Source organism: Providencia sp. PROV130 (assembly GCF_028482225.1).
Classification (GTDB): Bacteria; Pseudomonadota; Gammaproteobacteria; order Enterobacterales; family Enterobacteriaceae; genus Providencia; species Providencia rettgeri.
Genome location: NZ_JAMPQC010000007.1, coordinates 1 through 57671 on the forward strand (window position 1 = coordinate 1; position 57671 = coordinate 57671).

A 57671-nucleotide genomic window follows, 5' to 3' on the forward strand; every position below is an offset into this window, starting at 1 on the left:
CTACTCGGGTCACATACTTTTGTATGCTCCCCGAGATATCTTCTCTTGCCGCCTTGCTACAGTTCGAATGATTTAGAAAATTATAGTGAATTAGAATATTTTTCTTGGAAAGAAAATAGAAAAAACAAAACATTTACGGTGAAATTTCAATATCTTCATCGGTTGTCAGTAAATCTAGTGACTGCAATACTTCTAAACGCTTTATCCCATCGGCATTCACTACTAAACGAGCCAGCTCATTATAGGTTTTTTTGTTAATTGTGACGCGACGACAAAGGTAAATGTGATACACCTTTTCACCAATAATTGCAGGCTCATCATCATTCACGGTGAGTTCTTCATAGCTAATATCAATATATTTTAGGAAATCCGAAATATTAAAACGCGTAATATCTGCGATTGATGATTGGTTTTTTTCAAACACGGATTGGCGGTTATGTAGCAATACATCTTTACGGTAATACAGGATATCTTCCATTCGCTGGACGTTAACTAAATTGACCCAATGAGATTTTTGCCGCATTTCACGGATATCCGGCGAAAGCATATTTTCATTAATAAAACGAAAAGACTCTTTACAAATACCGACTGGTGCTTTCACTCCTTCGCGGTAAATGCGTAATTGTCGGTCGGGGATCCATTTTTGAAATAGGCGATACAACTGCTCTCGGCCCACTTCTTTCAGCCTATCTTTGAAGATATAGCCGATGACCATAGCCAAAAATAAGTTGGCACTTAAAGCTCCATACTTTCCTTGCCAGAAAAAGGCGATAACCGTAGCGAAAAGCATTGAAATTGCAGCGGCAATACCATAAATAGAGTGTAATAGCAGGGGAAGTCCCCGCTTGTGACGAATTTCTAAATAGAGATAGCGATTAATATATTTTTTCAATAAATTACGGCGATATGTGACTAATTCAGCATCCGTTTCATCACTAGGAAAACAATCAGGGTATTGTTTCTTCAGATAACGCATTTCTTGATACCAAAAATGACGTATTTCTTCACGTAACGGCATTTGCTTATCCGCTAATAAATCACGTAAGTAATTCATGGTGTAATACGTCATAAATTCGTCACAATAAGAAAAGGCATTGGAATGGATGGCTTCTTCAATTTTGGTTGACTGTGTTGCTAATTCACGATAAGTACAGAGACATTTTGCGATGTTTGCCATGAACTCAGCTAAGTATTCAGGCGTTTGCCGTTGGGGATTTTGGCTTACCATTTTAACATTCAAACGAACGGTTCTTTTGAAGGTTAAAGCATAGCGCTTTAGCCTATTTTCATACTCGTCTAATGAAGGTAAGTTTTGTGGCGTACATTGTTGTAGCCACTGTTTTAGTTCATCTAATGCCCCGTTTTCATCAGCCAGTGATGATAATTTTACGGTCGGTGGGCGCAGCCGAATATAGTTTTTTAGGCTGCGCTGGAGGTTTGATGCTGTGTAGAGGTCTGGGTTAATCTGTAATGATGAAGGCAAAAAGAAAAAGGTCTCTACTTGGTAACGGATCTCTTTAGACTTACGTGGAAACAACACTTTTTGTTTGATTTCAAACTGTTTTTTTCCATGGATCTTGAGAGATTCTTTAATCATATTTTCCTTCACACTGTTCTTTTGGCCAATATTCTATCTTTACCAAAGATAACTATTAAATCCCATGAGTGGCATAACGTAATGTGTCCATAGTATTAGTAGTATCCAGATAAGGATGAGTTGAATCATACCATATTTAAATGAGTCACCGGTTGAATATTGGTCAGTCAAATAGCTTATATTGGCGGGTTTAGAGTTAAAATAGAGAACATAAACTTGGTTAATCATAAATGCCATGGGTAAACAGAAGCCAACTAAATCCCAGTTATATCGTTGAGCAATAGCAATAATAATAGGGAATAAAATAATTGTACGTGCTGTTTTACTTTCACTAATCAATGTGGTGAGTGCAAATACTGCGCTTAATACAGCGAAAACAAGCAGTTTTCCAGCACCTTGAGGGTCTATGTTCCAATGGTCAAAGGCTTTGTGGACATAAAGGCCGACAATATCAGTCTGGTCCATCATACCGCCTAATACATAAGCACCAAAACTAAACATTAACATGTGCCATGGAATATCAGCATCATTCCATTTCATGACACCCATTGCTGGCAGCCGTGAAAAAGAGGGCATCAGTACAATACAAGCACCTGCTAATGCGACAACTTCAGCACGTAAACCTGTCCATTTACCTGTGGACCATAATAGTAAAACAAGAATAAATACGACCCCTGCTTTAATTTCACTGATTTTGACTTTACCTAATGCATTATATTCCGAGCGTAAGCGGTCCATGCCACCTTCGAGTTTCGGTGTTTTTTCTTCATCTGTAATCCTAAAAATAAACCGAGTTCCAGTCCACCATGCGACTAAACATTGAATGACAGCCAATGGGAATAGTGCAATAAACCAATCTTGATAAGTGACTAATGCACCTGCTTTTTCTAGCATTGCTGCTGCTAATAAATTGGCCGCAGAACCTGTTAAGAATGCGCTAGCGGAGACATTATTAGCCAGCAAGTTAAGGAGCACCATATTACGGCCAACATTGTTACGCTGAGCACCACCAGTGGCACCGTAGATAGCCGAAATTACCATAAATAATGGCAGTAGTAGTGCCGTTTTTGCCGAGGTTGCACTAATAAATGCACCAAAAATCAAGTTTAATGCCACAAAGCATAGGAATAACATGGTTAAATGATTTTTAGTTTTGAGTACTAGCATGAGTGAAATACGTTTTGCCAAACCTGTCGTAACTAATGCGCTCGCTAGGATAAAGCTGGCAATATTTAGAATCATGACGGGTTCACCCAGCATCGCGAAGGCTGGGCGCATTTTCATCACACCAGTAATGATAACGACAACAACGACAATTAATGACGTGAGATAATTTGGAATAGCTTCAGTGAGCCATAAAATCAGTGAAGCAACAAAAATTCCCATTGCACTATAGCAATGAGCTGCGGGAACTTTTGTTTGTGCTTCAAATACATCGATTGTCCCACACCATTGTAATTCGAAAAATAGAAATGAGAGAATAGCTAAAGGTACACCAATGAGTTTGAGATTTTGCATTAGTGCGCCAGCTTTGATATCACGGAATTTTTCTAATGAATAATTACGCATATCAAGTGGGTCAAAGCTTGGCTTACTATTTGCTGACATACATATCTCCTTTTATTATTATCATTCAAGGGTCGGTGTTATTTGACTCGACCCATATAGATGAACAACGATATGCATTACATAAAAGAGTTACATGCCAACAACACGCTTGGCGGCTTTCAAATAATTTGTGTTAGGCAATTTATTGATACCTAAGGCATTAACGACGGCTTGCATTTTTTCGTAATCTTCACTTTCACAACAAGCGGTTTCCATTAGTGCCCCATTGAACCAAACGCGTGCAAACTCACAAATAATGCCATCGACCATAAAGCCATAGCGCATTTTTTCAACGGTGACTGCATTGAGACAAGGGTGTTGGCGTACAATAGCTTTGAATTCCTCTATTTCATAGCTGTCTTTATCGAGAGGAATATCAACTTCAAGATGAGATAAAATAATATTTAATTCTTCTTTTTTTACTGGAAATTGGAATTTGCCTCTCGGTTGGAATATTTCATAGCCCTCTTTTGTTTCACCAACTTTAACTTTAATATCTAATAATCCATCACGTACTTTTACATTGGCATCATTGGTTTTTTCAGATAAAAAATAGGTTTCTATTGGCATTTTTCGCGCAGCGTATAAGGTTGCTTTGACATCCCAAATTTTGGCTTCTATTTCGTTAATAAGGTCATGTCCAAATATTCTAAATTCTGCTCGAGGTACTATTTTACTCGCATCTTCTTCTGATATCGCAATATTTTTAGTTAATGTATTCATAAAATTCCCCTTATTTTTTCCATGTGGTATAAGGATTAGCAACAAGATTAGAATTAAAATATTTGGGGTCTGAAGATATTTCGTCGCCTACCCAGTCAGGTTTGTTAAAGAATTGATTTTCATCGCTAAGCTCGACTTCAGCAACGATTAGTCCCTCGTTAACACCAAAAAATTCATCTACCTCCCAAATTAAGCCATTGAAAGGGATTTTATAACGTTTCTTGTCGATAATGGGTTGTTCTGCTAATTGCGTCAGCATAGCAACACAATCAGCATGGGGAATTTCATATTCATATTCAGTTCGAGTAATACCGACGGTAATTCCTTTAATTGTTAAGAAGGCTTTATCATCGATAGTTCTTATTCTAACGGTTCGTTCTTTCTGACTATTTAAATAACCTTGGGTGTAACGAACACCATTGGCTAATTCTCTCCATGAATCACCCGATACTAAAAATTTACGTTCAATTTCTTTAGCCATTATGATTACTCCTGAGAAGAACAAAGTGGTTAAGTTTTATTATTAACCATGAGTTTTATTTAAAACCATCTTTGCACATTCATAGAAGAACCAAAAATCAGCAAGTTGTATGCGTAATATAAGTAAATATTATAGTTGCTTATCTGTTGTATAATTGATGCAATTTAGATATTTTCGGTATGAATAAGTTGCTCTATATCACTATTTAATGATATTTCGTCAGATATTTCGCGCAATAACATAATAAATTGAAAAGCAGCTGCGGAAAGCGAACGATTAGTTTGGTAAGTTAAATAATAATCTGCATCAACATCAAAGGCATTAATTTGTAGCTGGATCAATTTTCCTACACTAATATCATCGCTAACACTTAAATAAGGTAACGCGGTAATCCCAAAACCACTTGCGACTAATCTTTTTGTCGCCTCTAAATTAGTGACAGTAATAATAGGGGGAGGGGAATCATGGAGTGCAATATGTGCTTTTAGCCAATCTTCAATTTTAGCTCGGGTGCGTGTTCCCCTTTCCCTCATCACGAGAGAAGCGTTTGTGAACTCTTCGATTGTTAATGGGCGCTGAAGTTGTAGAAGTGGAGAATTGGGGCCAACAACGGCGATATAGGGCTCCCGGTGTAAGAATACTTGGTTTACATTCGGCACAATAGGAACTCGGCCTGCTAAACCAATTTCTGCTTCTTGTTCTGCTACCCAATCCATCACTTGCTGTGAATTGCCAATTTTTATTTTTATATGAATCAGCGGATAGCGAGTATTAAATTGTTTTAGGATATCTGGCAAATAATAACTGCCCATAACAGCAGTTGCTGCAATTGTTAGCGTTCCAGTTTGTAATAAATTTAAATCTTGAAAGACATGCTCTATCTCATCAAATAATGAAAATAACCTTTTGGTATAGCTATAGAGTACTTTTCCTTCACTGGTTAAGGTGATTTTTTTTCGGGAACGATCAAATAAAGCAACCCGTAGAGAATTTTCTAAACCTTGGATTTGTTGGCTAACAGCTGGTTGGCTCAAAAATAAAATATGTGCTGCTTGAGTAAAGCTACCACTTTTAGCCACGTAATGAAAAGTTTTAAGATGGTCTAAATTCATTCGACTGACAGTATTGTGAGTCATTTTTGTTTACCCGCGATGTCATATTTTTCAGCCCTGATCCGTTCTTTGAAATTATAAGTAGGTGTGAAACGGTTGCACAGAAAAGGAGTGATAATTTGTGACCGCACAGAGGATAGGGGGATAAATAATAGCGGTAGCGTGAAGTAATGTATCAAAAAAAGAATGGAATAGGGTTATTAGGGGGAAATATAATGGGGCATAATGATTATGCCCCATTATTGATTATTCTTCGTTAGAAGAACTTATTTTTTTGCAGCAGGGCGTACCGCTGTCACTTCGATTTCTACTCTCCAAGCTGGGTTAGCCAGTTTAGCGACTTGGAAGGTAGAACGAGCTGGCAGATTAGTAATTTTCTCAGACTCATAGAACTTGTTGTAACCAGCCATAAAGCCAGCGAAGTCCATAGTACCTTGAGTTTCTTCACCACCAACTAAGAATACTTGCATTTTAACAACGTCATTCATCGTCAAGCCCATACCTTCGAGGTTAGCTTGGATTTGTTTTAATACGTTGATTGTTTGTGCTTCGGTATTACCATAAGACTCTAAAACGCCTTCTTTCGCGTCTGCAGAGATTTTAGAAGGGACTTTTCCGCTGAGGAAAATGAGGTTGCCCGCATTGATTTCTACTGATTCAGAGATAGGGAATCCTTTCACTGGAACGCGTTTAACATCATCGGCTGCATTCGCACTTGCTACACCTAAAATCAAAGGCAGAGAAAGCAATAAAGTTTTATAGCGCATGTAAACTCCTTAACATTATCAAAGTAAATAGGATCTATTAGTTTTATCAAAAATTAAACTTTCATTTAACTTTAAACTATTCGCTAATAGATCCACAGTAAAAATCGCTATTTTTCCTGTTTTTTAGCTAAAACGGGAAAGTTTATACGGCGTAGGGTCGATAAATGGTGTTTCGCCCATTAATAATTCCGCCGTTAATCGACCAGATGCTGGGCTCTCAGTCATACCCCAACCTGTTGCGGTATTGATGACTAAGCCTGGGTACTGCTCGACTGTTGAAATAATTGGAATTTCATCATCTGTTGGTGCAACGGTACCACCCCAACGTTCAACCACTTTAGACTCTTTAAATACTGGGAATTCTTTTCTCAGTCTTTCCAGAACGCCATCTAAGTGTTCGTTGTTTGGTGTATTAGTTGCAGTACGGAACTCTTCGAAAGGTGTTTTCTCGTCTAAGTTCCAAGACGTTGCCATCATGAATGAGTTAAATAAGTCTTTACCAAGAGAGAACTCTAATGGTAATTCACCACCGCCTAATACGTGTAGGAATCTTGGTCCTAACAGGAAGCTATCTTTAACGATAGAGCTGGTAAAGATACGTGGTGCAACCGCGTAGGTACCATCAGCTTGTTCACGGAAGTGAATACCGTTAGGTAAGTGGACGTTACCTTTTGGTGCGCCTGGTACGCCACTGATGCGTTGTTGTGATAGGTAAACGTTCAATGTTGGAACGTCAATACCTAAGTTACCCATGAACAGACGCGACCAAATACCACCCGTCAGAACAACACGAGAAGTTTTGATTGCACCTTTTTCAGTGACAACATCAGAAATTTTACCGCCCGCCGTTTCAATACCACGTACTGCACAATTGGTGTAGATACGAATACCGATTGATTTTGCGTAGTTTGCCATGGTTGGTGTGACAACTTCAGGGTCAAGACTACCAGAGTCTTCTTCAAATCCACCGATTTTCCATGGAGTTTGTGCATCAACCAGACGATTCGCCAGTTCAGTTCCTTCAATCATACGGGTACGTAAAGGTGTATCGAAACCTGGATTTTCAGATGCAGATTTAATCCAGGCTCTTGAAATTTCTAAATCTTCTTCGCTAGAAGGTACTTCAACACGGCCTTGAACACGGTAGCTGGTATCAGCACCGATTTTTTCGTTCATGCCAAGCCATTGAATTTTGCCGTAATGGTGTAAAGGGAAAATAGCTGGGGAAGTCTTATAACTGATAATTTGGCTATATGCACGGCCTGATTGCTCACCACCGACAACACCTTTTTCACAGATAACAACATTAAGACCTTTTTCAGCAAGGTTAATTGCAGTCATGATCCCTTGAAGGCCGGCACCGATGATGACTGCATCTGCAGACTCTGGTAATTTGCCTTCTGTGCCAGCAACAGCTGGTACACGTGATTTAGTCGATTCAAAACGACCTTCACGATTGATCATAGGAACAACCGCAGCACCCCCTGCTAAAACACCAGCAGCACCAACCCCTAATAATAGCTTTCTTCTCGAGATTTTCATCTATAACCTCAATAACAATCTTGTTTTTTATATAGTAAATAATTTCAAATTGAGATTATGATCTTATCATATATTTCATAATTATTAAGTATGGGTAGCATTTGTTAATAAAGTTGGGTGAATGATTTGCGAAAGTAAATTGATATTGTCAGTGTTGTAAAGGGTTTGTCGGAGATTATGCTGTTTTTCTAATTTATGATTTATTATTTTTTATAACTAACTGTCATGAAAAGTGTACGGGTGTAAATATAAATATTTCGCTTAAATAGTGTTATTAAGAGTGAAACCAAAATAAGGGATGAATATTTCATCACAGAAGAAAGTGCTGAATATCCCTTAAATGCTAAAGGGGGGGGAATATAAAAAATATGTTTTAAATGAAATAAATGAGTTATTTTTTGTTCGTTTGATTATTAATTATACGTAGAGTCAGAGCAATATAATTCATATTGATTTAAAAATACTCACTTATTTGTATGTATTTTATACATCTAGGTGGTGTTTTTTAATTTATTGATAATTATGATTATTTTGTTTTCATCTATTTTTTAGCGTAGTAACTGAGTGAGGGTAATAACCTAATTGTTATTAAGGTTAATAATCTTGATAAATTAACAAAGTGCATTTGTAGATTACGAAAAACCAGTCACTTTGATTACTTTGAGTATTATAGCTAAATAATTAGAGACTTTGGTTTCCACTACTGTGCAGCAAATGATTAAGATGCTGCAAGATAGAAATCAATTATTAAGAATATATTATAAAATAGTTTTTTTGGATGAATGAAAGAATTAAGAATAATAAAAAAATACATAATTATTCATTGAGTTAATAATAAAATGATTTATTAACCATTTTGTTTCAGGGTGTATATCATTAAATTATTTTACATTATTAGTCGATACACACCTAAATAGCATCAATTACGAGTGATATATTCATTTCCTGTAGGAATTTGTGCAAAAAAATCAGCATAATCTTCGGAACGAACCTGTTGAAGAATGATGGAAAGCGCTGATAGCGGTGCTTCTGACCAGTCACTGCGAATATCGATATCTGGATATTGTCGGTTATTCCAGACTTTTAATGCAGCGGAACGGATCCCTCTGTAGTCACCACCTTTATCTGCACCTGCTTGCATGGCGATGAGTAATCGATCAGCCAGAGCTTGATGTGAGTTGTTATGGTAGCTCTGATAAATGGCATTCAGGACTTGCTCTCCAACTAACATATTTCCAGCAATGGCTAAGTTAGGCTCCGATAAACTTCCGCACCAAGGTAAGCAATTTTGGCCGGTCCAATCAGCCGTGCCTCCATGATTATCAAGAACAATCAGCTGTCGTTGCTTCCGCTCAATATCTTGCGTTACAAGGTAGTCTAAGCTGTTATTTGCATTATGGCCTTGCTGCAAATATTCAATACCGGTTAAGCCTGCAATTGGGTTTGTCATTGCTTGAGTGGCGATGGCTCCCGTTTGGCTTTTACCGTGTAAGACTAATGCTCCAACCGCAGGACCACCTGTTGCCGTCGCTGCACCTATTTTTCCTGTCAATGGGCAGCGCGCCACAATTGAAAATGTCATTTTGCACCTCATAAATTAGACCTTGATCAAATTTATCATTATAAATTCTTGCTTGAAATATAATTCATCATCATAAATAAAGAAAAAGATAAAATTATTAACAAAATTGACACAAATCACACTTCACAATCATATGGCAATGTCAGTACTCGGGGAGGAGCGAATGAATATGCGTTTATGTAGGTGGATAGCCAGTTTTTGGCTTTTATGCTTTATTTCGCTACCGACATTGGCGGTGAACCACCCGAATGTTTTGTTATTAGGGCAAGTTGCAGAGCCGCAGTCATTAGACCCGCAAGTTGCAACCGCTGCGAATGATTCCCGAATTTTGGTTAACTTGTACGAAGGGTTAGTTCGTAATGCTGATGGCACATTAACGCTTGAACCTGCTTTAGCTCAATCATGGTCTATTAGTGATGATGGCCTCACATACACTTTCCACTTACGTGAAAATATAAAGTTTCATGATGGTAGCCCCTTCAACGCAGATGCAGTCAAATTCACGTTTGAACGAATGTTGGATAACCAGCACCCGTATTACCATACAGGGCCATTCCCATTATCGTTTTTTTTCTCTGCCATAGACAAAATTACAACCCCGAATGACAAGACTGTGGTTTTTACCTTAAAAGAACCATTTGCCCCGTTTTTATCAAACTTAGCCACGCCCGCAGGGCTGATTGTTTCGCCCACAGCAGTAAAGCAATATGACAAAGACTTTAGCCGCCATCCCAGTGGAACAGGCCCCTTTAAATTTGATGAGTGGACGGCAAACCAAAGGGTTGTCGTATCTGCTAATGAAGACTATTGGGATGGTAAACCCGGTTTAAAACATGTTGTTTTTCGGCCGATTACTGACGCCAATACCCGGGTAGCCGAAATGTTATCAGGGGGGATTGATGCCATGGTTGAAGTCCCTGCTGATAATGTTCCGTTATTTGTTAATGACAACCGCTTCCATGTTTATGAAGCTGTAGGACCTCATGTTTGGTATGCCATGCTTAATGCGTCTCAGCCACCGTTTGATGATGTGCGTGTAAGGCAAGCAGTTAACTACGCGGTAAATAAAGAAAATATTGTGAAATATATTCTTCAGGACTCCGCAGGCGTCGCACAAGGTCCGATTCCATCAGCTTTCGATTGGGCATTTGATGAAGAAACCAAGGCTTACCCTTATGACCCTGAAAAAGCCCGCCAATTGATAGCAGAAGCAGGGGCTCAAGGGCAAAAAATTATTTTTTATGTCACCGAAGGGGGCTCAGGGATGTTAGACCCGATTCCCATGGCTACCGCCATTCAAGCTGACCTGAAAGCGGTTGGCTTAGTTGTCGAAATTCAAACCTTTGAGTGGAATACCTACTTATCCAAGGTCAATGCAGGCCTCAAACAAGCGCATATGGCCGAAATGGCGTGGATGACGAATGACCCAGATACCTTACCTTTTTTAACCTTGCATAGCGCTTCTTGGCCGGATAAAGGCGGATTTAACTCCGGTTATTACAGTAACAAGCAACTGGATGAATTGTTAGATAAAGCGCGGGTCACAAATAACCTTGAGGAGCGCGCTCAGTTATATCGACAAGTTCAAAAAATTGTTCATCAAGATGCACCTTGGTTGTTTGTGGCGAACTGGAAGCAAAATGCGGTCGCTAATGAGCATGTTAAGCATTTCAAATTGCAGCCTAATTTTAACTTATTACTTAAAGACGTTCGTAAAGATTGATTAATTAATGTGAGTTAGCTATTCAATTAATTATTTGATTTTATGGGGAAAAACTATGTGGTTATACTGTTTGAAACGCATTTTAGCGACCATACCCATACTGATTGGCTTGACGCTGATTGTCTTTTTAATCATGGCGATGATCCCCGGAGACCCCGCCCAAGCACTCCTTGGCCCTTGGGCGACACCTGAGAATGTTTCACGTGTAAAAATGGAGCTTGGTTTAGATAAGCCATTATATCAACAGTACTTTATTTGGATGCAGAACTTGATTTCGGGGGACTTTGGCCGCTCGTTCGTGCTGAATCGTCCCGTGGTTGATGAAGTGTTAGAGCGTTTTTCAGCGACCTTAGTGCTCGGAGGATGTGCCTTATTACTGAGTTCAGTGTTGGGGTTATTGGCAGGGATTATTTCTGCTATTCGCCAATTTAGTTGGAGTGACCGATTCATCACGTTAGCGGTTTTATTAGGGATCTCAATGCCGTCCTTCTGGATTGGATTATTGATGATTATGCTTTTTTCCGTTCAACTGCAATGGTTCCCCGCATCAGGGATGTACGATATTTGGCAAGGTGGTGGACTCGGTGATTTATTGCATCACCTTGTCTTGCCTGTCATAACGCTATCGCTGGTTGCGACCGGGGTGATTGCTCGTTTAACGCGAACCGCGATGCTCGAAGTTTTACGTCTCGATTTCATTCGCACTGCGAGAGCAAAAGGGCTTAGTGAGCGTAAAGTCATTTTTCGTCATGCATTTCGTATGGCATTGGTTTCCGTGATCCCAGTCATTGGTATTCAGGCGGGTTTTGTTTTTGGTGGTGCGGTTTATATTGAAACGGTTTTCCAATGGCCGGGTCTAGGCGCCATGTTGGTAAAGGCTGTGGCAACTCGTGATTTGTTTTTAGTCCAAGGGGGCGTATTGATTGCCGCGGCGTCCTATGTATTTATCAATTTACTTGCGGATGTTGCGCAAGCCATATTAGACCCGAGGTTGAAATCATGAGCCAATCTGTGACCCCTGTTATTCAGCATCGTCATCGCCAGTCGATCGGCTCGTTACTGCTAGCGAACCGCCTAGCAACTTTGGGGCTATTTACTTTATCTATCATTATGCTCTTGGCATTTTTAGCGCCTTGGCTCCCCCTTGCTAATCCTGATGAAACTGATTTAGTTAATCGGCTACTTCCCGCTTTTTCGTCTGGTCATTTATTAGGTACTGACCATTTAGGGCGAGATATTTTATCTCGATTGCTGTGGGGAACGCGAGTGTCTCTATTAGTCGGTATTTCAGCAACACTAATCGCTGCAATATTCGGCACCCTGATTGGTTTAGTGGCTGGGTATGTCGGCCATCGCACCGATACATTATTGATGCGTTGTATTGATATGCTAATGGCATTTCCATACATTCTATTGGCATTAGCCATTGTCGCGGTACTTGGGCCAGGGTTACTCAATGCGTTATATGCGATCGCATTAGTGAATATTCCCTTTTTTGCTAGGAATATTCGTGGGTTAACAGTGGGTTTACGCGATAGGGATTTTATTCAAGCAGCAAGGTTGTCAGGTAAAAACCATTTACAAGTCCTATTAACGGAAGTGTTACCGAATGTCTTGCCAATCATTGTGGTTACCATGTCAACGACCATTGGTTGGATGATCCTAGAGACGGCAGGCTTGTCATTTTTAGGGCTAGGTACTCAGCCACCTAATGCAGACTTAGGTTCAATGCTAGGGCAAGGGCGCGCACAGATGTTTGTCGCTCCTCATGTGGCATTGGTACCCGGTATTATGATCTTTCTTATTGTGATTAGTTTTAACCTGCTAGGAGATGGCGTGCGTGACATTCTTGATCCCCGGTTAAAATCGGGAGCCTTACAGCGATCACAACCAATGACACAAACCGATAGAGTTAATATTCCTGCGAAAACGGGAGGTGAACAAGCGGTATTAGAAGTCAAAGATTTGTCGGTTGCTTTTCGCCAAGGAAATCAATTACGTTCAACTGTAAAAGGGATCAGTTTTACTGTTGGGGCGGGGGAGTGTCTAGGGTTAATTGGGGAAAGCGGCTCGGGTAAGAGTGTCACCGCTTTATCTGTTATGGGGCTGCTCGCATCACCTCCGGCATTGATTACGGCGGGGGGAATTTATGTGGAACACGAAGAAATGCTGTCATTGCCGTTATCTGTTATGCAGCGCCGTCGCGGTGCGAAGGTTTCATATATTTTCCAAGACCCACTGACGACGCTCCATCCCCAGTTTACCATCGGTGTGCAATTACGTGAGGCCATCACCGCTCACCAATCTTTGTCACTCTATGAGGCGAAAAACAAAGCCATTGAATTGTTGGACAGCGTCGGGATCCCAGATGCGCGAGAACGTTTCGATGCCTATCCCCATGAGCTTTCGGGCGGACAGCGCCAGCGGGTAGGGATCGCAATGGCTCTGGCTAATGACCCCGTGTTGATTATTGCTGATGAGCCGACCACCGCATTAGATGTCACAGTACAAGCGCGAATTCTAGAATTACTTGACCAGCTACGCCGTGAACGCGGGGTTGCACTCTTATTTATTACCCATGATTTCGCGGTGATTAACCAAATTTGCGACCGTGTTGCGGTGATGCAGCAAGGTGAGATAGTCGAAACCGGTGATACGCAAACGGTATTACGGCAGCCTCAGCATCCTTATACACAACGTCTGATTGCCAGTGTACCTAAGTTAGGGGAAGGACGTGGGTTTTTAAAACAAGTGCAACAACTCTATGGTCATCAGCCCGATGGCAATGATTTGACATCGACACAGGAGGTTTAATGAAAAAAGTGATTGAGGTTAATCAGCTGGTGAAAACCTTCGGGCAGCCAAGAAGCTTATTTCACCCTCGAGGGCGCCAAGTTCATGCATTGAAAAATATTTCATTATCACTTTACGAAGGTGAAACTCTGGCGGTGGTTGGGGAGAGTGGCTCAGGGAAAAGCACTTTAGCGCGTATTTTAGTTGGCTTGGAGCGAGAGACCTCGGGAGATATTACTGTCTTAGGGCAAACTCGTGCCGAGTGGCAGCAGCAAGGTGCGCGTGCGTTTGGGCAAGCCATTCAGTATGTTTTTCAAGACCCTGTTGCATCTTTGAACCCGCGAAAAACCATTGGAGAGACTTTGTCTGTTCCGTTGAAATATTTAAAACACATGAACTCATCACAAAGAGCGGCTCGGCTGGCGGAATTACTTGAGGCCGTCAATATGCCAATCGATGCTTTAGCCTGTTATCCCCATGAATTCTCAGGCGGGCAGGCTCAGAGGCTAGCCATTGCGAGAGCTTTAGCCGCAGATGCACGAATATTAGTACTGGATGAGCCGGTTAGTGCGTTGGATGTTTCGGTACAAGCGCAAGTTTTGTTGCTATTAGAACAACTCAAACAACAGTTTTCGTTATCCTATTTATTTATTAGCCACGATTTAGCGGTAGTGGAATCAATCGCAGATAGAGTCGCCGTACTCTATTTAGGAGATTTGTTAGAATGTCGAGATACCCGCAGCTTATTTGCCGCACCGGAGCATGAATATACGCGAAATTTATTGGCTAGTGCCCCTCGTATTCGTGTTGATTCAGTCGCTTAGAAACTTATTTAAACCAGTTGAGAACCTAACATGAGCAACAATAAGCCGACGACGATAGAACCAGTACGTATTAAGCGGACTGATGAAATCGTCAATGCAATAAAAGAAACTATCATGGCCGATAACCTCATACCCGGTGACCGTTTGCCACAAGAAAAAGAACTTATTGAACATTATAACGCCAGCAAAAGTACTGTGCGAGAAGCATTGAAATCACTGGAAGTTCAAGGGTTAATTAAAACGAAAACCGGGCCGGGTGGTGGTGCGTTTATTGATTCCATGACTGAATCGCGAGCAATGAGTTTGTTATCGAACTATTTGTTTACGCGGGATATATCAATCAAAGATATTTATACGTTACGTAAATTACTAGAACCGGTGGTTGCAGTTAGTGCGATTGACAACATTGATAATGACGGTATCCAGAAGCTGTACGATACCATCGCTATTTATGACCATGAGCCCGCAGATGAAAATGAGCGCTGGCAGCAACGGATGGCAGAGCTGGATTTTCATGCGGTGGTTGCCAGCTATTCCGATAACGTTTTATTAGTGTTTATTTGCCACTTTTTACAGCGTTTACTCAAAGATTTAGCGGTTTGTAAGGACATTTATTTAAAACCTGAGCCCGTCGACAGACGCCAAGGTATTGAATACCAATATCAATTAATCGAGGCTTTACGCCGTAAAGACGCCGAGAAGGTTCAATCGGTGATGGAAGCACATATGGCCTACGCGGAACAAGCCATGTTAGCGTTACAAGCCACATTGCAAGAACGTTTTTTAAGTGAAAATAGGTAACGTAATGATAGATAAAGCATATCTGACCTCTGTATTAAAAACATTGTTATGTACGCCTAGCCCGGTTGGGATGACTGAACAAGCTGTTGCGCAGACACATCAATGGTTGACTGAGTTGGGGTTCGCGCCGAAATATACACGCCGCGGAGTGCTATATATCACGCTTGGCTCTGAAGAACCTAAACGTGCATTAGCCGCACACCTTGATACGCTTGGGGCGATGGTGACACAACTCAAACCAAATGGGCGCTTGGCACTGCGTAATACAGGCACATGGGCAGCACGCTTTGCGGAAGGTGCAAGGGTGACAGTATTTAGCGACAATCACCAATATCGTGGCACTATTTTGCCATTAAAAGCGTCTGGGCATCGCTTTAATACTGAAGTTGATACTCAAATTGCGGATTGGGATAATTTAGAAATTCGCCTTGATGCTCCCTGTTATAACTTCGCTGATTTACAATCCCATGGCTTAAATGTCGGTGATATTGTTGCGGTTGATGCGCAACCCGAATTCATTGATAACGGCTTTATTGTATCGCGTCATTTGGATGATAAAGCTGGATGTGCGGTGATGTTAGCCGCATTAAAATCACTGGTGGATGATGGCGTTGTGCCTGCGGTGCCTTGCCAGATGATGTTCACGATTTCAGAAGAAGTTGGAATTGGCGGCACACACGGTTTTGGTTCGCAAGTTCAAGAATTGTTAGCGATTGATAACTCAGTTTCTGCTCCAGATCAAACCACACGAGATGACGCACTGACCTTAGCCTTTCGTGACAGAACCGGCCCGTTTGATTTGGCAATTACACGGCATTTACTGCAATTATGCCAGCAGTATGATATTCCTCACGTCCGCGATACGTTTAAACATTATCGTTCGGATAGTGCTGCGGCAATTGATGCAGGATGGGATATTCGTGCGGCTTTAGCGTGTTTCGCACTAGACAGCTCCCACGGTTGGGAAAGGACTCATTTGGACTCATTAGTGGCGCTCGCAACCTTAGTGAGACGCTATATTGAAAGTGATTTAGTGCCATTACCGGGGCAATTATTACAAAGCTAATAATGTGTAGTTGATACTAAAAAGCCCTCTTCTCATTGAACGTGAAGAGGGCGTTGAATACGTTAATTGTTAACTTAGGTTAGCTTGTGATAAATATTTTTGCATCTCATCCACAGGCACCATACCGCCACCCGTTGCCCATACAAGATGTGTTGCATTGGCCAGTTTCGTCGGCGTGAGGGACTTGGATTGCAAATAACCCATGTTTTGTGTGACATGCACGCAACCAGTCATACCCGCCAAGGCTGACGGCTCTAATTTAATAGACTCGGTCTGGTTGAGTAAACCTAACAGGTTATACATTTCGCTATCGTCAATGGTGTAATAACCATCAATAAGCCGCTCCATTGCACGCCCCACAAAACCGGATGCACGGCCAACTGCCAGCCCGTCTGCGGCGGTGATATTATCAATACCAATTTCTTGGACTGACACACCATCATGTAGGCCAGTATGAACTCCTAACAGCATACAAGGCGAGTGAGTGGGCTCGGCAAATAGGCAATGGACGGCATCACCAAAGGCCAGTTTCAACCCGAAAGCGACACCACCGGGGCCACCACCGACACCACAAGGTAAATAGACAAATAGCGGGTGGTCGTTATCCACAGTAATCCCTTGCTCTAAAAATTGTTTTTTTAGACGAAGGCCTGCGACAGCATAGCCGAGAAACAGGGTGGTTGAGTTTTCATCATCAATAAAAAAGCAGTTGGGATCTTTTTCGGCTTCTTTACGGCCTTGTTCAACTGCGATGCTGTAATCTTGCTCATATTCCACCACATTCACACCATGTGAACGCAATTTGTCTTTTTTCCACTGTCTGGCATCAGCAGACATATGCACGCTGACGCTAAAGCCGAGTTTAGCACTCATAATGCCGATGGACATACCAAGGTTACCGGTTGAACCAACGGCAATACGGTATTGGCTAAAGAATTGGCGAAATTGTTCAGAGAATAAAATTTCGTAATTATCATCTGTCGATAAAATACCGGCGGCTAAGGCAAGTTTTTCCGCATGAGTGAGTACTTCATAGATCCCCCCTCGGGCTTTAATTGACCCCGAAATTGGCAGGTGACTATCTTTTTTCAGTAACATTTTTCCTGCGATTGGCGTTTGATAACGTTTTTCCAGTGCGGCTTGCATGTTTGGTATATCGATAACTTCAGATTCGATAATTCCTTGTGTTGCTTGAGTTTCTGGAAACGCTTTCATCAAATAAGGCGCAAAGCGATTTAAGCGCGCTTCTGCATCTTGCACATCTTCAATGGTTAGCCCGACATAAGGCAAACCCGCTTGTGTTGTCGTGACATTTGGGTTGAACCACGCAATTTGCTTTAAATCGATTAAGTCCTGAACTAAAGGGTAGTCAGCAATTAACTTATCAACATTTATCTGAGTCATAATTACTCTCTTTTAAATCACAAATGAAAGTGCAAAAGTGCCTGCCAGCGCGACGAAAGACGCAATCAACGTGGCAACACTGTAAAAACGGAATGTTTCGGCTAAAGTGGCATTACAGTACTGTTTGACTAACCAGAACAGCGAGTCAGTAACGATGGTGCAACCAATTGCGCCGGAACCAATGGCTAATGTCATGATTTCTGGGCTAATGTGCGGGTACATTGGCATTAGCGGAGCCACAATCGCGGTTGCGCCCATCATCGCAACAGTGGCAGAACCGACCGCGGCATGCAGGATGATTGCTACTAGCCAGGCCAGTAAGATTGGGTGCATATCAATACCCGATAGCACCATCGCTAAGGAATCACTCAGTCCACTGCCTTTTAAGATACCGTTAAATGCCCCACCCGCACCGATAATCAATAAAATATTAGCGATTGAGCTAAAACTCTCTTCGGTTTTGCTGAGTAATACGCTCATTCCCATATTACGTCGGATCCCTAACATGTAATAAGCGACAAAAGCGGCAATAAACATAGCGGTTATTGGGTTACCAATAAACTGTAAAAAGGTAAATAACTGGCTATCTTTGCTCATGTTCAAATCAGCGGCTGTTTTGATCAACATGAGGATAATTGGCAGTAAAACGGTAAATAATGTGGCACCGAGAGAAGGCAAATCTTTCTCTTCTCGTACTTCAAGGTCAGAGAAGGCTTCTGGCACCGTTTTAAACGGTAAGCGGTCACCTAAGAACTTGAGGAACAGTGGTCCACCCACTAATGAGGCGACTAAGCCTACTGCGAGCCCTGCCACAATCACCGTACCAATGTCAGCACCTAATTCATTTGTGACAAAGAGAGCCGCAGGGTGTGGTGGTACGATACAGTGTACAGCCATCAGTGCGGTACATAATGGGATAGCCAGTTTTAATAACGAGGTATTGGTTTTTTTCGCAATGGAAAAAGCTAATGGGATTAGCAGGACAACGCCCACTTCAACAAACAGCGTAATACCGCAGATTAAGCCAATTAGTACCATGGTAACGTCAGGCGTTAACCAACGGCTCTTTTGTAATGTCACCCCAATGCGCTCTGCCGCACCGGAGATTTCCATCATTTTACCGAGTATAGTCCCCAAACCGATAATAGCGGCTAAAAACCCAAGTGTACCCCCAATGCCATTTTCGATGGCGCTGACCATCTCTAATGGGTTCATTTGCATGGAGATACCGACAAAGAAGCTGGCGAGTAAAAGTGCTAAAAAGGGATGAAACTTAAATTTAATAATTGAAACGATGATTAGTAAAATACTGATAACTAAAGTACCAATCATCCACATTGTAGAGTCCATATCCTACCCCTGATCATCTTGTTGTTGTTCTTCTATTGGATAATAAATATTCAGAGGTGACAAACGATGAAACATGCAGTTTGGATGAACTAAATTAACTCAAGGCTGTGATATTAGTCATATAAATTGGAGATTAGTGTCTTTGGGTCATCTAAATTCATCTTAAAATGGGTATTGTAGAGATTATTAGGCATCATAGTTTTTATTGGGGGCATTGTGTCGGTAAATTTCAATCAATTTGAGCAATCTGGATTTATTCAATGGAATAAACGGCTATCAAGTTATCAACTATCGCGCTTGCATACTTTTGAAGCGGCTGCACGGCATTGTTCTTTTGCCTTAGCGGCACAGGAACTCTCGTTAACCCCCAGTGCAGTTAGTCACCGAATTAACACGTTAGAAGGGGAATTGGGGTTTAAATTATTTGGGCGTTTTCATCGGCGTATTGAGCTAACCTCAGACGGGGAGCGAATTTACTGGGCACTACGTAAAAATTTGGATGATATTAATCAAGAAATCATTGATATCAAAAACCAAGAAATTTCGGGTGAACTGACGGTGTATTCACGGCCCTCCATTGCCCAGTGCTGGTTAATCCCCAAAATTGCAGATTTTGCTAATCAATACCCCTCAATTCAGTTGAATCTGTTAACGGGAAACGATGATGTTAATTTTCGTGGCTATGGTATTGATATTGCCATTTATTATGATGATATAACAAGATCTAATCTGTATTGTGAGGACTTGATGACTGAATCCATTGTGCCTGTTTGTAGCCCGCAATACGCGCAGCAATATGATTTACTCGATAATATTCATCAACTAAAAAATGGCACTTTATTGCATGACCGTCAGGCATGGAGTAGCAACTCCGACTATGATGAGTGGAAAGCGTGGAGTGAGCATTACCAGTTGGCACTGTTTCCACATCGTCGCAACCTGTGTTTTGATCGTTCCGATTTAGCGATTGTTGCCGCAATGAACCATGCTGGTGTGGCAATGGGGCGTAAACAATTGGTTGAAAAACGGCTGAAGCGGCAAGAACTGGTGATGCCATTTGGCGATATTTCGCTGAAGTGCCAACAACGCTATTATTTTGCCATGTTGAATGAAAAACGAAACCCAAAGGCAGATATATTCATTCAATGGCTAAAACAGCAAGTTAACGCAATACCGCAAGTAAAATGACACTTATTCGAGTAAGATAACCACTTGGTGATGTTTTTAGAGAATGGAAAAACCGAAAGCTATGGCCCCGAAAACGCAAAAAGTTGCCACGATCAAAGATGTCGCTGCCAAAGCTCAGGCAGGGAAAACCAGTATCTCACGTTATTTGAATGGTGAATTTCATTTGCTTTCAGATAATTTGCGTCAACGTATTGAAAGCGCTATTCGTGAATTAAATTATCGGCCAAACCAAATGGCGCGTAGCTTGAAACATGGGCGGACAGGCCTGATTGGCTTGATTATTGCCGATATCAGTAATCCATTCTCTGTTGAAGTGCTAAAAGGGGTGGAAGCCGAGTCAATCAAACAAGGTTTTATGACCGTCGTGTGCAATGCGGATAATAGCATTGAGCGTGAATGCCAATTTATTCAACTGCTCAAAGGTTACCGCGTGGATGGGCTAATCATAAATTCAGCGGGTGTTAACGAACAATTCATTGACGTGCTGAAAGAAACTACTCTGCCATTTGTCTTATTAGATAGAAAAATCGACAATTTTCCCAGCGACATGGTTGGGTTAGATAACCCCGCTTCCGCACAAATGGCCTTTAATCATCTTGTTGAACAAGGGTTCGAAGCGATTTGCTTCGTCACTGAGCCTGTTGTGTATAACAGTGCACGCCAAGAGCGCTTACAGACATTTCAAGCGTTATCACAGAATCATCAACATATTCAAAGCGAATTTCATGAAGTCACCTTGCCAGATCCGGCAAAATTAGAGGCTATCGTTGCTGACTTTTGTATCGCACATCGTGGTATGCGCAAAGTGATTGTCGCCGCCAATGGTGTCCTGACCTTGCAGCTGGCGTATGTTATGAATAAACAAGGGCTACGTTGGGGGACAGATATTGGCTTTTTAAGCTTCGATAACCTCGAATGGGCTGCATTAGCTGGGCAAGGGGTGACTTCGGTGTCTCAACCAACAGCGGAAATGGGGCACAAGGCGGTAGAGTGTTTGCTCGAAAAACTGGAAAACCCCGATAAACCCCCGCTGCAATACTTATTTAATGGGGAATTGCTGATCCGTAAATCGACGACATTGTAGCCTTTGGACACTAAATCGTTCGGCTTTTAAAATTTGGTTACCATTTCCCAATTTAGCTTAAGGTTTATTACATGTATACTGGTAGGTAGATTAAGTTATAACCATTTTGAGAGCATAGGGAACATATGAGAAAGATAGGGATATTATTGCTAGTTAGCCTTGTTTTAGCGGGGTGTAGCACCAGAAGTCAGGTCAAAGAATATACCTGCCAAGTTGACCAAAGTTATAATCACATCACGATAGAGCGTAATGGTAAGTTTTTCTTCCCCACTGGTGCCAGTAAAGTTCAAATCTTTTTCAATAATAATCAAATTAATGTTGTTGATTTTGTTGGCTATGAGTATATGAGTTATCCGCTAGTGAAAAGCACGGAGCAGCGACGTGTTGAGAAAATAAAAGATTTTAATGTCGTGATCAATAAAGGTGATTTTTATTCTGATGTCAATGGCATGTTGGAGATTTACTCACCCAGTCAAAAAACCGTCGGATTATATTATTTAGCACCATCAACCAGTAAACTGAATTCTATCCAATTTCTGACCGAGTGTGAACGAAGCAGTGTTGCTCGCCCGGGACACGCCCATGAGCATTGATGTTTAAAGAGCCAAAGAGCCCTAATAAATTAGGGCGTTCTAGGTATTTATCTATTTCGCTATTTCAGGGTTAACACAATTTTGGCTTAGGTCACCCTTTAAGGCAGCGATTAGGTTATCAACGGCACACTCGACCATGGCGTAACGGGTTTCATGGGTAGCAGAACCGATATGCGGCAGAGCAACCACATTAGGTAGCGTGAGTAGCTTAGAGTTACAGGGAAGAGGTTCAACTTCAAACACATCTAAACCCGCCCCCCGAATTGTGCCTCTTTCTAATGCGTCGATCAGCGCGGCTTCATCGACGATCCGGCCTCTTGAACCGTTGATCAAAAATGCACTGGGTTTCATTTTTGCTAACTCATTTTTACCGATCAGCTTTTCGGTTGACGCTGATAATGGCAGCACGACACAGACAAAATCAGACTCCGCAAGTAGCGTATCGAGGTCACAACGGCGTGCGTTGAGCTGGTTTTCTGCATCGGGATGGGTATGGTTATTGTAATAGAGAACTGGCATTCCGAAGCCTAAATGAGCGCGTTTGGCAACGGCATAGCCAATGCGCCCCATACCTAAAATGCCGATAGTTTTACCATTCACATTACTGCCATATGCGTTTTCACCAATACTTTGAGTCCATTGGCCGTTTTTCACCATCTCAGCCATTTCGATAATGCGGCGCGCGCTACAAAGCACTAAAGTGAAAATGGTATCTGCGGTGGTTTCCGTTAATACATTTGGGGTATGCATCAATGCAACCTTTCTGGCATTCATCGCATCAATATCAAATTGGTCGACACCAACGGAAATGGTCGATGCCACTTTCAAATTGGGTGCATTGGCAATGTCATCTGCGGTGATAGGATAACTGGCCCCGATAATGCCGTCAGCGCTGGATAACGCTTGTTTAAAGTTAGCGAGATTCTCAGGTGTAATGCTGTCAAATGCAGTGACATTAAAGTGCTGCTGTAGCCGCTCAAGTTGATCCGCGGGAATGGATTTATATAAAATAATGTTCTGTTTCATGGTATCCCTTTTAAGCATGTTTCGTGATGACTGCATCACTATTTTGTTCTTGGCTTGGTTTGACAATTAAGGTAAAGAAAACCGAGGCTAATAGTGCGAGTCCCATAAACATATACGAAGCACTTGGGCTACCGGTCGCCCCATTTAAATAGCCAACAAACCATGAACCAAAGAATGAACCTAATGCGCCCATACTATTGATTAATGCCATTGCACCACCTGCAACGTTCTTTGGCAACATTTCAGGAATGATAGCGAAGAAGGGCCCGTACGGAGCGTACATTGCTGCGCCTGCAATCACCAATAAGGTATAAGAGAACCAGAAATTCGTGCTACCGAGCAGGTATGAGCCGAGGAAACAGACCGCCCCAAGCAAAAGCATTGGCCAAACGAATAGTTTACGGTTATGCATACGGTCAGATGCCCATGACACGAGGATCATGGCTAAGGTTGCAGCAAGGTAAGGAACGGCAGAAAGCCAGCCTGTTTCTACCATTCCAAGGTTGGATGCTCCACGAATAATCGATGGCAACCACAGTACAAAGCCATACACCCCAATGCTCCAACAAAAATATTGAGCGCATAGTAAAATTACATTACGAGACTTAAAGGCTTCGCGGTAATTGCGAACAGGCTTGATATTTTTTTGTTCGTCACTAAGAATTTTATCTAATGTCTCTTTTTCAGTCTGGCTGAGCCAATTCACTTGACTGGGTTTATCACGTGCAGTTCTCCACCAGAAAAAAGCCCACAAAATCGCAGGAACCCCTTCAATGATAAACATTTCCCGCCAACCGAATGCCTGAATGAGGTAACCGGATAGCACAGACATCCACAGCACCGTAACTGGGTTACCTAAAATTAAAAAGGTGTTAGCGCGTGACCGTTCTGACTGAGTAAACCAGTTACTGATGTAGATAAGCATCGCAGGCATGACTGCGGCCTCGACGACTCCTAAGCTAAAGCGAATAATCACCAACATCGGAATATTGCTGACCATCCCGGTTAAGCTAGCAAAAATTCCCCAGAGAAAAATACAGGCAAAAATCAGTTTGCGGACACTGCGCTTTTCCGCGTAAATAGCGCCTGGTATTTGGAAAAAGAAATAGCCAAGGAAAAATAATGAGCCGAGTAGCGACGACATTCCTTTGGTAATGCCTAAGTCAGCATTGATACCTGCGGCGGCGGCAAAGCTGTAGTTTGCTCTATCCAAATAGGCAAGGCTATAGGTGATAAACACGATTGGCATGATGCGCCACCAACGTGACATTGCTGGAGTATTCATTGTCATAATCGATTTCCTTTTAACATACCGCTTTAGTGGTGTCCGCGGAGAGTAATGCCATTTCATGCTGCAGTTGTGCTTGGGTTGGTAAGCCTTCACTATCTCCTATAACTTGAATGGCTCTTGCTCCAACAAAATTACCTCTTGCAACAGCTTGCGGTAATGTTAAGCCTTCAAGTAAGGCACTAATGACGCCAACGGCAAAGCCATCGCCAGCTCCAACGGTATCAATGACGTGTTTAACATGAACGGCCGGAGATATGCCCTGCTGGTTATCCGCTGTTTTATAATATGCGCCGTGTTCTCCGGTTTTAATCACAACGGCTTCAACACCGTGAGCGAGATAAAAATCAGCAATAGACTCGGGTTGGTCGAAGCCTGTGAGAATTTTGCCTTCTTTTAAGCCAGGTAAAACCCAATTAGCTTGAAACGCGAGTTGGTTGAGCTGTTTCACCATTTCTGTTTCGCTCTTCCATAGAGAAGGGCGCAAGTTGGGGTCAAATGATAGTGTTTTGCCTGCATTTCGCATCCATTTCGCGGCATACAGTGACAGTTGGTAGCTGGTGGGTGAAAGCGCGGCTGCCACGCCACTTAAATGTAAATGGCGAGCGGATAAGAAATAATTTTCATTAAAATCGGTTAAATCTAAATGGCTTGCCGCAGAGCCTTGACGAAAATACTCTACGATGGGATCGGTTCCATTTTCGGCTTTAGATTTAAGCTGAAAGCCTGTTGGGTAATGAGAGTCTACCGTAACACATTGAGTATCCACATGTTCATTATCTAGTGTGGCTTGGATAAAACGCCCGAAAGAGTCATTACCTAAGCGGCTAATCCATCCTGTTCTTAACCCAAGACGTGAGAGGCCAACAGCAACGTTGAGCTCTGCCCCTGCAGCACGACGAACAAAGTTTTCGACCTCATGCAATTTCCCTGTTTGCGTGGCGACGAACATCATCATGGCTTCGCCAAGAGTAACTACATCTAATTGATTTTTCATTAAATTAATTTCCCCTTTCACTGAGAGAGCCTGAAACAGAGAAGTCCTTTAATAGAGATACATAGTATTCAGTGACTGCGCGTAAATCATGCCCTTCAAGTGGAAACTCGATACCACAAGGAGCGTCATTTGGTAGAAGGTTGAGTACTTCTTTCCATGTGCCGTCGCTGTCATCAAGTGCTACAGCAACGCGTTTACTGTCACGCAATTGGCAGGCTTTAACGTGAATGTAAGCGACTTGGGAAGCAAAAATATGTGCAGCTTTTAACGTATCTTCCCGATGCCAGTACCAGTTCGCCATATCAAACGCCATTTTTATAGGCATATTTTGGTGTTTTACATCAGCAAAAAAACGTTCAAGAGGCGCAATATGGCCACCGACTTCGGTTTGATCATTCTCGATCACTAACTGTGTGTTGTATTGATTGAGAAGATTAATTACTTCGGTTAAATCATAATTTTCTGGTAATTCACCGAGTGATAGTTTTAAAAAGCGAGCATTAAGTTGTTTGGCATCTTCAAAATAGCCTTGTAGTTTAGTGATGGCGATAGGGCTACGTTGCTGAAATAGCGTGTCTGGCACGGAATAAACGGCAGTGAGCTGCCTTGATTGTAACCCTTTGGCGATATCCGAAAGATTATCGCTTGGTAGTAAGAGTTCTTGGCGGATCTCTGCGCCATCCGCATGGCTGTTTTGAATGATATCGAATAAAGCTTGTTGGCCACCTAATTGTTTTACGGTTTGTGCCCCATAGGCAGCGGTGACAACAATAATGTGTTTGCTCATGACTTTCCTCTCTCTGAATAAGGGCATTAGCCCATTTGTCATTGCGAATAACTCATTATGGAACCGGTTCCATGATGCTTTCTAGTGACAAAAGAGCAAAATCAGAGCTATATCACTAATCAAATGGCGACAAATGTTTAATTGCCGATCTTTATCACAACTCTAGATGTAATGGGTGTAACGCCTATTATTCTTCCTGATAAATACATTTATATTCCATAACTAATTGATTATTGATTTTTTTATATACAGCTAATATGAAAATGTACCTAATAAATGCGTGGTTCTTCATAATTAATTATTGTTAGCGGTATCTCAATTTCGTCTTCTTCGCCTTTCAATGAAATTATATTTCAATATATTAATGACGATGTGAAATTTTAGTGCAGTAGCGGCATTAATTTCACAAGCTCTACCCTGACTACACCACAGCAACTCATAAAAATAATAAGTTACGAAGATGAGGTTCCGAATATGAAAGTAATGAAATTAACCGCACTTTGTAGTGCGCTTCTGTTAGCTAGCGTTACATGGGCTCAAGCAAATACTAATGAAAGTGCGGGAGTCTATAAAAAAGCCTGTACACCAGAGTTAATCCAAGCAGCAAAAAGCAATGCAGATCTTTGCTATGGGGTGAATACGGCTAGTGATATTCAAATTACTAAAAAAAATGATGATAAATATAAGATAAAAGTCGTCATTATTGGTGAAAGTACCAATAAAAATTATATGAATACTTATGGTTATCCATTAGAAAATACACCATTTCTTTCATCGGTAAATGGACGTTTTTTCAATAATTTTATTAGTGCAGCATCCAATACGGTACCGACCTTAACGCGTGCATTAGCGAAAAATGATTTAAATACAATCACACAGCACCATGAAAAGCCGTATTACAATAATAATTCGGTTGTTGATTTAGCCAACAAAGCGGGTTATGAAACCTATTACATCGGTAATAATGGCAGCTTTGGTGATGATGAAATTGGCTTTACAAATTATTTTCTAAAGGCGAATTATTTTTTACCGGTTAGAGACAGCAAGCCTGGTTTTGACAACCTTTTCGTGCAAGAAAAGGTTGTCGTTGATGACAATGTGAATAAACTCACCAATGATTTTAAAATGTTACCTGCCTTTAAAGCCGCGTTAAATAACCCGTCAGAGAAAGAAAAAGTCATTTTTGTTCATATGTGGGGGCCTCACCATGATGGTTGGCCGAAAGGAGCTTGTGAACTCGTTAAAAATAATTACAACATTAACCCTGAGCAATTTGATACGGGTTGGGGAAGTATAGCGAACTGTTATGTTTCAGCGATTAAACTGAGTGATGATTTTATTGGCGATATTTATAGTATCTTGCAAGAAAATAATAAAAATGGGGATAACCCGTTCTCCATTTTATATTTTTCTGACCATGGGCAAGGGTTAGTCAAAGCCAATAAACAGCACGTAAAAGCACTGGAAGCAGAGTATAAAGGGTATATCAAAGAAGGAAATCTATATTTACGTCATGGTCAACTCGTGAAAGGGGCATATCAAGTTCCATTAGTGGTCATCAATTCGGATGATACTAAACGTGAATTTCGCGATGAAACGTTAAGTGAGTGGAATTTATTTGATTATTTCGCGTCGTGGTTAGGCGTAGAAACTAACCTAACATCCCCAGCGAAAAGTATCGTAGCGGAGACTATCACACCTGAAAAAGATATTGATGTCTTTGTTTTCCCACGGGATGAGTTTGTGAAGTACGATAGCCTGCCGCAGGATACCGTATTATCACCAGCCACAGTTAATACCCAAGTCGTCGCTGACAATTAATCTGTCAAAAAATAAGGCAGAACCGAATTAGCTGTTCTGCCTTTATTATCTTTATTCAATAGGTTATTGACTCAATGCATCGGCAACCGCTTTAAAGCGGGCAAATTTATTACGTAACTGTTGATACCCAACAGCGTTTGGTTGGTAAGTGGTGATTTTTGGGGTACTTGCCGCAATGGCGACATCAAAACCTGAGTAGTAACCTGTTCCGACAGCGGCACAAAGTGCAGCCGCTTGGCAACCTGATTGCTGCACGTTGACGACATCTAACGGCAAATTACTGGCATCACAGAACATTTGCATCCACAATGGTGACTGTGTTGGGCCACCTGTGAAACGAATAGATTCAGTTGTATTATCAAGGCCAACAATACGGTCTTGGTGCAATAAATGTGAAAATACAATCCCTTGATAGATAGCATAAGCAATATCGGCATCGGTATGGTGTGAACTCAAACCGAGTAGACCACCATGCAAATTACTGTGGTAGTTAGAACCGTACAGCCAAGGGAAAAACAGAATATCATTTGGCCGTGTTGCCCCTTCAGCCACACAGTGATTTAGTACGTTATAATCTTGCAAACGTTGATTGAAGAAGTGACGAGTGAACCACGCGAGGTTACTGGCGGAAGTCGGGCTGCCTTCGTGGACAAAATAGGTACCTGGAATACAGTATTTACTCCATACGTATGGGTAATCTGAAGGCACGATTTCATCGAAGACACGTGTTGAAATGGTCCAAGTTCCGGCTACGGCGCTGAGTTTATCTTTTTGACTAACCCCTGACGCCAACGCTGCACCCACGACATCAAAGAAGCCACCAAATACAGGGGTTCCTTCCACAAGCCCACATTCTACAGCAGCTTTGTGGGTGACCGTTCCTGCTAATTGAGCTGAGTTAATAACGGGTGCCAGCTTGTCATTTACCTCATCAATACCAAATAATTGGCATAATTTAGGATCATAGCTCGACAGGGTTTGGTTAAATAATTGGCTACCAGAAATATTGGTTTCTTCGCAGGCAATTTGGTCGGTTAGACGGTAGCGAATGTAATCGTGGACCATCAAAACATGCTGAGTATCACGATAGTTATCAGGTTCGTGTTGTTTTAACCAACGCAGTAGTGCCACAGGATGAGAAGCCCATAATTGCTGCAAACTCAATGGATAAGCTTTATCCGCAGTGCCGTCTTGGTGCCATTCATCAACAATAGATTGAGCGCGTGAATCAGATGACACAATCCCATTTCTAACCGGTTTTCCTTGGCTATTGAGTAAATACAGCCCTTTGCCGTGAGAAGAAAAGCTGACACCGGAAATTTGGGCGGGGCTGAGTTGGCTATTTTGAATCGCTTGGCGAATCACGCTACAAGTCGCTTCCCACAGCATTTCCATATTGCGTTCACTAAAACCTGCTTGTGGACTCTCAGTGGGAAAAGAATGTTCAGCAACGGTAATTTCTTGGCCTTCTGCGGTGTAGATACCCGCTTTAATTACGGTACCACCAAGGTCAACACCCATAAAAAATGCATTCATTATCGGCTCCTTTAGGCGTTGTACCAGCCTGCTTGTTGCATTTTGTCTTCCATCCAATGACGGGCTTTGATAATTTCAATTAGTGGCTCATCGGCTTTTTCTGTCCACATTTCAATCAGGAAGGAACCACGGTAATTTAAACGTTTTAATAATTTGAATAAATTAACAAAATCTACGCAGCCTTCGCCGAAAGGCACATCACGGAATTGACCTTTGCAGGTTTCGGTCACCGCATACGTATCTTTTAAGTGAATCGCTGCGACGTGTTCAATTCCTTGGGTGAATTCTTTTTCGACATCATTACCCCACGCGGTTAAGTTACCGACATCAGGATACACACTGAACCAAGGTGAGCGAATTTTATCGGAAAGCGTTTGCCATTTGCTAATGGAATTCATAAAAGGCGTATCCATGATTTCCACTGCACACATCACTTGAGAAGCGGCTGCAATTTCACTGACCCATTGCATGCCTTTTTCGAAATTGGCAATTGTTTCGGCATCTTGCTCTTCATAGTAAACGTCATAACCCGCGAGCTGGATAGTACGAATACCTAAGTCTTGAGCGAGCTTAATGGCTTTTTCCATTAAGGTATAGGCCATCATACGGGTAGCTTCATCATGGCTACCGAAAGGAAAGCGGCGATGGCCGGATAAACACATACTTGGAATGCGAATGCCTGTTTCTTGAATGGCTCTAACAACTTCTAGGCGTTCTGCGGTGCTCCAGTCTAACCGAGCTAGACGTTCGTCAGTTTCATCTACTGACATTTCCACAAAATCGTAACCCGCAGATTTTGCGATAACTAATTTTTCTAACCAACTGCTGTTTTTCGGTAATGCTTTTTCATAAATACCAATTGGATGCTTGCGCATGGTTTTCCCCTTGAAAAATTAACTTTGTGTCGATGCTTTATTAAGGCGTTGGTTGCGGTTCATCGCACGTTTAGCACTCCATTTTTCTTTGAAGAACTTGAATGCTAATGCCAAGATGAGCGTGATCCCCCAAACAGCGAGGTTAAAGTGCAGGCTCACTCCTAGCAGGCTTAAACCTGTCGCAATGACCTGTAAAACCAATAAGGCACAGAACACTCGGCTAACCTTACCAACTCCCCCAAATGGGTTAGTTCCACCTAATACGATGGCAAGAATGGTGAGCAGTAAATAGGAATCCCCGTAGCCCATACGTGCAGAGTTAAAGCGAGCCATCATGATTAACCCAGCTAACACACATAACAGACTAGAAATGGTGTATATCGCAATCATGACACGGTCGGTACGAATACCGCTGAACCACGTTGCATTGATATTACTGCCACTCATATAAATATTTTTACCTAGCCGCGTACAGCCTAGAAAAAGCGCTAACAGAATTGCGGTAACGATGAAAATAATCATAGCGATTGGTACCCCAAGCACGGTATCGGAGCCAATGGCACGAACAATGGGCGGCATGCCACTCAGTGCCGCTCCTTTAGTGAGGTAAACGCCAATACCGCTGATAATTGTCATGGTGCCGAGAGTGACTAGAATTGGATGTGCCCCGATGTGGGAAATCATCAGCCCCGTTAAGCTACCAATAATGACCGCAATTACGGTTGCGCCAATTAATGCGAAGACCAACCACATCAGTTGTGTACCCGTTCCAGCATCCATCGGAAGGTAATTGATAAACACCCAAGCCATAAATAGGCCGGTTAAGTTAGCGGTACTAATAATGGCAAGGTTCAAGCCGCCGCTTAACATAGGTACAAACATGGCAAAGGTAAGTAAGCCCAACTCAGGTAATTGAAAAGTGATACTTAAAAACGTATTTTGGGTAAAAAAGTGACCTGGCATGGCAATACTAAATGCGGCGATAGCCAGAACAAAGATTGAAAGCAGTCCGATAACAGAGCCATCAATTTTAAAAAAAGTATTTTTTTTCATGGTGATATTCCTGTTAAACAAAACCTACGTCCGTCTCTTTACGTTTTTTGTAGTGAGTAATACAAATCGCAATGAGAATAACCAGCCCAATGACGATATTGACGAAGTAGTTTGAAACACCAATCAGATTTAGGCCGTTTTTCAAGATACCAATCAGGAAAACCCCCATTAGTGTCCCTATCACAGAACCCCGTCCGCCGGATAAACTGGCGCCACCTAATACAGCCGCAGCAAGCACATCCAGCTCTCCACCCACAAGGGCACTCGGTACGACTTCGCTCATTCGATAGGTTTGCAACATGCCGCCAATTGCCGCCATTGCACCAAGGTAGCCATAGGCAAACAAGTAAATCACTGAGACACGGATACCAATACGAGACGCAGATTCTTGACTTCCGCCTACCGCGTATAACTGACGGCCGATGTGGGTTTTATTCATCAAAATCCACGTTAAGAAGGCAATGCCAAGCATCACAATTAACGGCAAGCCAACTTGGTAATATTCGCCATCCACTTCAAAAGGCAAAATAGTCACAGGGTCAACCCACCAATCGGGCAAGTCATAAATACTGTGCCCATTGGTTAACCACATCAGCATTCCGAACAACAGTGATTGCATACTAATGGTGATAATGATCGACACAACATTCAGCGAATAAATCAAAATGGCATTGATTAATCCAAAGGCGATACCGATGATAATTGCTAATGTGATACTGACCGCTGGGCTGGCAATAAAACCTTGTAATAACCAAGTCGCGATCACGTATTGCACTACGGAAGCCACAGCAGCAAACGAAATATCAATGCCCCCAGTGACAAGAACCACAAATAAGCCCAAGGCGAAAATACCCGTCACCGCATAGCTTTCACTGAGATCGAGTAAATTTTGAATAGTCAGAAATTGTGGGCTCATCAATGTGAAGAACACCACCATGATAAGAATGACCCAAGTCAGCCAGCCTTCGACAGATTGTGGTCGTAATTTTTGCCAATTAGCCATTGATGATTTCCTCCAATTGTTGCTCATTGATGGAATCTGTCACAATTTCTTTGACGATAGAGCCTTGTTTCATATGTAAAATTCTGTCGCAATTATAATAAGCTTCGGAGGCTTCATCGGTAATTAATAAAATGGAGATACCGACACCTGACAAACGGTGAATGAGTTTGTAAATACTGTCTTTTGCGCCGATATCGACGCCAACGGTTGGCGAATCTAAAATCAGTACCTTAGGGCGTGTTAAAATCCATTTGGCAAGTACCACTTTTTGCTGGTTACCGCCTGAAAGTGTTGAAAGGGCGTTATTTGGGTCGGTGACTTTAATATCTAAGTCGGCTATCCACTCTTGTACGATGTCTTGGCACTGTTTTTCATCGATTAAATGCCAAGGTGTTTTGAGTCGATCAAGAATCGAAATCACCATATTGTCTGCGATGGATTGCTGTAAGATAGCGCCTAAAGTCAGGCGGTCTTCAGATACATAACCAATGCCACGCTTAATAGCGTCGGTGTTATTTTTTAACTTAACAGGTTTGCCTTCAATGAATAATTCGCCGCTGTCTGGACGGGTAATGCCAAACAACGATAGCGCTAATTCGGTGCGGCCTGAGCCAAGCAAACCACATAAACCTAATACTTCGCCGCGTTTTAAATTTAAGTTGATATCACTATATTGCCCAGTCCGACTGAGATTTTTTAGCTCGAGTACTGTGCGTCGGTCTTCTGCGTTATTTGGTGGCTTACGTTCATGGACAATGTCTAAGCCAGTCATTAACTCAGTAATTTTGCGTGTAGTTAAGCCTTCAGCAGGCCATGTTCCAATTTTTTGACCATCACGGATCACGGTGATACGGTCAGAGATCTCTTTGACTTCTTCTAGCCGATGACTAACAAAAACAACCGTGATCCCTTTATCTTTTAGGTAATTAACCGTTGAGAGTAATTGGTTGACTTCAGTACGGGTCAGTGAAGCCGTTGGTTCATCCATAATGACCAGACGTGCATCGGCGACTAAGGCTCGGCAGATCGCAACTTGTTGGCGTTGAGCAATGGGTAAGAATTGTACCGGTGTATCAGGGTCAATGGTAAAAGCCAGCTCATTGAGGATTTCTAACGCTTTCTCGCGCAGTTGTTTTTTGCGAAACCAGCCAAAATAGCCTTTGAGATTCAGTTCAAAGGCGATATTTTCGGCAACAGTTAAATTAGGAAATAACGACAAATCTTGGTAGATAACTTGTACACCTAATTCACGGGCTTTATCTGGCGTCAACCGATGATAACTTTTTCCATCAATTTCAATTTTGCTACCGTCATCAGGGGCATAGACACCACTGATGGTTTTAATTAATGTGCTTTTCCCACACCCATTGGTGCCTGCTAAACAGTGCACTTCACCTTTGTTGAGCGTCAAATCGATATTGCGTAATGCACGGTGACCACCGAAGCTTTTGGAAAGGTCTCGCAAGGTAATGAGTGGATCGGATTTGTCAGCTTTAGAGGTGCTTGTCATAAGTACAATTCCTACTGCAAATAAATTGGTGTTGGCTTGTTTGTGATGAGTTCGAGCTGCTGCGTTAGTACAGGCAACTCGAACTCAAAGAACATAAAATTTAATATATTGATAAATATTGTATTTTTGTTGTAAATGTTATTTTAACAGGGTGAAATTACAGACCGACTTCGACTAATTTTTTAGTATTTTCAATATTCAAATTAACGGGGTTATCACTCAAAATAGTGTTACCACTGACTTTGATTTCACCCATATCACCAATAGACACGCCATCTTTAATTTCTTCACCATTCATCATGGCAGTCGCAACCTGTACAAATACTTGTCCTGCGACTTTTGGATTGGAAATATAGCCGCCATCAATTGCACCTTTTTCCAGTAATTTGATGCCTTGGCCTGGCGTAAATGTCCCGAATACACAGGTTTCATCATTTTTGCGGCGTTTATCAATGGCACGGCCTGCACCGATAGGGCCTTGTGAACCAAATGACATGATGCCTTTTAAGTCTTTGTGTTTAGATAATAAATCATTGGCTGTACGCATTGAGTCGTCAACGGATTCGGCAACACCAAAGCGATCATCGACCATTTGCATTTTCGGGTAGTTTGCTTTTTGGTAAGCAATCGCCGCATCAGCCCATTCGTTCACTAATGGTACTGTCAGGCTTCCCACAAACATGGCATATTTGCCTTCTTCGCCCATACATGCCGCCATATCTCTCATATGGTTAGCACCCATACTTTGGGTATCCAGTAATTCAAAGTCCCAATCTGCATTTTTTTGGTTTGGTGATTCGTGGGTAATGACTTTAATTCCAGCGTCTTGAGCTCGCTTTAATACAGGTTCAAGAACTTTAGCGTCGTTAGGGACAACGCCAATGACATCTACTTTTTTGGCGATTAAATCTTCGATAGCACGAACTTGTTCCGCAGGATCAGCGGTTGTTGGGCCAACTTGGAAGGCGTTTACACCCAGTTTTTTGCCTTCTTCAGTAATACCTTGTTCCATAACATTAAACCAAGGAATACCACCGACTTTAACGACGACACCCATGGTAAAGGGCTTTTGTGCTTTTTGTGATTCAGCCATCGCGACATTTGAAAATAGTGCAACGCTCATTAAACAAGGTAAAACTAGCTTCTTCATGTTCATAGTTGTATTCCTTAGTGTAGATGGATACTAAATCAAGAACTTTCATTTTTAGAAATAATGAATTTCTCATATTTAGATATGCCTATAATTAAGTGCTAAGGAATTATGGGTAAATAATATCCCTGCACTTATTTAATACAGAAAATAAAATGGAACTTATTATTTTTACTTACATTACAGCTATCTAATTTTTATTTTTATAAATTATTTGTCGCACTCGATAATTTTAAGATTAGAGAATTGTTTTTGAAAATTATTATCATTTAGTTTATTTGTGATTAATACGTCAATATCATCAAATGTACAAACCTGACTAAATGCATACTTTCCTAATTTACTGTTATCCGCGAGCAAAACTTTATTTTCAGAAACCTGTAACATAATATTTTTTAATTTTGAGTTTATTTCACTGCCATCGCGAATACCATTTTCGATATTGAACCCTTGGCATGAAAGAAATAAGGTTTTTATCTGAAAGCTACGAATAATACTTTCTGCAATTGGGCCATGAAAATCATCATGACGTTCTGAATACTCCCCGCCAATACCAATAACACGAACTCGGTCACGGCAGGCCAACGCTTGGATAATTTTGACCGAGTTTGTCACCACGGTGATGTCGATATCGGGTATTTGCCGTGCTAGAAACCAGCAAGTACTGCTGTTATCTAGCATGATACAGTCACCAGGCTGAATTAATTTTAGAGCAGCCTTCGAAATTTTCATTTTGGCATCGGGATGCTCTTCAGTTCTTTTACGAAAAGACTCTGCGCCATCAACCATTTGACTGAGTTTGACCGAAGATGGCATAACATTCACCATTGGCATTTCTTCTTGGTCGATGGCCACCGCGCCCCCAAAGCTACGGATGATCCTGTTTTCTCGCTCAAGAGTCGTTAAATCGCGACGAATAGTTTCTTGAGACACGAGACATAATTGCGCTAAATCACGTACCAACGCCGAACCATTTTGCGAAACATGAGAACATATTAATTTATGGCGTTCGGCTTGTAACATATTTAGCTCCTATTATTTCCACGATATTTATTCTGCCCGTGTTGCTTTTTTTTTGTCGTGATTGGATTCAAGTAATCTCTTTTTGAAAAAAACAAAGCCGATTAAAGTGATTTTGATCTTCATTTTATGAATTTAAAATTATTCTATTACATAATTATTAGACGTAAGTCACTATATTGGCGGTGTCTTTTTGTTTTTCTCACAATAAACAAAAAAGGTTGGGCTAACTCAGTCAATTAACCACATCTTGATGGTGACTTTATTTGACTGATTACGCCCGAATAAGCCCGAGTTGAGCTGTTTTGTTGCGAGTTTGTAAAGTGAGGTGCTTTTTAAATGGCCTAAATCTGTTTACCTTAATAGGTAGATATAGGTTATCAACACACAAAAAACATCACGATAATAAATTTTTGTTGTTGATATTAAAGCATATTTTAGCAAGCTAGGGAGTTGTTATGTTAGAACAATTGAAACAACAGGTTTTTGAAGCGAATCTCGCCTTACCCAAACATAACCTAGTGACCTTTACTTGGGGTAATGTGAGTGGTATTGACCGTGAAGCTGGGTTAATGGTGATAAAACCTTCAGGCGTTGACTATGAAACCATGAAAGCAGAGGACATGGTGGTGGTCTCGTTGGAAAGTGGAGAAGTGGTAGAAGGGAAATATCGACCTTCTTCAGATACTGACACGCATTTGGCGCTGTACCAAGCATTCCCTGGAATTGGCGGTATTGTTCATACTCACTCTCGTCATGCCACTATTTGGGCTCAAGCTGGGCAGCCATTGAGTGCCTTAGGGACAACCCATGCTGATTATTTCTATGGTGAAATCCCTTGTACCCGCAAAATGACAGAAAGTGAAATTGAAGGGGATTATGAAAGAGAAACAGGCCATGTGATCATCGAAACCTTCAAGGAAAAAGGACTGTCAGCAAAAGATATTCCAGCCGTATTAGTGAATAGTCATGGTCCATTTGCTTGGGGAACAAGCCCCGATAATGCAGTGCATAATGCCGTGGTATTAGAAGAAATTGCCTATATGAATTTATTTACCCGTCAATTAAGTTCGCAAATAGGTTCAATGCAACAAGTCTTATTAGATAAACACTATTTACGTAAACACGGCAAAAATGCGTATTACGGGCAAAAATAAAGCAGTTAAAAATTCATTGAATAAAACTGGCGAACAAAAGTTATTATTGATTTTATAACCAATAACGGATTTTTTCGTCAATAAAATAGCCACAATAAATAAGCTATGTGGCTATTTTACTGTTTTTTAAATACAGCCATTACTCAGGTTTATTTTATTAAGCCTGTGGTTGTTTATAAAATAATTAAATTTATTTAAATTAAGTATATTTCTCTGAGTTGCTTAATATCATGATTTGTGAATTTAAGTTCATTTTTAATATAGTTTTCTACAGAGCCGGATATTTCTTCCATCGCATTAAAGACTTCTATAATAAATGATTCTTGAGTATCAATCAGTGAAAGTAAATAATCCAGTACATTTTTGTCTTGAGTTATTTTCCGATATCCCGCCATTTTAATTTCGTTACGTTCAAGTCGGTTAAAATGGGTGAGCATATAGTCCTGCACAATGGTTTTTTTCGGAACACCTAGCATGGAAAGCACCAGTAATGCACCATAACCGGTTCGATCTTTTCCGCCTCGGCAATGCTGAATATTTGGGGCATTATGACTATCTAATAAAACTTCTATCATTTGCTTAAAGGCGGCTTTTGACTTATCACTCACTACAAATTGGCGATATTGCTCTAATATTTGTAACCCATCGCCGTTAATCATCTCTTTCGGAATATGCTGGATAACACTTTCGATTAACGCTTTATCTTCATTATCTGGTGATGCGGCAAATTGTGCTGCTAATTCAGCAGTTTGAGCTGTTGCATCAAGATGATAGGTTTTCTTTTCACCAACATGGCAATTAGGCGATTTATTAATTTCATTTTGAGTACGATAATCGATAATGCTGTTAATCCCTAGATGGGAAATATAATTGACCGCTTGTTCATTCAAATTAAACAGATGGTTGGAACGGTATAACATTCCCCATTTCACCTGTTTTCCGTCTGTTGTGGTATAACCCCCAAAATCACGGAAGTTATTTAATCCCTCAATAGGTAATGTTCTTTCAGCGAATAATCTACGTCCATTGGCATTTTGTAAAATAAAATAGATGCGTTGTTTAGCATTTAATGGGTCTTGAACTGTAATGCTATTCTCTAATTTATCTGTAATGAAATTCTCAGGATAAACCTGAGTATCAGGTTTATCCGTCCAATATAATGCCAGAGGAGAGGATGGAATTTCACTAAACTTTATTTCGAGTGTTGATTCATTCACTCTGTTGACTTCGATTTCCATATATTTCCCTTTATCATCCTAAAATTCCGAACACGGAACAAACAACACCTAAAACCATAATGGCAACAATGAGTGCAACGGTATGTTTCCCTTGAAATTTACGAACAAGGAAGAAAATACCGAGCGCAAAGAGAAGGGTGAGTAAGTTAGGTATTACCTTGTCAAACATCTCTTGTACTTTGATAGATTGCTCACCGACGGCGATGGTTAGCGGAGTGGAAAGCTTGACGGTCGTCGCTATCAAGGAACCTAGGACCATGACCCCGACAACGTTCGCTATATTAGTAATTCGCTGAATAATATTTGATTTCTTCGATTGCTCGATTAAATCAACGCCTTTGTTATAGCCATAATGAATAAAGAAATATTTGGTGCCGATATTGACGATATTAAACAGAATAAACATTAATATAGGGCCGATAATATTACCTTGCAGCGCAAATGCGGCTCCGATGCTGCCGCAAATGGGTAGCCATGTAAATTTTAATAAGCTATCGCCAAGACCTGCAAATGGCCCCATCAAACCGGCTTTTACAGAAACGACCGCCTCTTTTTCTTCTTCTGTTGTTTTTTCTTCTAATGCTGCGGTGACACCGAGAATTAATGCACCTGCGTTAATTTGTGTATTAAAAAACTCGAAGTGGCGTTGCATGGCTTTAATACGCGTTTCTTGATCTGCTTTTTCATAAAGCTTATCGAGAACGGGTACCATACAATGAGCAAAACCAATAGTTTGCAGTTTTTCGTAGTTGTATGAGAATGACATGGTTTGAATTCGCCAAAACATACCATTAAGCTCTTTTTTCGTGAGTTTTTTATTTTCAGAGGTGGTTATTTCACTCATAGGTCATACTCCTCTTCTTCATTTTTATGGGAAGTTGGTGCTGTTTTTTCTTCTGGTGTTTGGCGCAAGCTGTTAGCAAATGCCATGTCATAAAGCACAGCAAATGCCAGAGCGATAAAAGTAATTGGGATAATTGGCAATTTTAAATAGGTTGTGAGCATAAAACCGAGCAGAAAGAAAAACCACATTCTGCCTTTAAGCAACATGAGTAACAGAATACAGATACCAACAGCAGGGATTAGTTTAGATGCGACACCCATACCGGTAAGAATACTTTCAGGTACGGCATTTAATATGCTATTGACTAAGTCACTACCAAAATAAACCGCAATAAAGCAGGGAATGGCACGAATAAAAAACCACAGTGGCGTCGAGAAATAATGCACTTTTGTTAGGCCACTGTAGTTGCCATCAAGAATGGATTTACTGGCCCAGACATTTAAGAAACTGGCAAAAGAACGCCAGATAATCAGTAATTGCTGACATAGAATAGAGACAGGTACGGCAAGGGCGATACCCGCTGCAATTCCGCCATTGGAAGCAATACCGAGCGCAACTCCAATAATTGAACCGGCGATAATATCGGGTGCAGAATAAGCACCAACATTACCAATTCCCATCCACATTAATTCTAATGTGGCGCTAATGGCTAACCCTTGCACCATATCGCCCATGATAATACCGGCCACAGTACCGGTAAGTAATGGGCGTCTTAGCATTTGCGGACCGACATCATCCAATGAGCAAATACCTGCCCAAATCGCAATTAAAATGGCCTCTACCAACATAATAGGCTCCTCACTTATTAAGTGAAAATAAGTATGATTAGATGAATTAATTGAGTAATGTTTTTAATTCAACAATGGGATCTTTAGGAACCATTTGAATTTCAACAGTAACGTTATTGTTGATGAGCGACCTAAAGGCTTGTTCTTCATCCGGTGTCACAGCAACCGCACGAGATAAATTACGACGGCCCTCTTGCATACGCATTCCGCCGACATTCAGTTTTTCCAATTTTAAGCCACTTTCGACGAGCCTATTCACATCAATACTGTTAGTAAACAGCAACATAGTACGGCGTTTAATTTCTGCTTTTTTTAAGACTTCAATGAATTTATCGACACCAAAAACGACGACTTTTAGATCTGGTGGCGCCGCCATAGTAAGAACGGATTGCTGAACAGTGTCATTGGCAACTTTGTCGTTGACAATAATCACCTGCTCAATATCAAAATTTTTAACCCAAGTAGTAATAACTTGGCCGTGGATAAGTCTGTCATCAATTCGAGCAACGTTAATTGGCATGGGATTCTCCTAAAGTTCGCTATCGTTTTGTGCTAATGGTTTAAGTTGTTCACCGACATTAATGCAACTGTCAGGGAATACATCATTAATGACTTGATGAAGTTCATGTAAAGGAAGATCTCGGTTGCTGAGTATTTCGAGAAAAGTCGGAACGTTGATTCCGCAGTACAGCACGACATCATTTTGAGTAATAACGAGCTCACTGGCTAAATTGCAAGGAGAACCGCCTAATAAATCGACCAAAATTAAAACACCATTGCCTTTATTAACATGCTGATATGTTTCAAATAAATGTTTTTTCACCTCATTAATATTGCTTTCTCTTTGAATCGAAATCACGCTGATATCTTCTTGCGAGCCAATTAGCATTTCAGCACATTCCAATAACCCTTGTGCAAAAGGCCCATGGCTAGCCAGTATGATAGGTATTTGAGAGCTCATTTTTTCCCCTTGTATTTATCTTTTTTATTTTAGTAATAAAATTACTTTTATATATTTATTTTGAAGTAACAATATCACAAAAAATAGGAATGAAAAGAGGGAGCTCCCTAGAAAGGGTCATTTTTGTGAGCAAGATCGAAGTGGCTACTCAGAGCCACATAGGCGATGTTAAGAAGGAGAAAGTCGATCAGTTATTGCTGTTTAGACGAGTAAAGCGTTCCGCACGAGTGTTAATTTGTTTTTGAATTCTTTCATCATATTGTTTGATAAATAAGTTAGTAATCAACATATTAATTACAGTGAGTTGGGATATTTTTGAGCGAATGGGGATGATCCTTGAAATATTTTCAGTCGATATTGTATGCAAGATAGTCTCAGCTAAGGTTGATACTGAACTTTGTCCCATTTTTGTGATAGCAATGGTCGGAACTTTCAATTCTCTGGCAAGAGTGAGTAGCTTGATACATTCGTGGTTTTCACCGGAATGAGATATGACAATGACAAGATCGTTCTGATCTAACGTATTCACGATACTAAATTGAATGCTGTAATCAAGGTGACAATTAACATCTTTTTTTATTTTAATTAGTTGATATTCAAATTCTTTTGCAACTAATCCACTACTACCAGCACCATAAATTACAATTTTTTTACTCTTGCTAATTAACTCATTTGCTTGCTTAAAGGCATTTAAATTAACCAAAGCACAAGTTTCTTCTATGGATGATTTTTCAATCAGTCCTACTTTGTGATTAACGGTTTCCATCGAGTCATTAATGTCAATATCTTCTTGCAGTAGGGTGCCGTATGACTTGTGATTAATCGATGAAATTAAATCAATTTTTAGGTCACTAAAACCTTGGTAGCCCAACTTATGACACAGGCGCAAAATAGTGGTGGTACTGACCTTATTTTCTTGGGCAAGGGATTGAATGCTAATACTTTGCATGTTTTTCTTATTAGCAATAATGTACTCAGCGACTTGTTTTTCTTTGGTGGAAAGGCTGTCTCTGGCCTCTCTAAGTTTTAGGTCTATCATTATTTACCCTGCTAATAAATTAAAATTTGCCATCAAGAAACGGATCCTACCATATCCTAAAAATAGGGAAATGGTGACTTTTCTTTATTGGGTTCATGTCACTATAAATGGGTTTATGGTTCAGGCTAGAAAGTCAGGTTGGTAGGGAAAAATTAATAAATATAAATAGTTAGTGATATCCCTATTGCTTAACGATGGCCTAAGCAATAGGGAATAGTTTGTTTTTAAAGTGTGACGCCCATTTTGAAAATTGCTAATTCACGAAAGTCATTGATTTCATTTTTGGTGTGCTCACCATTAACGGTTTTCACAACAAGCTGAATGAAGTCATCTAATAACTGATCCATGGATTTTCCTGTTAATAGGGCGCCCGCATTGAAGTCAATCCAATGGGGTTTTTTGGCGGCTAATTCATTATTAGTCGCAATTTTCATGGTGGGAACAAAGCCACCGTATGGTGTGCCGCGACCGGTGGTAAATAACACCATATGACAGCCTGCCGCACCTAAGGCACTGGTCGCAATGGCATCATTACCCGGTGCACTTAATAAGTTGAACCCCGGAGTTGTCAGGCGCTCCCCGTATTTTAAAACATCCATTACTTGGCTAGTACCTGCTTTTTGTGTGCAGCCGAGGGATTTTTCTTCGAGTGTCGAAATACCGCCGGCTTTATTCCCTGGAGATGGGTTTTCATAAATTGGCTGGTCATGGGCAATAAAATATTGTTTGAAGTCATTGATCATATTGACCGTTTTCTCAAACGTTGGTTCATCATGGCAGTGGTTCATTAGAATTTGTTCTGCACCAAACATTTCAGGGACTTCCGTTAACACCGTAGTTCCGTTATGGCTGACTAAAAAATCAGAAAAACAGCCCAACAGTGGGTTAGCGGTGATCCCTGAAAGCCCATCAGATCCACCACATTCAAGGCCAAATTTCACTTCACTCAGTTTGCCAGCTTCACGTTTATCCTGCTGTACGAATTGATAAAGCGCATTAAGGTGCTCGACACCGGCTTCAATTTCATCATCTAATTGTTGGCATACCATGAATTTCACGCGTTCATCATCATAGTCACCTAATGTTTCTTTAAAGGCGGCTACTTGATTATTTTCACAGCCTAAACCAATGACTAGAACACCACCTGCGTTAGGGTGCTTAACCATATCTTGTAAAATAGTACGCGTTGTTAAATGGTCATCACCGAGCTGGGAACATCCTAAAGTATGGTTATACAGATAAACGCCATCAATATCAGAAGCACCATGATGTTGTTTATTAAAGCGCTCGATCATTTTCCTAGCGAGTGCATTCACGCAGCCAACGGTTGGGATCACCCAAATTTCATTGCGGATCGCGACATCACCATTGGCACGGCGATAAATTTGTACATCGGGGTTTGGCAGCGTCGCGACGAGTGATGGGTGTTCAGGGTGATATTCATAGTCATTTAAGGCACTTAAATTGGTGATGATATTGTGTGTATGAATATGCTCGCCAACGGTTATTTTCGTTGTTGCGTGGCCGATAGGCGCTCCATACTTCATGACATTTTCACCCGTTTCAATCGTATCTAGGGCTATTTTATGGCCGCGACCGATGTCCTGCTTTAATGCCACGGATTGACCTTCAACGGTGACAGTATCACCCGCGAGTCTATCGATTAAGGTAATGGCGACATTGTCATTCGGATGTATTTTTATTATATCTTTTATCATATTGCATTCTCTGGGTTGAAAATCGGATTCAGTGCGATCGGCCACCTAGTGTCGATTTTTTTTGTTGTCTAAATTTCAAACATTATACGATCCGGTTTATAACTTTTAAAGATGTTATACCAATTTATTGGGATTTATTTATCAGTGAACTTCTATTTAACCCATTACCATAAAATTTCGTTATACTGTGAGGCATTAGTGGCCAATGAGTCGGGTTGTTATATGAAAGGAGAAAATAATGAGCTCACAAGAGAGTGAACCGCGCCTATACCAACAAGTTGCGGCTCTGGTCAAAGAACGCATCGAAAATGATGAATACCCAGTTGGCACTAAATTGCCTGCAGAACGGTTACTTGCTGATGAAATGAAGGTGAGCCGTACGGTGATCCGTGAAGCTATCATTATGTTAGAAGTGGAAGGGTATGTGGATGTACGCAAAGGATCTGGCATACATGTCATCAGTAATCGGTCTAATAACTCAGTCAATACAGAAACCGGATTCGAATTTAGTCGTTGTGGGCCATTTGAACTATTACAAGCAAGGCAACTGATTGAAAGCCACATCGCCGAATTTGCCGCAAGCCAAGCCACGAAAGAAGATATTTTAAAATTGGTTGATATTCAAAAGCATGCGCGTAAAGAGGATCGTTTTCGCGACTCAACATGGGATCTTGCCTTCCACATGCAAATTGCCGCGTCGACCCATAACAGTGCGATGGTGGTGATTGTTGAGCAAATGTGGAGCCAACGCTTACGTAATCCTTACTGGCTCAAGCTTCATGAGCACATTGATAACTGTTCGATTGAGAGCTGGTGTGATGAGCACGACCAAATTTTACAGGCGTTAGCGCGTCGAGACCCGAAAGGGGCGCGGCAAGCCATGTGGCAACATTTGGAAAATACCAAAAAAATGTTGTTCAATGCGACCAGTGATGACTTTGAATTCACTATGGATCGCTACTTCTTCGCAGATAGCCCAACGATGGATGATGACAGCTAGTTATTCTTCATCATCTTCAGATATCTGCTTCAGCGCGGGGAGATTAACTAAAATAATTTTCCCGTATTTTGCATCAATCCAACCGAGTTTTTCCCATGCGACTAAACGCTTATTGATGGTTTGCCGTGTGGTATTAATGATGGTCGCCAAATCATCTTGTGTCAGATAAAGGCTCAATTGAATCCCCTTTTCATGAGGTTCACCATAACCTTCCGCTAAACTCAATAAACGCTTAGCCAGCCGGGCGGAAACAGACAATAAGGCGCTGTCATTGATAATGGTAAAGGCATTACGAATCACTTTGCAAAGCAAAATATTCAGAAACTGGTAAAAAACGGGGTGCTTTTCCAAGATCATGGCTAAATCTTTCGGTGATATCGTCAGTAAAATGGTTGGGCTAATTGCTTTAGCATCATGGGTGCGCGCCGACTTATCTAGCATGGCAATTTCGCCAAACCAATTGCCAGGTGAAAGATAGCGAAATACACATTCACGGCCATCTGAAGATATCGAACTCACTTTTACTGAGCCTTGAATCACCGCATATAGACCACGTGCAGGGTCACCTTGATAGTGGACCATTTCACCATCAGGATAGAAGCGTAATGTGGCGCATGTCATTAAGATGGAAATTAAATAATCGGGTAAGTTACTAAACCAACTATTTGTTTTTAATATTTCAAGAATATTTTCATGCGTTAGAACTAATTGGCTGTTTTGTACCGCAATGTTCATCTGAATGCTCCCTGCATGATTGGCTGACTTATCATGACATTTGGTAGGGTTATGTTCAATCATGAACCACCGCAATATTCGAGTAAACCTCACAAATAAAAAATAGAGTAATAGAAAACCCGAGCCATTTATTTTGGCTCGGGAGGGATTCAAAAGATCATTAATTAATCTTCAAATCGTTTTTCAATACCTAATCTTCTTAATGTCAGAATTAACAAACCACCGATAAAGGCGACTAAAGCGATAAAATAGAGCCCTGCACGGGCAGACTCAAAGGTGGTTTCTGCCCACACTCTTAAGTTTGGTGCCACAAAGCCACCTAAGTTACCCACTGAGTTAATCAGGGCGATTCCTGATGCCGCAGCGGTACCGCCTAAGTATGCAGATGGGAAGCTCCAGTACAGAGGTTGCATGGCTAAGTGGCCTGCTGCTGCGACACATAACGCAATAATGGCAATAACTGGAATGCTATCAAATAAACCAGAAACAGCGATCCCGGCAGCCCCTAACATAAAGGTAATGGCAGCAACTTTACGGCGTTCTTTTAGGCGTTCTGAAATACGAGGGACGTAGTAAACTGCAATGGCCGCACACAGTGGTGGTATGGCGGTGACAAAGCCTACAAGTATGCCGACTTTACTGCCCAATAACGTACCAATTTGGGTTGGTAAGAAGAAATAAATACCATAACCGCATACTTGAACGGTAAACCAAATCAGACACAGGTAGAGAACGCGCATATCTAATAATGCACTCAAGGCACCTTTCGGGCTATGACCTGCTTTGGCATCTTCTTCCAAGGCTAATTTAGCGGAAAGTGCACTTTTTTCCTCAGCTGTCAGCCACTTGGCTTTTTCAGGGCGGTCATCAAGGTAAAAGAATACCCAAATCCCGACAATAGATGCCAATAAGCCTTCTACGACAAACATTAACTGCCAGCCGTATAAACCGAAGGCAAATGAAGTTCCTTCTAACGACAGGAGTGAGCCTGATAATGGGCCACCAATGATAAATGCCAGTGGTGCACCAAATAAGAAGTAGCCTGTCACCCGTGCACGGATATTTTGTGGGAACCAGAAGGTTAAATACAAAATAACCCCCGGGAAGAAGCCCGCTTCACTGACACCAAGTAAGAAGCGTAGCACAATGAAGGTGGTTTCATCATGGGCAAACATCATGGCGGCAGAGACGAGCCCCCACGTGACCATAATGCGCGATAGCCATACTCGGGCACCAATGCGGTACAGTAGAATATTACTTGGTACCTCAAACAATGCGTAGCCGATAAAAAAGATCCCTGCACCAAATGCGTATGCAGCATCACTTAACCCAGTGGTTAACTGAAATTCTTGTTTCGCGAAACCAATATTTGAACGGTCTAAATAAGCCAATATGAACATTAATACCACCATTGGTATTATTTTTCGTATTGCTTTGCTGGTAGCCGATGATAAATGATCCGTATTGGTGGACATGGTTCACCCCAGTTTTTTGTAAGATAGTAATGTTATCTATTCATTTTTATTATGTGTTTAGCCCGCCGCTGAATAACCAGCAGAGTAGAGTATAGAGCTAATATGCTCGTCATACTTCAAGTTGCAGTGTTGTTGGCTGCATCATGAATTATTTAGAGTATAAATAAGTAATTTAAAATGAATAATTCTTGTTATTAATTTCCCTTTTTCATGTTGTTAGAAATGAAATATTGAAAAAGGGAATGATCATTATTTCACGTTAAATTTAGCTAATGCTTCAGGTTTTAACGTCGTACCTGCCCCAGGCGCGGTTGGTGTGGTATAAACACCATCAATAACTTCGACCGGGTCAACAAAGCAGTCCAGTGTCCAAGGAATGAATTCCAGTAAAGAGCAGGCTGGATGTGCCATTACCAGATGCAATTGTGCCTGCATCATATCGCCATGGTGTGGTGTCACTGGTAAATTAAAGGCCATACCTAAGTCAGCGATTTCCCATACTGCAGTTAAACCACCGCAGCGTGTGGCGTCAGGTTGTAAGTAATCAACGGCACCCGCTAAGACAAATTCCTTAAATGAATCATTGTGATAAAGTAATTCACCTAATGCGATAGGTGTATCCATATAAGCGGCAAGCTGTTTATGGCTGGCGACATCATCATGCCACAACGGCTCTTCAAACCACTTAATATTAAAATCATTTAAACGGTGGCCATATTGCTTGGCTATACTGATATCCCACTTACCATTCGCATCTACCATTAGGTCGATATCATCGCCAATTGCGTGGCGAACTGCTTCAATACGTTGTAGATCTTCGCGTGGGTCTGGTTTGCCAATCTTCATTTTTATTGCTTTGAAGCCTTCTTCGAAGATCATTTTTTTACAATCATCGACTAAGTCTTCTTGGCTACGCACTAACCAACCGCAGTCGGTGTTATAGGCGTTAACTTTATTGTGTTTTGAACCGCCAAACAGTTGCCAGAGCGGCTGATCTGCGGCTTTAGCTTTAAGATCCCAAAGGGCGATGTCGATGGCAGAAATTGCCATTTGCATCAGACCACCACGGCCAACCCAAATATTGGTTGAGCTGCGAGTGAGTTTTCGGTGCAAATAACGTACTTCTGTTGGGTCTTCGCCGAGTAACATAGGACCGAAAACATCTTCAATAATGGTGGTGATTAAGCGGTCGGTAGTGATATCGGCGTGTGTTCCGGTGTGGCCATAGCCGACTAACCCACATTCTGTTTTGATCATGACACCCGGCATTCCCCAATGGGTAATACTGTGAGTTGAGTCACCAATTAGGTCATTAGTGACAGGTACGTGCATGATAAAAGTACTAATTTCTTTTATTTTCATTATTGTTCCCAGGTGTTGTAAGGTGGTTGAATGCCAATCTAGCAGTGGGAAATGGATTAAACTGTCAAATGATTTACAGATTGTGCCTTGATGGCGCCTTTTACTGATAAATATGAGCTAGATCTCTTTATTTTGTATGATAGATCACGATGAAATATCTAAATTGGTATAACAACTTAATAAGTTAAGATAACAACCATTCGTTTTAAGTATTATTTTTCGTGATAATAATGAGAATGGGACAATAAAAATTTTTATTGGGGTATGGGGTTCAATCTAGAGTAGGTTTAGAATAATTGCGGAAACCCAGCGTTATAGCGGATGAAAAATGTCTAAACGATTACTTTTATTACTGTGTATTTTATTTACGAGCTTTCTCCCTCAATCTATGGCTTCTGAAATCGTCAATAATACCGATGATTGGCAGTTGGCAGACATCCCACCCAAGCTAGTTCAAACAAAGCAGTCTGAAATTATTTTTGCGATGATTGCTGGAGAAATGCGCGCTGTCGCAGAACTGAACGCAGAACACGGGTTTTACGCTTATTCTCCCTCAGGGGATTATTGCGCGATGCAGTTTGGCAATGACTACGCATTTGTGAAAACGATATCATTTTCTAACAAAAAGCCGCGCTATGTACCTGAAGTAGATAGGCTAAATGACTTACAAAATCCCATTTATGATTATTTAGTCACACACCAAAAAACAGCGGTATACAACTCAACTCAAAGTAATCGTAAGCAAATAGCCTCTTTATGGGAAAACCTGCGTTATCCTGTGTTAGCGCGGATGATTAAAACGGATAATACAGGTGAAAAAACGGCATGGTTAACCATTCGTCTTGGGGATAGGCTAGGCTATGTACGTCTAGATGATGTTTCATTGGATAAAGGCATTCCGATTTTAACTTATCACCATATTCTCAAAGACAGTGAAAATAAGCATTTTCGTGAAACGTCCACCACAACATCGGTGGAAGCATTTCGCGAACAAATGAATTATTTAGAACAAGCGGGCTACCAAACGCTTTCGCTTGCCGATGTGGAAGACTATTTAAATAAATCTGCAAATCTACCGGGTAAGGCTGTTGTGTTGACATTTGACGACGGTTTAAAGTCGGTTTATCGCTATGCATTACCGATTTTAAGGCATAATCGCCAGCAAGCGACGCTGTTTATTATTTCTTCACGGATTAAAACACAGCCACAAAAATGGTCAGCGGATGGCTTACAATTTATGAGTAAGCAAGAAATCAAAGATAGCCGAGATGTTTTTAACATCCAATCTCATACTCACTTTTTGCATCGTTTAGATAGCCATAACTCACCAATTTTATTTAGCCGGAAAGAACATACAATTATGTTGGACTTTAAACGGTCGATGAAAATTTTGAGTCGCTTCGAACCGGAACAACGCTATTTAGCCTATCCTTTTGGTGGGTATAACTCCGCAGCAATGGACGCGGGGAAAAAAGCTGGCTTACATTTAGCACTGACAACCATTCAAGGAAAAGTCAAACTGGGGGATAACCCATTTGCCCTCAAACGTTTGTATGCTTTTCGGACTGACCCATTAGAGAAATTTGCTCAGATGGTTGGAAATAGTGAAAAAAGCGTCATAAATCAAAATATTATTATCGATAGATAATCAATATAGCGAAGTAAGCACTGGGGTGTTTGGCTCAGTGCTCTTCCGCTTGCTTGCCCGTTCCCATTTCTTTTAAAAACTTCTGTTGGTAAATAAACAATTCTTTCGCACTAATACAATGGTAATCCATCGAAAACTGCTTGGCAGTTTGCTCAATGATTTTAGCAAGGGCAGGGTAATGGCGGTGGTTCCAATTGGGAAATAAATGGTGTGTAAGATGTAAGTTTAATCCACCTAACCAATAAGTTAACCAACGAGGTGTAGTTTGCCAATCATAAGTGGTTGAAAAAGTGTGAGTATAAAAACCATGCGGCATATTGCCTTCTTTGGGGGGCGTATAAAAAGTCGCTTTCGCCCAATGGGTGCCAAGTATCAATACAACAAATATAAGAGAGGCTAACATTTGGCTAAATAAGTAAGTGAGTAGCAAGGTCGCTAAACTGATATCAGTGATAACAAAAGCGGGTATGACTATCGCCACAATCAAATGCAGTAACTTAGCCAATAAAAATGCTCCAATACCACGACGGCCTTGATGGCGCATATGAGGGGCGACACGCGTCAAATGAAATCTATCCATCCAATCAAAGAACCAAATCAGTGCAGGGAAAGTCATTGCGGCAATTAATGGCCAATACAGATGCTGAGCTCGCATAAACGGGTACCAGCGCTGATAAGGCGTTTGCCGTAAGACAAAATTTTCTTCGATATCTAAATCATAATGGCGAATATTGGTGTGAGCATGGTGAAAAATAATATGCCTGACACGCCAGCATTCAGGATCTAGCCCCAACGGAATAGTAACCCAAAAATTGAGCCAATAGTTGGCTTTGGCCTGCTTGAAAATTGCATTATGGGAAGCATCGTGAACGAGATTAATGGCTAATAATAATGCGAAACAGATAAACAGAGGGTAAAAAATAAAAAATGCCCAAGACGTATTAGCGCATAATGCTATGCCGTAACTGCCTAGGCAGCACAAGATTAAAACTAGACTTTTTAAATAAAAACGTAAGTCAGCGAACCGATGATCAGTACGCTGTTGTAAATAGTGTTTAGCGGCCATGTTCAACGCTTTTTGGAACGCTTGATCATGGCGGTGTTGGTAGCCTAGTGGCCTTAGCGGTTCAGGAAACATCGCGCACCTGTATGGGTTTTCGGCCGATACCAAGTAACATTAATAAACTATGCAGCCATAGTGCACTGGTAAAAATAACCCAAAATGGAGTTGTCCATTGCCAAATAAATAAAATACAAATTAATAGCAAACAAGCGATGAAAAACCAGCTCATCAAGCCAATTTTACGGCCATCTGAAATACCCGATAGAGCTACGGTACCCAAGGCTAATAAGATAAATAAAGTCACTTGTTGCTGGGTCGTACCTTGATAACCATAGCCATAAATATAGACGTAACCAATAACAAGGCTAAATAGGAGAAGTGTTCCCATTACTAATGCAATTTGGTTCACGCGAAATAATGGTGCGGGTTTTGCTTTGGGTTGTCCGCGGCGTTTAATGATACGCCAAAAAGGTAAGTTGCTATCAATAAACGGGTTTTCAGAAGCGGGAGCGCCTTTGATACCAAAATGGTGTTCAGTTTCAGGTAACTTGGAAAATGTGCCAAACAGTTTGTCCCAAAAAATAAAACTGCCCCCGAAATTACGATTGGAATAATGCCCTTCTTTCACATGGTGAACTCGGTGGTGCTGTGGCGTTACCATGAATTTCTCCAACCAACCCAAACGCGGGATCAGCGCACTGTGGTTAAAGAATTGAATGGTATAGTGCAATATTGAAACGGTGATAAACACCTCTAAGGGGATCCCCATTAGCGCCAGTAACATAAAGAATGGGATTGATGTTAGTGATGAATACCAAGAATTACGCACACCTAATGATAGGTTGTAGTGCTCCCCTTGGTGATGAACCACATGAACGGCCCATAAAACACGGTAGGTATGGTGCAAGCGGTGTAACCAGTAAAAACCAAAGTCCCAAGCAAAAATCGCAAACACCCATACCAGTGCGGTTGGCCAGTTTTCAACGAGGTTGAATGAGTAGTGGGTCACGACAAAGCCGTAACAAAAAATTTCTAACCCTCTAAATAACCACAACATAATATGGCCAGAGTTCAGGTTGAACACCAATTCTTGCCAGCTAACGGTTCCTTTTTGTGTTTTGGCGATCACTAAACCTTCTGCGACCACGACCGCTAACATGAAAACAATCGGAAAGGTTAATTCATTCATCAGTGTTTCTCTTTAAGGCAAATTTCGCTGTGTGAACAATCAGTAATGCACCACAAGCGGTGAGTGCACCAGTAACCATATCAATAAATAAATGGCGCTTTAGCACCAATACCGAGGCACAAATAGCAATCGCCCAAATAACGGCTAAAACCGTGCGAAATTTTTGTTGTGTTGACCATAATGCATTGAGCACGATGAGAGTCAATGAGACATGTAGAGAAGGTAATAAATTTTGTGGGCTATCAATATTAATTAAAGCAGACAAAGCCTGCCCAGATAAGGCTAATAAATCGTAGTCGTAGTACAGCATAGTCGTGGGGTAGCATAAATAGACCGCCCCAGAAACCAGTGCACAGAGCTGCATGGCATACATGAGTGAGCGAGCTTTTCTTAGAGGGCTGAGAAAATACCCAAGTGGGATAAACAGAAAAAAGGAGAGATAAAGCCAGATGGCATCGGGTGAAAATGGGACGGCATTATCCAGCTCACTGGGTGATAAAACATAAGCTTGCCCAGTCACTTGCCCGGTATATTGATAAACAATGCCAACAGTCCCCCAACCGAGTAGGCAATAGATAAAGCGAGTGAATAATTCCCTGATATTCATTTCGCTTCCTTACGGGTTATACGTCGCTTTTTAACAGAGAGTGTTTGTGGAATAGCGGCAGTGGATAATTGCCAATCTAATTGAGAAATATCAACATGTTGGTTTGCAAAATAGCGTGTTAGCTGTTGCTGGCAGAGGGATAGCTCTGTAAGAGAACATTCAGCCTGTAAATATAAAGAGTTGCCCTGCTGGGTTAAGCGGAAGTCAGCAGTAACAGGCAAGTGATTCACAATGACCCGCGCACAGGGATCTGCAAAAATAGTCACCATGTTTCCTTTATAGCCCGGAAGTTGAAGTAAATCATCACAGCGACCCTCAATACGTTCAATCGCCATTTCAGGAGAACCACAAGGGCAAGCATCTTTTTTCACCACTAAAACATCATCGAGTTGATAGCGTACGATAGGCTGTGTTTTACGCGTAAAGTCCGTGATAATGGGTGAAAAACGGTCATTATCAAGCCAATTAGGCTCAATATGTACAAAAGCTTCATTTAAATGCATAGTGCCATGAGAACAAGTACAGCCTAAAAAACCTTCCGTTGCTTGGTAAACTTCCCCTACATGGGGAAAACAACCCTGTAATTTTTGTTTGTCATGAGGTTCTAGTACTTCAGCGACGGAAATTACTTTTTGTACATTTAATTGAATTTTCTGCTGGTTGATGGCGTCAGCAATCGCACATAACACTTGGGCTGGCGCAACGATAATCGAAGGCTGATATTGTTCAAGAGCGCTGAGTTGCAGGTCAAAATCCGCGAAAAGGTCATAAAAACGCAGTGAAATCCAACGGTTATTGACACTTTCATACAGGTTATTATTGGCGCGTAAAAACAGGGCAACACGCTCACCATTAAACAGGCCTTGGGGTAACATTTTAGCTAACATACTGCCAGACCAGACATTTTGCTCTTCTGGGCTGACAACGAAAAGGCCTCGACGACCTGAAGTTCCAGAGGATAACCCGACACTGTAGCGCCCCACTTTAGGGGCAAAATCCCGAGATTGCTCACTTTTTTGCGCACATTCTAGAAGTGTTTGGCTTAACAGCCCGGCGGTATTCATCTCATCAAAATTATCCATCATGATTTGTTTATTTATTATGGGGAAATTAGATAATGGCTGATTGATATATCGCTGAAAATAGGGGCTTTTCGCTAATACTTTGCGTTTAAAATGCGCTAAACGTTTTTGTTGATAAGCTTCCAGTTCGCTACGGTTACGAAACGTCAAATGGCGAGCTCGCCAGTAATGCCAAAGCATCGAAAGGATCACAATAAATCCCCTTCGTGGCACAGTTGGATAACCACATTGCGCTTATCAATTTCATGTAATTTATTTAGTGTTTCATAATAAGCCTGCTTATCATCCATAATGATATTAGCAATTGCCATGGGGCCACGCAATTCGCGGTAATTAGTGGGAGACCATGCTGCGTCACCTGCGAGCAATATCCAGCCTGAGTTAGTTAGTACACACAAACCAATATGCCCAGCGGCATGCCCAGGGAGCGGCACAATCAATAATGTCTTCTGCTGATTAACTGCATAGCCTTCGCCTAAAATTTGCAATTCATTTGGTAACGCCACTTTAGGGAAACCTTCATAAAATACAGTGCGTTGTTCGAAGTCATCTGGTAATAGCCCACTGACAAAGGCATTTTTCAATGCAGCAAATCCAGTTAAAGGGCGTGTTTTAGCCCAGCCATCTCCTGAACAAATAATGGGAATACTAGGGAAGTCACGTAGCCCCGCGATATGGTCACCATGGAAATGAGATAAAATCACACCATTGATATCATTAGGTTTTAAGCCATCACTAGCCAATTGATTGACAAGGGCATCTTTGCTTTCGAAATACACTGGAGTGACTGCTCGATATAGCCGCATAATGCCATGGCGCGTATGATCATAAAAATGAGTGGCATAACCAGTATCAAACAGCCAACGCTGGTGTTCATCTTCTATCAACCATGCCCTTGCTGGAAATTTACAAGATTTAAAACTGGCGCCTTTTAACGCGACACAGCCTGGATGTGTGCAATAACCCACTTCATATTGATGAATAGTTAGCATGGGTTCTCCTGTTTTTTCAGCCATTTTGCGGTCAAATGAACGCCTTGTTGCATGCTATATAAAGGATAGTAACCCAGCTCTTGCTGTGCCTTTTGGTTATCTAATGTCATGGTGAAATAGGCTGCACCGAGGCTATAGCGTGTGAGTAATGGCTCTTTTCCCGTTAAACGGCCAATGACTTCTAATAGACTGGCAATAGCATACAGCAAAGGGTAAGGGGCTGAACGAATTTCGCATTCTAAGTTAAGTTCGTTAAATAATTGATTTAATGTCAGTTTTAGTGCTTGTGGTTGTTGGTTGGTAATGTTGTAAATGGCTCCATTAGGGAGTGTTTCTTTAAAAGTCGCCAGTTGCATGCTGTGAACCACATTTCCCACGTAGGTGAGGTCAAAATGGTTATTTCCCCCATTAGGTAACACCAGTTTTCCCTTGCGTGATTTTATTTGGGCAAGCAAACGCGGTAGCAAAACACGATCATGAGGACCAAATAAGCCACGAGGGCGTAAAATAGTATAACGAGTTGCCGGAAATTGACTAACGCATTGCTCGATCATGGTTTCGGCTAAATACTTTGTTCTGGCATATTGGTTAGCGAAATGTTTATTAACCGTGGACTCATGAATATTTTGCTGGTGGGTAAAATTAAAATAAATGGCAGGGGTGGAAATATGGACAAAGCGTGAGATTTTTGCTTCCCCTGCTGCGATAGCCAATATTTGAGTGGCGTGAACATTTATTTTTTCAAAATCTTGGCGTTTTCCCCAAGGCGAAGAAAGGGCGGCGCAATGCCAAATAGCGTCACAACCTGCCATGAGTATTTTCGCTTCTTCAACGGTGAGTTCGGCTAATTCAACTGCAATAAATGTTGCTCCTAATTGGCTTAGCTGTTCTCCTGCTTGTTGGTTTCGCCCACAAGCGACTACATCAATGTCTCTTTGAAGTAAGTACTCACTAGCATTGCGTCCCAGACCACTTGTTGCGCCTGTTACCAATATTTTCATGGCACTAATACCATGGCACACAGCGCTAGCCCAGCAGCAGTGCCGATTAACATGGCACTGGGTTTTTCATAGAAACGCCCTGTAATAATGGCTTCATGTAATGCAGAAGGGATGGAGGCCGCAACCTGATTCCCTCGATGTTTATAGATATCGACTAATTGTTCCGTTGTTACCCCGACACGTTGGCGCATATGCTCTAAAGAAAGGTGACTCGCTTGGTGTGGGATCACGGTACCAATTTGCTTGAGCTGTAAACCCGATTCATTGAAAACCTGTTGCATAAAATCTTCAATCAAAGAAGACGCGAGGCGAAACAATTTTTTCCCTTGCATGTGGAACAGAAAGTCATCATCGGTCATACCCGAGCGTGGGTTGCATCTTGTGCCACCTGCGCGAATTTCACAAAAATCAATGCCTGCAGTATGCGTGGTGTGGGTGTAAGAAATAATTCCGCTATTTCCATCTCCTTTTTCCACGACAACACAAGCAGCACCGTCCCCAAAAATCAGCGATGACTCTTTATCCCGCCAGTCAATACCGCGCGAGGCGATATCCGCAGAAACAATCACAATGCGTTGATAAGCGCTGGTGGCTAATAGCCCTGCTGCAATCTGTAACGCAGTGATAAAGCTGATACAACTTGAATTGACATCAAAGCAGGCAATTCCTTGGTTTAAATTCGATTGCTCAAGGATATGCGCTGCTGAACACGGAAGCGCTTGCACTGGGATAGCGGAGGCATTAATCAACATATCAATACTGCTTGGCGGGATATGGTTCGCCTGCAATGTATTTTGAATCGCCTGGGCGGCTAAAAGTGCTTGTGAATCAGTATGACTTGCATGGAAGCGATATTCGATGCCTGAATGCTTTTCGACAAACCCTTTTGGTTTATTTAACTTTTCATCCAACATGGACGAGAGAATTTTATGCTCAGGAAGTGCTACACCAGAAGCGATAATTTTCAGGGGAGTTATTGACTGGTTACCAGACATATCAATATGTGCCTATCTGACGATGATAATGATAATAAATATCAGAGTTCAAATGTTTAATATATAGGAATTACGGAGTTATTCTGATTCACTCTCTCTTGAGAATGCTCCATAAACTTCATTAATTAAATCATGGATGGTGTTTTGCCATAATTTAGGTAATGAAGCCTGCCATACTACATCAATCTGCCATTGGGCTTGTTCACAATGTTGAATCGGAATAAAGCGAGTGTCTTTTGAGCTAATATTCTTTGCACTATAGGGCAAGAGGCTTACACCAACCTCAGCGGCGACGAGGGCAATTAATGTTTGAATATCATTTGCTTCCTGAGAGGGGGTAATTGATAAGCTTTCATATTTTAGGTAATGCCGAATTTGTTGGTGAAGCTTTGAGCCACGTTCTGCACGAAGCAATAATAAAGGAAAATGAGTTAGATATTCCTTAACTGATAATCGAGACGCCGATTTTTGTG

At 41.4% G+C, this 57671-nt stretch carries 52 protein-coding genes (1 of these 52 running past the window's edge); 13 read left to right on the plus strand and 39 right to left on the minus strand.

Annotation, left to right across the window (positions count from 1 at the left end):
* Positions 1-133: 133 nt before the first annotated feature.
* The 8 genes from PSF28_RS06205 to PSF28_RS06240 all read right to left on the minus strand — a co-directional run bounded on the left by PSF28_RS06205 (position 134) and on the right by PSF28_RS06240 (position 9412).
* A complete protein-coding gene (locus tag PSF28_RS06205; RefSeq protein ID WP_210838766.1) occupies positions 134-1597 on the minus strand; it encodes a hypothetical protein in 1464 nt (487 codons plus the stop codon).
* A 39-nt stretch (positions 1598-1636) separates the two neighbouring features.
* Positions 1637-3205 carry an SLC13 family permease gene (locus PSF28_RS06210; RefSeq protein ID WP_210838768.1) on the minus strand — a complete coding sequence of 523 codons (1569 nt, stop codon included), beginning with the start codon at positions 3203-3205 and terminating at the stop codon, positions 1637-1639.
* Between the two features lie 90 nt (positions 3206-3295).
* The gene (locus PSF28_RS06215) at positions 3296-3928 is read right to left on the minus strand and encodes a hypothetical protein (RefSeq protein ID WP_210838770.1); all 633 of its coding nucleotides are present in this window, start codon (positions 3926-3928) and stop codon (positions 3296-3298) included.
* A gap of 10 nt (positions 3929-3938) precedes the next feature.
* A complete protein-coding gene (locus PSF28_RS06220) occupies positions 3939-4409 on the minus strand; it encodes a CYTH domain-containing protein (protein WP_210838772.1) in 471 nt (156 codons plus the stop codon).
* Between the two features lie 164 nt (positions 4410-4573).
* Entirely contained in the window at positions 4574-5545 is a 972-nt protein-coding gene (locus PSF28_RS06225) for a LysR family transcriptional regulator (protein WP_210838774.1), read from the minus strand.
* Positions 5546-5787: 242 nt separating this feature from the next.
* Positions 5788-6288, minus strand: coding sequence for a RidA family protein (locus PSF28_RS06230; RefSeq protein ID WP_004259262.1), 501 nt, complete (start codon positions 6286-6288; stop codon positions 5788-5790).
* Positions 6289-6411: 123 nt separating this feature from the next.
* Positions 6412-7830: an NAD(P)/FAD-dependent oxidoreductase gene (locus tag PSF28_RS06235; RefSeq protein WP_210838776.1), complete on the minus strand. Its 1419-nt coding sequence runs from the start codon at positions 7828-7830 to the stop codon at positions 6412-6414.
* Positions 7831-8749: 919 nt separating this feature from the next.
* A complete protein-coding gene (locus PSF28_RS06240; RefSeq protein ID WP_109912682.1) occupies positions 8750-9412 on the minus strand; it encodes a DUF1028 domain-containing protein in 663 nt (220 codons plus the stop codon).
* A gap of 163 nt (positions 9413-9575) precedes the next feature.
* On the opposite strand from PSF28_RS06240, the gene PSF28_RS06245 reads away from it, so the two are divergent.
* From PSF28_RS06245 to PSF28_RS06270, 6 genes are read left to right on the plus strand one after another with little or no spacing between them, the layout of a single operon-like run.
* Positions 9576-11135, plus strand: a complete 1560-nt coding sequence (locus PSF28_RS06245) for an ABC transporter substrate-binding protein (RefSeq protein WP_210838144.1) — start codon at positions 9576-9578, stop codon at positions 11133-11135.
* A 55-nt stretch (positions 11136-11190) separates the two neighbouring features.
* Entirely contained in the window at positions 11191-12138 is a 948-nt protein-coding gene (locus tag PSF28_RS06250) for an ABC transporter permease (RefSeq protein WP_272684791.1), read from the plus strand.
* Positions 12135-13949: a dipeptide/oligopeptide/nickel ABC transporter permease/ATP-binding protein gene (locus PSF28_RS06255; RefSeq protein ID WP_272684792.1), complete on the plus strand. Its 1815-nt coding sequence runs from the start codon at positions 12135-12137 to the stop codon at positions 13947-13949. The genes PSF28_RS06250 and PSF28_RS06255 overlap by 4 nt, the downstream gene beginning before the upstream one ends.
* The gene (locus PSF28_RS06260; RefSeq protein WP_210838139.1) at positions 13949-14752 is read left to right on the plus strand and encodes an ABC transporter ATP-binding protein; all 804 of its coding nucleotides are present in this window, start codon (positions 13949-13951) and stop codon (positions 14750-14752) included. The genes PSF28_RS06255 and PSF28_RS06260 overlap by 1 nt, the downstream gene beginning before the upstream one ends.
* Before the next feature lie 30 nt (positions 14753-14782).
* Positions 14783-15553, plus strand: a complete 771-nt coding sequence (locus tag PSF28_RS06265) for a FadR/GntR family transcriptional regulator (RefSeq protein WP_210838137.1) — start codon at positions 14783-14785, stop codon at positions 15551-15553.
* Positions 15554-15557: 4 nt separating this feature from the next.
* Positions 15558-16619 carry an osmoprotectant NAGGN system M42 family peptidase gene (locus tag PSF28_RS06270; RefSeq protein WP_272664435.1) on the plus strand — a complete coding sequence of 354 codons (1062 nt, stop codon included), beginning with the start codon at positions 15558-15560 and terminating at the stop codon, positions 16617-16619.
* Positions 16620-16688: 69 nt separating this feature from the next.
* On the opposite strand, the gene dsdA is transcribed toward PSF28_RS06270, so the two are convergent.
* Both dsdA and dsdX read right to left on the minus strand, forming a co-directional pair.
* Positions 16689-18023: a D-serine ammonia-lyase gene (gene dsdA, locus PSF28_RS06275; RefSeq protein ID WP_272684793.1), complete on the minus strand. Its 1335-nt coding sequence runs from the start codon at positions 18021-18023 to the stop codon at positions 16689-16691.
* A 12-nt stretch (positions 18024-18035) separates the two neighbouring features.
* Positions 18036-19373: a D-serine transporter DsdX gene (gene dsdX, locus PSF28_RS06280; RefSeq protein WP_210838130.1), complete on the minus strand. Its 1338-nt coding sequence runs from the start codon at positions 19371-19373 to the stop codon at positions 18036-18038.
* 216 nt (positions 19374-19589) lie between these two features.
* Between dsdX and dsdC the strand changes: the two genes are divergently transcribed.
* The 3 genes from dsdC (at position 19590) to PSF28_RS06295 (ending at position 22238) form a co-directional block, all read left to right on the plus strand.
* Complete coding sequence (gene dsdC / locus PSF28_RS06285) at positions 19590-20561, plus strand: DNA-binding transcriptional regulator DsdC (RefSeq protein WP_210838128.1); 972 nt, start codon at positions 19590-19592, stop codon at positions 20559-20561.
* Between the two features lie 43 nt (positions 20562-20604).
* Positions 20605-21645, plus strand: coding sequence for a LacI family DNA-binding transcriptional regulator (locus PSF28_RS06290; protein WP_210838126.1), 1041 nt, complete (start codon positions 20605-20607; stop codon positions 21643-21645).
* A gap of 125 nt (positions 21646-21770) precedes the next feature.
* Positions 21771-22238 (plus strand): hypothetical protein, encoded by a 468-nt coding sequence (locus PSF28_RS06295; protein ID WP_210838124.1) that lies wholly within the window; start codon positions 21771-21773, stop codon positions 22236-22238.
* Between the two features lie 51 nt (positions 22239-22289).
* Here the strand turns inward: PSF28_RS06295 and ghrB are convergent, their stop codons facing one another.
* The 4 genes from ghrB to PSF28_RS06315 are packed head-to-tail and all read right to left on the minus strand — an operon-like array spanning position 22290 to position 26336.
* Positions 22290-23264 carry a glyoxylate/hydroxypyruvate reductase GhrB gene (gene ghrB, locus PSF28_RS06300; protein ID WP_210838122.1) on the minus strand — a complete coding sequence of 325 codons (975 nt, stop codon included), beginning with the start codon at positions 23262-23264 and terminating at the stop codon, positions 22290-22292.
* A gap of 10 nt (positions 23265-23274) precedes the next feature.
* A complete protein-coding gene (locus tag PSF28_RS06305; RefSeq protein ID WP_272683550.1) occupies positions 23275-24555 on the minus strand; it encodes an MFS transporter in 1281 nt (426 codons plus the stop codon).
* Between the two features lie 13 nt (positions 24556-24568).
* Positions 24569-25549, minus strand: coding sequence for a sugar kinase (locus PSF28_RS06310; RefSeq protein ID WP_210838119.1), 981 nt, complete (start codon positions 25547-25549; stop codon positions 24569-24571).
* Between the two features lie 4 nt (positions 25550-25553).
* Positions 25554-26336 (minus strand): sugar phosphate isomerase/epimerase family protein, encoded by a 783-nt coding sequence (locus PSF28_RS06315; RefSeq protein WP_272684794.1) that lies wholly within the window; start codon positions 26334-26336, stop codon positions 25554-25556.
* 474 nt (positions 26337-26810) lie between these two features.
* On the opposite strand from PSF28_RS06315, the gene PSF28_RS06320 reads away from it, so the two are divergent.
* A complete protein-coding gene (locus tag PSF28_RS06320) occupies positions 26811-28157 on the plus strand; it encodes a phosphoethanolamine transferase (protein ID WP_210838115.1) in 1347 nt (448 codons plus the stop codon).
* Between the two features lie 63 nt (positions 28158-28220).
* Here the strand turns inward: PSF28_RS06320 and PSF28_RS06325 are convergent, their stop codons facing one another.
* The 7 genes from PSF28_RS06325 to PSF28_RS06355 form a co-directional block, all read right to left on the minus strand.
* A complete protein-coding gene (locus tag PSF28_RS06325) occupies positions 28221-29693 on the minus strand; it encodes an FGGY-family carbohydrate kinase (RefSeq protein ID WP_272684795.1) in 1473 nt (490 codons plus the stop codon).
* Positions 29694-29704: 11 nt separating this feature from the next.
* On the minus strand, positions 29705-30568 hold the full coding sequence (locus PSF28_RS06330; RefSeq protein ID WP_140171742.1) for an L-ribulose-5-phosphate 3-epimerase: 864 nt from the start codon (positions 30566-30568) through the stop codon (positions 29705-29707).
* Positions 30569-30586: 18 nt separating this feature from the next.
* Positions 30587-31621 carry an ABC transporter permease gene (locus PSF28_RS06335; RefSeq protein WP_210838109.1) on the minus strand — a complete coding sequence of 345 codons (1035 nt, stop codon included), beginning with the start codon at positions 31619-31621 and terminating at the stop codon, positions 30587-30589.
* A 13-nt stretch (positions 31622-31634) separates the two neighbouring features.
* Positions 31635-32624 carry an ABC transporter permease gene (locus PSF28_RS06340; protein WP_004259203.1) on the minus strand — a complete coding sequence of 330 codons (990 nt, stop codon included), beginning with the start codon at positions 32622-32624 and terminating at the stop codon, positions 31635-31637.
* The gene (locus tag PSF28_RS06345) at positions 32617-34134 is read right to left on the minus strand and encodes a sugar ABC transporter ATP-binding protein (RefSeq protein ID WP_210838107.1); all 1518 of its coding nucleotides are present in this window, start codon (positions 34132-34134) and stop codon (positions 32617-32619) included. Before PSF28_RS06345 ends, PSF28_RS06340 begins: the two co-directional genes overlap by 8 nt.
* 157 nt (positions 34135-34291) lie before the next feature.
* Positions 34292-35284, minus strand: a complete 993-nt coding sequence (locus PSF28_RS06350) for a substrate-binding domain-containing protein (protein ID WP_036958239.1) — start codon at positions 35282-35284, stop codon at positions 34292-34294.
* Positions 35285-35494: 210 nt separating this feature from the next.
* Positions 35495-36307: a DeoR/GlpR family DNA-binding transcription regulator gene (locus PSF28_RS06355; RefSeq protein WP_004907878.1), complete on the minus strand. Its 813-nt coding sequence runs from the start codon at positions 36305-36307 to the stop codon at positions 35495-35497.
* 455 nt (positions 36308-36762) lie between these two features.
* Here PSF28_RS06355 and araD point away from each other — a divergent pair, with 455 nt between their 5' ends.
* A complete protein-coding gene (gene araD, locus PSF28_RS06360) occupies positions 36763-37461 on the plus strand; it encodes an L-ribulose-5-phosphate 4-epimerase (protein WP_210838377.1) in 699 nt (232 codons plus the stop codon).
* Positions 37462-37655: 194 nt separating this feature from the next.
* Here the strand turns inward: araD and PSF28_RS06365 are convergent, their stop codons facing one another.
* From PSF28_RS06365 to PSF28_RS06395, 7 genes are all read right to left on the minus strand, one after another.
* Entirely contained in the window at positions 37656-38699 is a 1044-nt protein-coding gene (locus PSF28_RS06365) for a tyrosine-protein phosphatase (RefSeq protein WP_210838375.1), read from the minus strand.
* A 13-nt stretch (positions 38700-38712) separates the two neighbouring features.
* Positions 38713-39543: a PTS system mannose/fructose/sorbose family transporter subunit IID gene (locus tag PSF28_RS06370; protein WP_115168010.1), complete on the minus strand. Its 831-nt coding sequence runs from the start codon at positions 39541-39543 to the stop codon at positions 38713-38715.
* On the minus strand, positions 39540-40331 hold the full coding sequence (locus tag PSF28_RS06375; protein WP_004907885.1) for a PTS mannose/fructose/sorbose/N-acetylgalactosamine transporter subunit IIC: 792 nt from the start codon (positions 40329-40331) through the stop codon (positions 39540-39542). The genes PSF28_RS06370 and PSF28_RS06375 overlap by 4 nt, the downstream gene beginning before the upstream one ends.
* Positions 40332-40377: 46 nt before the next feature.
* Entirely contained in the window at positions 40378-40851 is a 474-nt protein-coding gene (locus tag PSF28_RS06380; RefSeq protein WP_109912664.1) for a PTS system mannose/fructose/N-acetylgalactosamine-transporter subunit IIB, read from the minus strand.
* A 9-nt stretch (positions 40852-40860) separates the two neighbouring features.
* Positions 40861-41292: a PTS sugar transporter subunit IIA gene (locus tag PSF28_RS06385; protein WP_109912663.1), complete on the minus strand. Its 432-nt coding sequence runs from the start codon at positions 41290-41292 to the stop codon at positions 40861-40863.
* Positions 41293-41479: 187 nt separating this feature from the next.
* Positions 41480-42331, minus strand: a complete 852-nt coding sequence (locus PSF28_RS06390; RefSeq protein WP_109912662.1) for a MurR/RpiR family transcriptional regulator — start codon at positions 42329-42331, stop codon at positions 41480-41482.
* A gap of 224 nt (positions 42332-42555) precedes the next feature.
* Positions 42556-44049 carry a UxaA family hydrolase gene (locus PSF28_RS06395; RefSeq protein ID WP_272684796.1) on the minus strand — a complete coding sequence of 498 codons (1494 nt, stop codon included), beginning with the start codon at positions 44047-44049 and terminating at the stop codon, positions 42556-42558.
* A 238-nt stretch (positions 44050-44287) separates the two neighbouring features.
* On the opposite strand from PSF28_RS06395, the gene exuR reads away from it, so the two are divergent.
* Positions 44288-45049: a transcriptional regulator ExuR gene (exuR, locus tag PSF28_RS06400; RefSeq protein WP_272684797.1), complete on the plus strand. Its 762-nt coding sequence runs from the start codon at positions 44288-44290 to the stop codon at positions 45047-45049.
* On the opposite strand, the gene PSF28_RS06405 is transcribed toward exuR, so the two are convergent.
* The 3 genes from PSF28_RS06405 to PSF28_RS06415 all read right to left on the minus strand — a co-directional run bounded on the left by PSF28_RS06405 (position 45050) and on the right by PSF28_RS06415 (position 48621).
* Positions 45050-45847 (minus strand): Crp/Fnr family transcriptional regulator, encoded by a 798-nt coding sequence (locus PSF28_RS06405; protein WP_272664423.1) that lies wholly within the window; start codon positions 45845-45847, stop codon positions 45050-45052.
* Between the two features lie 101 nt (positions 45848-45948).
* Positions 45949-47259 (minus strand): MFS transporter, encoded by a 1311-nt coding sequence (locus PSF28_RS06410; protein WP_210838368.1) that lies wholly within the window; start codon positions 47257-47259, stop codon positions 45949-45951.
* Positions 47260-47508: 249 nt separating this feature from the next.
* A complete protein-coding gene (locus tag PSF28_RS06415; RefSeq protein WP_004907900.1) occupies positions 47509-48621 on the minus strand; it encodes a mandelate racemase/muconate lactonizing enzyme family protein in 1113 nt (370 codons plus the stop codon).
* Positions 48622-48949: 328 nt separating this feature from the next.
* On the opposite strand from PSF28_RS06415, the gene PSF28_RS06420 reads away from it, so the two are divergent.
* A complete protein-coding gene (locus PSF28_RS06420) occupies positions 48950-50269 on the plus strand; it encodes a polysaccharide deacetylase family protein (RefSeq protein ID WP_272684798.1) in 1320 nt (439 codons plus the stop codon).
* A gap of 34 nt (positions 50270-50303) precedes the next feature.
* On the opposite strand, the gene PSF28_RS06425 is transcribed toward PSF28_RS06420, so the two are convergent.
* The 8 genes from PSF28_RS06425 to PSF28_RS06460 form a co-directional block, all read right to left on the minus strand.
* Positions 50304-51407, minus strand: a complete 1104-nt coding sequence (locus PSF28_RS06425) for a fatty acid desaturase family protein (protein WP_210838364.1) — start codon at positions 51405-51407, stop codon at positions 50304-50306.
* The gene (locus tag PSF28_RS06430; protein WP_272684799.1) at positions 51397-52521 is read right to left on the minus strand and encodes a sterol desaturase family protein; all 1125 of its coding nucleotides are present in this window, start codon (positions 52519-52521) and stop codon (positions 51397-51399) included. The genes PSF28_RS06425 and PSF28_RS06430 overlap by 11 nt, the downstream gene beginning before the upstream one ends.
* Positions 52514-53128: a phosphatase PAP2 family protein gene (locus PSF28_RS06435; protein ID WP_210838360.1), complete on the minus strand. Its 615-nt coding sequence runs from the start codon at positions 53126-53128 to the stop codon at positions 52514-52516. Before PSF28_RS06435 ends, PSF28_RS06430 begins: the two co-directional genes overlap by 8 nt.
* Positions 53125-54405 (minus strand): F390 synthetase-related protein, encoded by a 1281-nt coding sequence (locus PSF28_RS06440; protein WP_272684817.1) that lies wholly within the window; start codon positions 54403-54405, stop codon positions 53125-53127. Before PSF28_RS06440 ends, PSF28_RS06435 begins: the two co-directional genes overlap by 4 nt.
* The gene (locus PSF28_RS06445; RefSeq protein WP_210838358.1) at positions 54399-55202 is read right to left on the minus strand and encodes an MBL fold metallo-hydrolase; all 804 of its coding nucleotides are present in this window, start codon (positions 55200-55202) and stop codon (positions 54399-54401) included. Before PSF28_RS06445 ends, PSF28_RS06440 begins: the two co-directional genes overlap by 7 nt.
* The gene (locus PSF28_RS06450) at positions 55196-56203 is read right to left on the minus strand and encodes an NAD-dependent epimerase/dehydratase family protein (RefSeq protein ID WP_210838356.1); all 1008 of its coding nucleotides are present in this window, start codon (positions 56201-56203) and stop codon (positions 55196-55198) included. The genes PSF28_RS06445 and PSF28_RS06450 overlap by 7 nt, the downstream gene beginning before the upstream one ends.
* Positions 56200-57198 carry a 3-oxoacyl-[acyl-carrier-protein] synthase III C-terminal domain-containing protein gene (locus PSF28_RS06455; protein WP_272684800.1) on the minus strand — a complete coding sequence of 333 codons (999 nt, stop codon included), beginning with the start codon at positions 57196-57198 and terminating at the stop codon, positions 56200-56202. The genes PSF28_RS06450 and PSF28_RS06455 overlap by 4 nt, the downstream gene beginning before the upstream one ends.
* Positions 57199-57276: 78 nt before the next feature.
* Positions 57277-57671 carry the end of a LysR family transcriptional regulator gene (locus PSF28_RS06460; protein ID WP_210838352.1) on the minus strand. The gene runs 511 nt beyond the window's last position, so only the last 395 of its 906 coding nucleotides appear in the window; its start codon lies off the right edge, out of view — the gene reads right to left on this strand; its stop codon occupies positions 57277-57279.

Bases quoted from the DNA above. Each gene is read 5' to 3' on its own strand.
- dsdA (WP_272684793.1), bottom strand. From the start codon at position 18,023: ATGACTCAGATAAATGTTGATAAGTTAATTGCTGACTACCCTTTAGTT.
- PSF28_RS06415 (WP_004907900.1), bottom strand. From the start codon at position 48,621: ATGAAAATAAAAGAAATTAGTACTTTTATCATGCACGTACCTGTCACT.
- PSF28_RS06425 (WP_210838364.1), bottom strand. From the start codon at position 51,407: ATGTTTCCTGAACCGCTAAGGCCACTAGGCTACCAACACCGCCATGAT.
- PSF28_RS06260 (WP_210838139.1), top strand. From the start codon at position 13,949: ATGAAAAAAGTGATTGAGGTTAATCAGCTGGTGAAAACCTTCGGGCAG.
- PSF28_RS06315 (WP_272684794.1), bottom strand. From the start codon at position 26,336: ATGAGCAAACACATTATTGTTGTCACCGCTGCCTATGGGGCACAAACC.
- PSF28_RS06455 (WP_272684800.1), bottom strand. From the start codon at position 57,198: ATGTCTGGTAACCAGTCAATAACTCCCCTGAAAATTATCGCTTCTGGT.
- PSF28_RS06320 (WP_210838115.1), top strand. From the start codon at position 26,811: ATGAAAGTAATGAAATTAACCGCACTTTGTAGTGCGCTTCTGTTAGCT.
- PSF28_RS06295 (WP_210838124.1), top strand. From the start codon at position 21,771: ATGAGAAAGATAGGGATATTATTGCTAGTTAGCCTTGTTTTAGCGGGG.
- PSF28_RS06305 (WP_272683550.1), bottom strand. From the start codon at position 24,555: ATGACAATGAATACTCCAGCAATGTCACGTTGGTGGCGCATCATGCCA.
- PSF28_RS06325 (WP_272684795.1), bottom strand. From the start codon at position 29,693: ATGAATGCATTTTTTATGGGTGTTGACCTTGGTGGTACCGTAATTAAA.
- PSF28_RS06215 (WP_210838770.1), bottom strand. From the start codon at position 3,928: ATGAATACATTAACTAAAAATATTGCGATATCAGAAGAAGATGCGAGT.
- PSF28_RS06335 (WP_210838109.1), bottom strand. From the start codon at position 31,621: ATGAAAAAAAATACTTTTTTTAAAATTGATGGCTCTGTTATCGGACTG.
- PSF28_RS06205 (WP_210838766.1), bottom strand. From the start codon at position 1,597: ATGATTAAAGAATCTCTCAAGATCCATGGAAAAAAACAGTTTGAAATC.
- PSF28_RS06355 (WP_004907878.1), bottom strand. From the start codon at position 36,307: ATGTTACAAGCCGAACGCCATAAATTAATATGTTCTCATGTTTCGCAA.
- exuR (WP_272684797.1), top strand. From the start codon at position 44,288: ATGAGCTCACAAGAGAGTGAACCGCGCCTATACCAACAAGTTGCGGCT.
- PSF28_RS06365 (WP_210838375.1), bottom strand. From the start codon at position 38,699: ATGGAAATCGAAGTCAACAGAGTGAATGAATCAACACTCGAAATAAAG.
- dsdX (WP_210838130.1), bottom strand. From the start codon at position 19,373: ATGGACTCTACAATGTGGATGATTGGTACTTTAGTTATCAGTATTTTA.
- PSF28_RS06225 (WP_210838774.1), bottom strand. From the start codon at position 5,545: ATGACTCACAATACTGTCAGTCGAATGAATTTAGACCATCTTAAAACT.
- PSF28_RS06290 (WP_210838126.1), top strand. From the start codon at position 20,605: ATGGAAAAACCGAAAGCTATGGCCCCGAAAACGCAAAAAGTTGCCACG.
- araD (WP_210838377.1), top strand. From the start codon at position 36,763: ATGTTAGAACAATTGAAACAACAGGTTTTTGAAGCGAATCTCGCCTTA.
- PSF28_RS06210 (WP_210838768.1), bottom strand. From the start codon at position 3,205: ATGTCAGCAAATAGTAAGCCAAGCTTTGACCCACTTGATATGCGTAAT.
- PSF28_RS06340 (WP_004259203.1), bottom strand. From the start codon at position 32,624: ATGGCTAATTGGCAAAAATTACGACCACAATCTGTCGAAGGCTGGCTG.
- PSF28_RS06250 (WP_272684791.1), top strand. From the start codon at position 11,191: ATGTGGTTATACTGTTTGAAACGCATTTTAGCGACCATACCCATACTG.
- PSF28_RS06220 (WP_210838772.1), bottom strand. From the start codon at position 4,409: ATGGCTAAAGAAATTGAACGTAAATTTTTAGTATCGGGTGATTCATGG.
- PSF28_RS06450 (WP_210838356.1), bottom strand. From the start codon at position 56,203: ATGAAAATATTGGTAACAGGCGCAACAAGTGGTCTGGGACGCAATGCT.
- PSF28_RS06420 (WP_272684798.1), top strand. From the start codon at position 48,950: ATGTCTAAACGATTACTTTTATTACTGTGTATTTTATTTACGAGCTTT.
- PSF28_RS06435 (WP_210838360.1), bottom strand. From the start codon at position 53,128: ATGAATATCAGGGAATTATTCACTCGCTTTATCTATTGCCTACTCGGT.
- PSF28_RS06245 (WP_210838144.1), top strand. From the start codon at position 9,576: ATGAATATGCGTTTATGTAGGTGGATAGCCAGTTTTTGGCTTTTATGC.
- PSF28_RS06390 (WP_109912662.1), bottom strand. From the start codon at position 42,331: ATGATAGACCTAAAACTTAGAGAGGCCAGAGACAGCCTTTCCACCAAA.
- PSF28_RS06430 (WP_272684799.1), bottom strand. From the start codon at position 52,521: ATGAATGAATTAACCTTTCCGATTGTTTTCATGTTAGCGGTCGTGGTC.
- PSF28_RS06240 (WP_109912682.1), bottom strand. From the start codon at position 9,412: ATGACATTTTCAATTGTGGCGCGCTGCCCATTGACAGGAAAAATAGGT.
- PSF28_RS06410 (WP_210838368.1), bottom strand. From the start codon at position 47,259: ATGTCCACCAATACGGATCATTTATCATCGGCTACCAGCAAAGCAATA.
- PSF28_RS06395 (WP_272684796.1), bottom strand. From the start codon at position 44,049: ATGATAAAAGATATAATAAAAATACATCCGAATGACAATGTCGCCATT.
- PSF28_RS06230 (WP_004259262.1), bottom strand. From the start codon at position 6,288: ATGCGCTATAAAACTTTATTGCTTTCTCTGCCTTTGATTTTAGGTGTA.
- ghrB (WP_210838122.1), bottom strand. From the start codon at position 23,264: ATGAAACAGAACATTATTTTATATAAATCCATTCCCGCGGATCAACTT.
- PSF28_RS06255 (WP_272684792.1), top strand. From the start codon at position 12,135: ATGAGCCAATCTGTGACCCCTGTTATTCAGCATCGTCATCGCCAGTCG.
- PSF28_RS06345 (WP_210838107.1), bottom strand. From the start codon at position 34,134: ATGACAAGCACCTCTAAAGCTGACAAATCCGATCCACTCATTACCTTG.
- PSF28_RS06265 (WP_210838137.1), top strand. From the start codon at position 14,783: ATGAGCAACAATAAGCCGACGACGATAGAACCAGTACGTATTAAGCGG.
- PSF28_RS06310 (WP_210838119.1), bottom strand. From the start codon at position 25,549: ATGAAAAATCAATTAGATGTAGTTACTCTTGGCGAAGCCATGATGATG.
- PSF28_RS06375 (WP_004907885.1), bottom strand. From the start codon at position 40,331: ATGTTGGTAGAGGCCATTTTAATTGCGATTTGGGCAGGTATTTGCTCA.
- PSF28_RS06405 (WP_272664423.1), bottom strand. From the start codon at position 45,847: ATGATTGAACATAACCCTACCAAATGTCATGATAAGTCAGCCAATCAT.
- PSF28_RS06370 (WP_115168010.1), bottom strand. From the start codon at position 39,543: ATGAGTGAAATAACCACCTCTGAAAATAAAAAACTCACGAAAAAAGAG.
- PSF28_RS06385 (WP_109912663.1), bottom strand. From the start codon at position 41,292: ATGAGCTCTCAAATACCTATCATACTGGCTAGCCATGGGCCTTTTGCA.
- PSF28_RS06445 (WP_210838358.1), bottom strand. From the start codon at position 55,202: ATGCTAACTATTCATCAATATGAAGTGGGTTATTGCACACATCCAGGC.
- PSF28_RS06235 (WP_210838776.1), bottom strand. From the start codon at position 7,830: ATGAAAATCTCGAGAAGAAAGCTATTATTAGGGGTTGGTGCTGCTGGT.
- PSF28_RS06270 (WP_272664435.1), top strand. From the start codon at position 15,558: ATGATAGATAAAGCATATCTGACCTCTGTATTAAAAACATTGTTATGT.
- PSF28_RS06380 (WP_109912664.1), bottom strand. From the start codon at position 40,851: ATGCCAATTAACGTTGCTCGAATTGATGACAGACTTATCCACGGCCAA.
- PSF28_RS06330 (WP_140171742.1), bottom strand. From the start codon at position 30,568: ATGCGCAAGCATCCAATTGGTATTTATGAAAAAGCATTACCGAAAAAC.
- PSF28_RS06350 (WP_036958239.1), bottom strand. From the start codon at position 35,284: ATGAAGAAGCTAGTTTTACCTTGTTTAATGAGCGTTGCACTATTTTCA.